Below are 56190 nucleotides of genomic sequence, written 5' to 3' on the forward strand. Positions count from 1 at the left end.
CAGTGGAAGCAAGCTTCCATAGAAAAGACCGTTCGACTTGCATGTATTAGGCACGCCGCCAGCGTTCGTCCTGAGCCAGGATCAAACTCTCATGTAAAATGGGCTCTTGTACAGAAACCCGCATGAAAAGCTGAATAGCTCTTAATTTCTTGCTGACTTTATGTTTGCGATACTAAGTATCGCCTTCGTTTGCCTCGACCGAAATCGAAGCTCCCTGCACATTTGGTTCGTTCATTCTTTGTTCAGTTTTCAAAGGTCAATCGTTATCACTTGTTACGTGACAGCTTATTCATAATACCGCAACTTCCCGATTTCGTCAAGAAGTTTTTTGAATATTTATTCTTATTGTTCTTGAATCAAAATCGCTTGTGCAGCAACTTTTAAATAATATCATTACCGAAGGACACTGTCAATACATTTCTTGCATTTAATTGTCCTGCGCTTCAGATAACTTAATCATACTAACACCCAAACTCAGCCCGTGTCAACGTTTTTTGCGGAAATAATCAAAAAAAAGCGCCTTTTGCTTTTATCAGCCGGATGCTCCTTTGGAATCCAGGCAGAAAAAAATAAACCGTCCCGTCCGGTTGTAAGGAACGGAACGGCGGCAATCACGCTCAGAATAATTGTTTTGGCAAAGCCTTCAGCGTGAAGTACAGAAGGAATCCCGAAGTAGTCGCAGACAGGATATCCGCTATCGGTTCCGCGTAGTAGATCCCCATCACATCCAAGTAGTTGGGCAGAATAAGCGCCAACGGGATCAGGATGATCACTTTGCGAAGAAGGGCGATGAACAATGACTTTTTCGCCTCCCCCACTCCGACAAAAAACATTTGCGCGCTCATCTGCACCCCGAACAGCCACATGCCGCCCATGTATATCGGCAGAATCCGGGTGACCAACGCCAATAAGTCCGAATCAGTCGTGAATATCCGGGCGAATAAACCGGGCACGAGCAGCACCAACAGAAAATAGGCGGCGGTCAATCCGACTGTGACCTTCATGGAATGGCGCACGGTCTCCCGCACACGGTCATAATGCCGCGCACCGTAGTTGTAGCTGATGATCGGTTGGACACCTTGCGTGAATCCTTGTATCGGCACCGTCAGCAATTGCATGATGCTTTGCATGATCGTCATGGATCCTACGTAGAGATCGCCGCCGTATTTCAACAGACCGGTGTTGAAGACGATCACGATCGCACTTTCAGTTGCCTGCATGATGAATGGCGAGATCCCCAACGACACAATCCGTTTGATCAAGCCAAGCTTCAAAGCCAAGTTTTGCTTGCGGATCCGGATCAGCGAATGCTCGGAAGTCAGGAAATGGAGGACATAGATCGCGCTCAAGGCTTGGGAAATGACCGTAGCGATCGCTGCACCTCTCACCCCCATACCGAATCCAAAAATGAAGATCGGATCCAGGACGATATTGGCGATTGCGCCAATCAATACCGAAAACATGGCAATTTTGGTTTTGCCTTGGCTAGTGATGAACAGATTCAGCCCCAATGCGTATTGGACAAAAATCGTGCCCATTATATAGATGGAAGTATAGTCATTCGCATAGTTGAAGGTGACGGGACTGGCGCCGAATAAAAACAACAAGGGCGCCTTGATCCGGGTGAAGACGATGGTCAACACGATCGCCATGAACGACAGCATCGAAAAAGCATTGCCGAGAATTTTTTCGGCTTCGGCTTTGTCGTTCTTCCCCAATGCAATCGCAGCCAAGGGAGCCCCGCCGCCTCCGGCAAAGCTGCTGAACGCGGAAATGATCAATACGAGCGGTGCGCTGATGCCCAAACCGGTCAACGCGACAGCCCCTATCTCCGGGATATGGCCGATGTACATCCTGTCCACAATGTTGTACAGGATATTGATTACTTGGGCGATGATGCTCGGTATGGCCAGTTCCATCATCAGCTTGGGAATTTTCTCCGTTCCCATCCGCGATTCTTTCATTTCCTGCATAATCATTCCTCCTTTTTCCGCTCCAGATTCGCCAGCATCTGTTCGAGCAGCCCTTCGAATTGTTCGAATTGCTCTTGGCTGATTTCTTCCGTCATCGCGGCGATGAACTTTTTGCGGCGGTTGCGCAAACGTTCCGCTATCGGTTTCGCCTGTACGGTCAGTTCCAGATGGATATAGCGACGATCTTCCTCATCCACCCTCGTCTCCAGGTAGCCTTTCGCAACCAGCGCATCAACCGATCTTGCAATCAAGGACTTTGACAGCCCGAGGCAATCGGCTATTTCTTTGGATGTGTCCATTTCGTTGTTTGACAAAAAGGTGATCAGGTCCAGTTCATTCGGCGAAAAATCCGACCCGGACATCTCTTCCTTGATTTCTGCCCGATACATTTTCGACAATTTGGCCAGACTGATCAGCAGATTCTTCTTTTCTTTCATAATTTAGGGGCACCTCCACCAATTAAAACTGATTCCATTTTACCGCCAAACAGTTCACTTGTATACCATCCTCCTTCCAGTTAGACTTCGGAAGAGGATAAACATCTTCCCAAAACAAAAAAAACACCCTTCCCAACATAAGCTTCCAAGGAGGCTGGAAGCCTTGCTGGGGCAGGTGTCATTTGAATGATCAAACCGAAAGCGGTACTTTGCTGGCCAGCAAAAAGGCCCGGAAAGCCGATTCGCCGGCATTCGTGATCAATCGTTCCGTTTGTGAAATGGCTGTTTCCAATTCCATCGGTTTGTTGATGATGTCCAAAACCAAGTCGATGCCTGTCGCATAGATCGGTCCGAGGTCGTCATCACTGCTGCCGACCACCGCGATGACCGGCAATTGGTATTTCTTCGCCAATTGGGCGATGCCCACCGGCGCCTTGCCGTTCAAGGATTGCGAATCCATCCGTCCTTCGCCGGTGATGACAAGGTCGGCATCCTGGAAATGCGCTTCGATTTCGAGGATGGAGAGGACTTTCGAGATGCCGCTGTAGCTTTTCGCTCCACAAAAAGCCATCAGGCCGGCTCCCAAACCGCCAGCTGCTCCGGCTCCCGGCGCGTCAAGAACCGCAATGCCCAAGGATTCCTCCAGCTTTTCCCCATAATGATGCAACAACTGGTCCAATTTTCGGACATCTTCAGGGGTCGCCCCCTTCTGCGGTCCATAAATGTAGGAAGCCCCGTTCTCTCCGCACAGCGGATTTGTCACATCGGACAGGATTGTGAAGGTCACGGCATGGATGCGCTTATCCAAACCGCTGACATCGATAGAAGCGATGTCCCCCAGCTTGCCTGCGCCGAACGGGATTTCATTCCCTTCAGCGTCTTTGAAAGAGGCTCCCAGCGCTTGGGCCATCCCAGCACCCCCGTCATTGGTCGCACTTCCCCCGACACCGATGAAGATTTCTGTGACGCCGCAATCCAGGGCCGCCCGGATCAATTCGCCGGTTCCGTAGGTCGTCGCACGGTAGACATCGTTGTCCGCAAGGTCCACAAGCGTCAACCCTGAAGCTTCCGCCATTTCGACGACGGCAATGTTGTCTTTGATGATGCCGAATTTCGCCTGCACTTTGTCGCCCATCGGACCGGTGACTTCAGCGTAGCAGTATTCCCCCTTGCATCCGAGCACCAATGCATCCACGGTCCCTTCGCCGCCGTCAGCGACAGGGACCTTTACGATCTCGACTTTCCGGTTCAACCGCAGAATCCCTTGTTCGATATAGTCTTCCACCTGGATGGTCGAGGCGCTGCCCTTGAAAGAATCGGCGGCGATGACTATTTTCAGTTCTTTTTCCATTTGTTTTGCCCCCTTTCCTATCTGCGCAACTAAACTCACAGGCGCTTCCCTCCAATTTGCGTAAGCGCTTGATATTGACAGTATAAAGGTTCTCCATTTTTATTTATATATTCTACAGACTAAATATTTCAGGTAAAATGGAACCAATGCATGTCATACAGAACACATTTCAGCATTTTTCATAAAACAGGAGGAATCGTATGGAAATAGCCGCCGCTCTTGCACAGAGCATCGTCGTCAGCATGAAGGAAATCATCAACCAGGAACTGAATTTCATCAATACCGACGCCATCATCATAGCCAGCACGGACGAATCCCGCATCGGCGAACACCATTCCGGCGCCAAGAGGGTTTTGGAGACAAAGACGGATTTGATTTTGGAGTACGACGGTCAGTTCGAGGGGACGAAGAAAGGCATCAATATCCCCATCTACAGCGAACAAAATCTGGTCGGCGTAATCGGCATCACCGGCGATAAAGAGGAAGTGGAAAAATACGGAAAAATCATCCGGACCATGACCGAAATCCTTGTGAAGGACGCTTGGATCAAAGACGTTTCCTTCAAGAAGCGCGACAATTACCGGCTCTTCATCGAAGAAGTGTTGGCGCCTGCCCTTGATCTGGAGAACATCCGGACACTTGCCAATCTGCTGGAAATCAACTTGGACATCTCCAGAATTGTCGTTGCCGGCCGCATCAATAATTTGTCCGCCGAACGGAATGAGCAGATCGAAAATGTGATGAATCTCCTGAAGGTCATCCTCACGAACGACAAACAGACCATCTACAATGTCAACGGCCCGGATATCCGGATCCTGTTCCGGGATAACCTGCCGGAAGCCACCCTCCACTACCAGCTGAACAGCCTGATCCGCCAAGCCGAACAGCAATACGGTCTGCAACTGCACATCGGGGTGGGGCTGGCCTGCGACAAATTGACCGGCTTCCGCACCAGCTATGATCAAGCTGTGACCGCGCTGGACTGGGCGATCCTGAATTCGCACCACATGATCGAACACTACGACAAGCTCGATCTGGGGATGATCCTGACGGACATTTCCAGAAACAAATCCGACGAATTCATCCGCCAGATCCTGGGGAAACTGGACAAGAAGGAACTGAAGGAATACGCTGGAATTCTTAGTGTTTACGGGACCAATAACGGCAGCATCTATAAATCAGCCGATGCACTGTTCATCCACAAAAATACGCTGCAATACAAACTGAACAAGCTGCATAAAGTGACCGGATATAACCCCCGTGAACTGGACAGCTATACAATCCTATCGCTAGCATTCAAACTGCAAAACATTTTGAACAACCATTGAGGATCCGGAAGAACACAATCATTGCGCAAACAGCGCTGGCTCATCAGAGTATCGCGGCGTAATTAATTGGGCGTTAGCTCCGGCAAGGCATCTGCTTTCCGGAGGACACCGGTAACGATTGGCCGCACCTCCGACGAAGCTACTCTCATCGGAAAACGCAGTTAAAAATACGAGTGAAACTTCGGCAAAGCCTCTGTTCACCGGAGTTCCCGTTGAATTTTCAGCTATCCAACACTCGGCACCATCTGTTTTCACCGCAAAGAAACCGGACACGCTGCCATTCCAGCGTGTCCGGTTTCTTTGCGGTGCTTCTTCATTTCGGTAATTGGGGCGGTCTTGCCAAAGCATCCTCCACTTCCTCGACCGTCAGCAGATTGCCCGGAATGCCCAAAGCGTGCGCAATCTTCATGGCCTGGGGCTGATCCAGATACGCCTGCTGCAGGCGTTCTTTTTGGCTGAAGACTTCCCTGGCGTCGCCTTCGAGCAGCAAATGTCCTTGACTGAAGACAACGACGCGTTCGAAGACGGCAGCCGCAAAGTCCATGTCATGCAGGATGCACAGCACGGCTTTCCCCTCTGCCTGCAGGTCTTCGATCACCTTTTTGATGATGGCTTTGCCGGCCATATCCTGGCCCATCGTGGGCTCATCGAAAATGACGATCGGCGTATCCATCGCCAAAATCGAAGCCAGCGCCACCATTTTCCTTTGCGCCAGATTGAGGTCGTAGGGATTGACCTGCTCGACGCCGGCCAGTTGCACCCGAGCCAAAGCTGCGCGGGAACTGGCCCGTGCCTCATCCATGGACTGTCCGATGTTCAACGGGCCGACCATGACTTCATCCAAAACCGTACTTTTGAATATCTGGTCGTCCGGATTCTGGAAAACCAAACCGATCCGCTTGGCGATCTGGGCTACCGTCATTGTCGCCAGATCGGTGCCGTCCAGCAAAATCCGTCCGGAATCGGGGCGCAACAGCCCCTTCAGCAGCTTCACGAAGGTCGTTTTCCCCGAACCGTTCTGGCCGATGATCGCCGTTTTCCGGTTATCCAATTTCAGGTCGATGCCCTTTATGACGGGCGTCGCTTTATCGTAGGCAAAATGCAGTTTTTCAATTTCCAGTTTACTCATGAGCGACACCTTCTTCCGCAAGCAGCCCTCTCAGTTCTTCCAAGTCCACCGGATAGTGCCCATCGGCTTTCCGCTTGCCCAAATGGCGGGCTATCGCGGTCACTGCTGGCGGCTGCACCCCCAGAGACGCCAAGTCATCGCGCGAAAACACGGCTTCGGGTGTGTCATAGGCGATCAGTTTGGCGTCATCCAAAAGCAAAACCCGGTCGGCATACTGCGCGATCTTTTCCATCTTCTGCTCGGCCATGATGATCGTGATGCCTTCCTTCGTGAGGTTCTCCACCACTTTGAAGACTTCTTCCGAACCTTGCGGGTCCAGTTGGGAAGTGGGCTCATCCAGAATCAGCACTTTCGGCTTCATCGCGACGACACCGGCGATCGCAACCCGCTGCATTTGCCCGCCGGAAAGATCAAACGGGTTCTTGTCCTTCACTTTGCGGATATCCAGGAGGTCCAAAGCCTCTTCGATCCGTCTGATCATTTCGTCGCGCGGCAAGCCCATGTTCTCCAGACCAAAGGCGATCTCCTCATAGACCGTAAACCGCGAGCCGGTGATCTGGGAAAAAGGATTCTCGAACACCAATCCAGCGGCCGCCGTGACTTCGCTCACATCGGTCACGCGCACATTCAGCCCGGCTATCTCCACCGATCCGCCGTAAGCCCCTTTGAAAAAATGCGGCACCAAACCGCTCAGCGCATAGCACAGCGTCGATTTCCCGGCGGTGTTCCTGCCGATCAGGCCGATGAATTCCCCCTGCTCGACCGAAAAACTGATGCCGTCCAGCACCAATTTGGTCGTGTCGGGATAGCGGTATTTCAGCTCCTTCACTTCTATGATGCTCATCCCATCCACCTCCAGACGATCAAACCAGCCAGGATCAACAGCAGCAAAACATTCCATATAACACTGTAGCGATAAGACTTCGCTTCATTCAGATACGTTTTTGGCGTATCCCTGTCGAAGCCGCGGACATCGAGCGCAATCGCCCGTTCCCGGGTATCGTTCAACGCGTTCAGGATGACCGGCCCCAACAACGGGAAGAACGCCTTCACCCGGACAAGCAGACTGCCCTCGGTTTCCATCCCGCGCGCGCGTTGCGCATCCTGGATTTTGGCATAGGTTGCCCGCAGCTGCGGGATGATCTGCAGGACCGAAAGGATCACATAGCCGATTTTCGGCGACATGCCTTTCTGCTGCAGCCGCTCGACAAGTTCCGTCGGCGAAGTCGTCAGCACCAGCACCCCGAAGGCGCAGACCATATTGATGACGCGCATGGTCAGACGCAAGGCGATAACCAGACCTTCTTTGTAGAATCTGATCGGCCCCAGTTCAAAAAGCAGCGTTTCATTGGCAGGATTGAAAAAGCCCTGCACGATGACGATCGAGAGGATCAGCAAAAAACTGAGCGCGATCACCGGCAAAATATTGCGGAAAACTTTCCCGATCAGCAGAATGCCGAAACTGGCCAGCATCACTGCCGCGACTTGCCACAAACCGTCCAACAGATAAGCCGCGGCGATGCTTACGACAATGTAGAGCATCTTCGTCAACGGATCCAGACGATGGATCGGCGAGTTGCGCGGCACATATAATGTCATTGCATCCATTCACATCAGCCCCTATAATTCTTCTATCGCGCCACCCTTCAGGAAGGTGTTCGTGAGTTTCTTCGGCAAGCCCTTGAAGATGAAATAACTGATTAGCACCGTCACCAATTTATCCGGCACATCGACGACGATGCTGTCCAGGAAAGAGGCCAGCCATTGCGGTTGTCCGTTCGAAATCAGCAAGGCATAGAGGGCATCCCCCCAGACGTTCCCGGTTTGGCCACCCCAAAAGACGATGTTCAAAGGCGTCGAAACAGTCGCGGCCACTACACCGATGATCAACCCGGCCAGCAACACGGTCTTTATGTCCCGGAACCAGCCTTTAGCGGCAAACAGACCCGCCATCAGACCGATGAACGCGCTGGTGACCGCATAAACTGTCGAAATCGGATCGGCCGTGACTCCGTAGATGATGTTGTTGATGATCCCGGAAGCGGCACCGATGACCGGCCCCGCCAGCATGCCCGACAAGACCGTCCCGATCGAGTCCAGCCAGAGCGGCAGACGCAACACGCCCGCGATGTATTTGCCGAGATAATTGATCCCGATCGCGATCGGGATCAGCACGATCGAAGCTGTCGACAACTTATAACGCAATTTGTTCCTTGTTTCTGCGTTCATTTCATTTTCCTCCTTTTGCCTGATGCCACGCATGGAATGCGGACAGCGCAAGTCTGATCTGATTCTGTTCCCCTTGGCGGGTGGCTGCTTCTCCGGAAACGAATTGGCGGACGCCTTCTTCCATCCCTTCATCCGGGCCGACGACGACATTCAGCAACGAGGCGGTCTTCAATCCCCGCAGCGCCCCAACGACAAACAAAGTGGCTGTCTCCATATCCGACCCGACGATGCCGTTGCCGCTCCAGTAAGCGGTCAGCTGCTCTTCGCGGGCGGTGTAGAAACTGTCGTGGCTGCGGACTATCCCCAAACGGTAGGGGATCCGCTCTTTTTCCGCGCTTGTCCTCAGCCGGATCAGCAGATCCAAATCGGCTGCTGCCGGATACGCCAGATCGATGTAGGCTCTGCTGGCGCCATCGTCCCGGACCGCCGCCGTGGCGATGATCACATCCCCAAGGTGCACATCGGGATGCAGGGAGCCGCAGCTGCCGATCCGGATGATCCCCTCTATGCCAATCTTCGCCAACTCTTCGATCGCGATCGCTGTGGACGGTCCGCCGATCCCTGAGGAAATGACCAGGACCTTCATCCCCTGGTAGGTCCCCAGCACACTTTTGTACTCGCGGTTGAACGCCAAATCGACAGGATTTTCCAACAGCAGTTTCGCTCTTTCCACACGGGCTGGATCACCCGGCAACAGCGCATATTTCACATCCAGATCGGCTGATAATTGAATGTGCGCCTGCAATGTTTCTCCCATTTCTCCACCTTCCTTTTCGCAATGATCGACTCGGGAACGGCCAGACAAAAAAACAAGATACCGATACTATTTTATGCCCTCAGTATAGCATAGCGGGAAAAGTCTGGCATCGGATAACCCTCGCGGAGGCACCCCCGCTGCCAGCAAGCAAAAAAGAAGCAGCCTCCGATAACCCAGAGACTGCTTCTAAATTTGCTTACGCTTGGACGAACATGGCCGCAAGCGGGATCAGCCCCACCATCACGACCCCGGAAACGACCATCGCCAGGCTGCTCATGGCACCCTGAAGTTCGCTCGTTTTCAGCGACTCGGCCGTCCCCATCGCGTGGGAAGCCGCACCCAAAGCCAAACCTTTCGCGATCGGTTCTTCGATTTTGAAGATTCTGAAAATCAGCCCGGAAACAACCGTCCCGAAGATTCCCGCGAAGATGACCCCTGCCACGATGATGCCGGCGACCCCGCCGATCAGTTCGGTCGTGTCCAAGGCGATCGCCATCGTGATCGAACGCGCCAAAGTGGACAGTGTCGTGGTTCCGCTCATCCTGAGGATAAAGGCCAGCCCGACAATGGTGACCAGACCGCTGATCATCCCCGCCAGACAACTGATCAACACGACCCAACTGTTTTCGCGCAAAATCTTGAACTGCCGATAGACAGGCACCGCCAGACAGATGGTGGCAGGCGTCAGCAAATCGGACAGGATCTGCGCACTTTTTTGAAAAACCGTGACTTCGATGTCCAGCGCCAGCATCAAACCAATCACCAGTACCGTCCCGATCAGCAAAGGATTCATGAAAGCATAGGGATACTTTTTGTTCAGCTTCAGGCCGATCATGAAGGCGCCCAAGCTGATGAACAGCCCGAGGTATTTAGTCGTTTCCAGCAGATGATCAATCATTCCGCTCAGCCTCCTTTGCCTTCTTCTTTCTTATCAAAGCTTGCGCCGACAGCCCGGTCGTCGCCAAAATCACGATGGTCGAGCCGACATTGACGGCCACCCAACTGGCGAAGTTTTCGGCGATCTGCCCGTAGGAGGTGATGAGCCCGGCCCCGCTCACGACGAACAGCGCGGGCATGATGCCCAACAGCAGGTTGGCGGCACTTTCCACTTGTTTGAGTTTCAGCATCCCCGTCATCAGCAGCAGGAACAGCAGCGACATCCCGTAGATGCTGGCCGGAATCGGCAGCGGAATGAACGTGGCCAACAATTCGCTGACGGCGGAAATGGCGATGATGATGGTGAATTGTTTCAGGTAGTGCATAATGGGGCGGCTCCCTTCTTGTCCAAAGTAACCCAGAATTCTGTTACTTAATCATATCAGCCCCGGCTGAATAAAAAAGATGCAATCCGACAAAATCACAAGCCAAATTGTCCCATGTATCCAACTACTGCCGGGCCAACCGGACCGAATTCCCTTAGAAATCGGACTTTCTCAACATCAAGTATACCGGCTTGCGATCCGGAACGATATATTCTGCAACCCAAAATTTTGCATTCCGCAGCAGTTTGAACCTGTTATGCGATACATACGGTGGATGATTAAGGTATAATGAATGCTGAGACAAAGGACGCTAAACATAAAGGAGCAAATACATGGATCTGGAAAAATTGATCGAGAAGATCGAAGCATTCAAAGCAAGCCACCCCGAAGGCACGTTCGACTTCCTCGTGCAACCGCAACGGGATTTGGATGACCTCTATGCCGAACTGCTGATTTTGGATGTAGCGGCGGAAGACGAAGAAAATGCTTCAGTCCGCGACGATGAAGCCTTGATGACGTTGGAAAACCCTACTAAAGATGACCTTGCCGTTCTCGAAGGCATCGCTGAGGCCTTAAAACAATATTTGTGATAGAAAGAAACTCCCCGAAGGACCTGCAAAATGCAGGGACCTTTTCGGGGAGTTTCGCTTATTATCCAGGAATCAACCGAAAACCGATCATTCAACAGTTCCGATTCCAGCCCCAATTTTACTGTTAATCTCGCGCAATTCGTCCAACGGAACGCTAAGATCACTGTTTTTGTGGCTAGCCCAAGCAGGCGTCGTCTGTTCGGCTTTGCTTCCATCATTTGCCTTAAAAAATATCAGCGTCAACAGACAGCCAATTAGGCATGAAGCGATCACCAGATAGAATATGTAGGCGTAATTCTGGAAAGTATCCAGCAATAATCCTGAACTGCTAACACCTAAAACAGCACCTATTCCGTATGCTGTAAATACTACGCCATAGTTTTGGCTGTAATATTTTGGTCCATACATGTTGTTAGTGGCAGTGGGCGCTATCGCCAACCAGCCTCCAACGTTGAACCAAAATATGGAAAAGGCTACGACAAACAGAACGACACTGTCGTTCTTCGCCAACAACATCAAAGCGGCCGCCAGGATGATTTGAGTATAGGAAAAAAGCATCGCTTTCTTCGCCGATAACCTGTCCGTCAGCCATCCGAACACCGGACGTCCGACACCATTGAACACCGCAAACATAGAGACAAACAGCACCACATCCTTTTGCGCCATACCTATCAGCTCAATACCGATGTTGCTGGTCAAACCTATCATCATCAGTCCAATCATTGTTCCGATAATAAAATTAAAGTAAAGCCCCTTGAAGTTGGCGGATCTGATCATTTGGGCGCTATCCATATCGTTCTCCTTGGGATCCGCTCCGAAGGTGTTCGACTCCACAGCATAATCCGCTTCAGGATACTTGAACGGCATTGCCAGCACTGGCAACAGCAATCCAAAGATGATTCCCAGCAGGAGGAATGTTTGCGTCACCCCGTACTGTTCAACCAATGCCCTAGCAAGCGGCGCTGTAAGCAATGGCGATAGTCCGAATCCGAGCAATACCAATCCAATCACAAGACCCTTCTTTTCCGGGAACCATCTGGTCACTACCGTTAACGGGGCTCCGTACGCTATCCCGACCCCTGTGCCACTTATCACACCGTAGGTAACAGTCAATACCTGGATATTCGGGGCAAACGCCGATAGAATCCAGCCAATCGAAACCAAGAGCGCCCCTGTCAGAATGGTTCTCCTCGGACTCCAAGCCTTAAAAAACCTTCCGGTCAAAAACATGAACAGGGCGTAAAACAATAACGCCGTCATGTAGGGTAATCCGCTTTGGGCAGTCCCGACATTATACAACGCCTCCACCGGTAGACGGAAAACACTCCAGGAATATACCGTCCCAAGCGCCATCATAATTACCAGCCCCAAAATCACATACAGCCATCTCGCCTTTGATATCACTTTCTTCTCTGCTGTTATTTTCTGTTCCATTCGTATCTTTGCCCTCTTTCCATTTAAAATCCATATAAATTCCGGAAACATTTCCTTCCTGACATGCCAATCCGAAAAAAAAAAAGCCAATAACAAGCCCCCACTCTGGAGTACTTGCCATTGGCTTACGCGTCGACTGGCTACTTGCCTTTCGTTGCATCTTCCGTATTTACTTAATCAATTTTTCTATATCCTGGTCTACGACTATTGCGATGATTTTTTCACCTGTCTTGGTGCTTACATCGGAATAGGTACTTACGATATTCACATCAAGCACTGTTTTGATTGTCGCTTCGAGTTCTTCCCGCGCATTCTCAAACAATGCGGTTCGAGCATTTTTTATCATCTGGATTCCACCTGGGTTTTTCGCCAGATTTTTCTCAGATATACTCAAGAAACCATTGAGCCTTATCAAGATCAAATCTTGAAAGATGACAGTCCGAATTTTCTCTGGGCCTCTACCCATTTGTTCAATCTCAAATTTACTGATCGCTTCGCTCAATTTCGATTCGATTTGTCCTTTTGTCATTGAACTTCCAGTGTATGCCATGCGCTTCAACCCCTAAATCATATGAAAATTGGGAAACGTTTCTTACAGCCAAAACTATAGCACACCGACATATTGTCGTCAACAAGTTTCCCTCTGTCCTGGCAAGGATAGTCACAACACCTGATGCAGAAGATTTGAAAAGGTGGCAGCAGCCAAAAACTCCTCTCGAGGCCTATATAGTCTCAAGGGGAGTTTCCTTCTTTAATTTATTCGGCTGCAACTGCTGCCGGCACTGCTTCAGCGGAAGCAAACGTTCCGATCGGCAGATGGTCGTTCAGCAGTTCCGATTCCGGATCCAATGCGGCTTTCTGTTTCACACCGGTTGTCCAGTAAAGCGCCAGGATCCCTACTGTTGCGACCAGTCCGACCAGGTAAGTGGCGGTCTGCAGCCCCATCCGGAAGCCGATCGGTTCGCTCAGGATATAGACGACGCAGGCATAGAGCATGAAGCAGGCCGGCAACAAAGTCACCAAGTAATTTTTGTTTTTCAGGTACAGGTAGCGGGTGGACATCAGCAGTGCGATGACTGCAGTGACTTGGTTCGCCCAGTTGAAGTATCTCCAGATCAGATTGAAATCGACTTTCGTCAGGAAGAATGAGATGACAAACAGCGGAATCGTCATCATCAGTATTTTTTTCATTGTATCCTGTTTGATGTTCATGTAGTCAGCCAGGATGGTGCGCAGGCTTCTGAAAGCGGATAGTCCTGAGGAAATCGGCAATACGATGACGCCGATGATTGCGACGGTACCGAAGACATTCCCCAATAACATAGTGGAAACTTGGTTCACAACGGCAGACGGCGTGCCGGCATCGATCATTTGGCTCAAGGTTTGGCCATCGAACAAGGCCATCGAAGCTCCAGCCCAGATCATCGCGATGACGCCCTCTGCGATCATCATGCCGTAGAAAAGGAAGCGACCTTCGCGCTCGTTCGTCGATGTCCGTGAAACCATCGGCGCTTGGGTCGCATGGAACCCGGAGATGGCGCCGCAGGAAATCGTGAAGAAGATGGCCGGAAAAATCGGCGTGCCTTTCGGATGGAAATTCCGCAAAGCGGCCCCTGTCAATTCAGGAAGGTTATGGCCCCCCAACAACAAGCTGATGCCGATAGCGATCGTGCTTATGATCAGGATCGCACCGAACCAAGGATAAACTTTACCCATCGCTTTGTCGATAGGCAGGATGGTGGAAATCAAATAGTAAGCGAAAATCAAAACCGTGATCATGCCGATCGTCATCCAATCGGGTGTGATGCTGGCGATCAGATTGGCGGGTGATGTGACGAAGACCGTGGCCACCAGCATCAACAGCAGCATGGCGAAGATGTTGACGACGTGCTTAACCGGCTTGCCGAGGTATTTGCTGGTCAATTCCGGCAAGTGGGCCCCGTCGTTGCGCAAGGAGATCATTCCGATCATGTAGTCGTGGACGGCTCCACCGAAGATGCAGCCGACGACGATCCAGATATAGGCGACCGGACCATAAAGCGCTCCCATAATCGGTCCGAAAATAGGACCCGTTCCGGCAATATTCAGCAATTCTATGATGGCATTTTTCGATTTGGACATCGGGACAAAGTCATAGCCGTCCTTCAGTGCTTCTGCAGGTGTCTGGCGTTCCGGATCGATGGAAAAGTTCTTTTCGATGTAGCGCCCGTAGGTGAAGTAGCCTAAAATCAGCAGCGCGATTCCTCCAAGTAAAGTAAGCATCTTTTTTTCCTCCTTCAAAATAAATGTGCGGCCAGCACGTTCTCTATATGCCTTTATCTTACTCGGGAAATAGATGCCATTGGGGGTTTTGTGCCCGAAACGACAAAACTGCAGGCCGAGTTGCACGCCTGCAGTCCTGAAATTCATTTGGTCAATTGCATCAAATGCCTACTTTTTCTTTGAAGTCCTTCATATAGGAACGGCTGACGGGCACCTTCAAGCCATTGCCCATCGTGAGTTGGAAAGTGTGGTTGAACCATGGCTGGATTTCCTTGATTTCCCTCAAGTTGATGAGGAACGCGCGATGTACCCGCAGGAACGGATGTCCGCCGATTTTCTTCTCGAGCGTCGTGAGCGGCTCATGGATGCTGTATGCCATACTTCTCGTATAGATGGTCGTTTCGCCGTTCTCCACTCCGATGGCGATGATTTCCGGGACCTGCAGCATATAGATCCGCTCGTCCATCTGGATGGGCAGCACCTGCAAACCATCACCTTTCGGCTTCGCAGTTTCCGATTGCCTGCTGCGTTGCCTGTTGTACTGTTCAAAGGCTTTTTTGACCGCTTGTTGGATGCGCTCCAATTCAAAAGGCTTCAGCACATAGTCGATCGCATTCAGTTCGAACGCTTTGATGGCATAATCGTCATAGGCCGTCGCAAAAATGACCAGCGGCGGCTTTTTCAGTTTGTTGATCTTTTCAGCCAGCGCAAGGCCGCTTTCGTTCGTCAGGTGGATGTCCAAGAAAATCAGATCCACCTGCTCCTCCAGCATCGCCCCGAGCGCTTCTTCGATCGAATCCGCTTGGGCAATGTCGGACACGCCCTCGCATTTCCCAAGCAGGTAAGCCAGTTCATCCCTTGCCAATGGTTCATCATCCACAATCAATATCCGCATGCTCATCCCTCCCTTTCTTGATAAGGCACCGTGCAGTAGACGGTCGTTCCTGTTGGCGAAGATACGAAATGCAGTTTGGCCGCTTCCCCGAACAGACTGATCAGCCTTTTGTTCAGATTCTCCAATGCCGAGCCGGTCCCTTCCAGCGACGGCAGCGTTTCCTTGCCCAGTTTCTCCAGCCGCTCGGAATCGATGCCTTCCCCATTGTCGCGGACGGAGATGAACACCCCGTCCGGACTGCCCTTCACGTCGATCCATACCCGATTATCGGTTTTCCGGCTGCCGAAAGCATGCCGGAAGGCGTTCTCGAGCAGAATCTGGATCAGGAAAGGCGGCACCAGCACCTCCTCCAAGCCATCCTCAACGGAAATCTCCACTTGGTAGCGATCGGGAAAACGGGCCTGTTCCAACGACCGATAGGCTTCCACTTGCGTCAGTTCCTTCATAAGCGGAATCAGGTTGGTGCGGGCGCCCTGCAGATTGGCCCGGAAAAAATTGCTGAGTTGGATCAGCAGCCTGCGCGCCTTTTCGCTGTCAACCCGGATCAACGCCGAGACGGTGTTGATGGCATTGAAGAAGAAATGCGGATTCACTTGCGCCTGCAAGGATTTTATTTCGGCATCCTGCAGCAGCTTGCTCTGCAGTTCGATTTCGCCCAATTCGATCTGGCTGGAGAAGATATTGCCGAGGCCTTCCGCCAACTGCCGTTCCACAAAAGTCAGTTTGGTCGCATCGGTGAAATACAGCTTCAAAGTGCCTACGGTTTTCCCTTGCGCCTTCAGCGGGATGACGAGCGCCGCCTCCAAGGGACAGCCGGGATGGTGACAGCCGATTTCATCATGGGAGTGGACTTCCCTGATTTCTCCCGTGCGCAGCACTTCCTTGGACAACTCGGTCAATATTTCATTCGAAGCGATGTGGTGATCACTGGCCGCGCCGACATAAGCCAAAATCCGTTCTGTGTTGGTGATGCTGACGGCGGACACCTTGATCAGCTGTTGGATGATTTTTGCCGCTTCCGTACACGAAGCTTCGTTCATACCGGAACGGAAATACGGCATCGTCGCGTTAGCCAATTGGAGCACATCATGCGTCTGTACCGCTCTTGTCTGTTCGACTTGGCGCAGCGTGGATCCGATGATGGATAGGAAAATGCCGGTCCCCATGCTGTTCACGAGAATCATTGGATAGGCGATGAACGTCACCAAATCCCAGGCTGCCTGAAAATCTTGGCTCAACAAAAGGATGCTGAGCATCTGGACCCCTTCCGTCACAGCGCCTATCATAAAGCCTTCCTTTATTGTCGGATAGGCATTTTTGTGCATGGTTCTGGCCCCGTAAAGGCCGGAAATCAGGCCGATCAGGATGGAAGAAATCACGTAAATGTAGGCCTCTTCACCTCCCTGGAAGAAGCGGATGATGCCCGAAATGACGCCGACGCTCGTGCCGACCATGGGGCCGCCGATCAGGCCGGCGACGCCGATCGTAAGCACGCGTGTGTTCGCCAAGGAGGCGCCTTCCGACAGTTTCATCAGCACCTGGTCGGAGATGATCTGGTCCCGGCTGATTTCAACGCCTGTATAGTTGGATATGACCGCGAAGATGCCGAACACGACGATCAGCTGCAGCTTTGTGCTCAAGCGTTGGCGTTCACCCAATCTGTCCCGGAAATAATGAACATTCATCAACAGGTAAGCCAAAATGATGATCAAGCCGACCCGTTCCAGAATCAAAATGAATAGATTAAACATGGGAGGCTCCCTTCTGAAGATATGGTTACCTTTAGTGTACACCAAAAGCAATATATTCGTGCCGATAAAATGCTATTTGCGCCGAGAGAGCCAACTGGTGCGGGATCTGTCGACTGCTCGTGATGCTGAGGATTCGGAACAGCCGACAAATACAGGTCTCCTTTACTGACAAAGAAGGAGGTGCCTCCACGAGACACCTCCCCACTATTCCGCTTTCACTATTCTGCGTTGCACTGCCACTGTCAGAAATTGTCCGCGATCCGCTGGAATTGACGGTGCAGATCGTCCATCACCACAAAGCGGGCTTCGCGGATCATCTCCTTGCCTTCGACGAACAACAGCAAAGCCGGCACGGTGAAGACGGTGAATTCGCCCGCAACTTCCGGGATGTCGTCGGCGTTGGCCTGGATCGTTTTGATGGCCGGGAACTCCTCCAGCATCTCCTGCACTTGCGGCTGGACGGCATGGCAGACGCCGCAGTTCGTCCGGGAAATGTATACGAACGCCAACTTATTATCGGCAATGAAATGACGGATTTCTTCTATTGAAGTTGCTTGTTGGAAATTATTTGGATAAAACACAGATTGACCTTCTTCCTCTTTCATTTTTTGCCATTATAGCACGCAAATCGGAATAAGTCCGGTTTGCGGATTTTAAAGCGTTGGCCGCCTGAATTCCCTAGCGGTTCGGTCACCCTTCCTATTTGAATTCAGGCTATGAAAACGTTATACTGAAAACAAAAAAGGTGGTTTTTCAGATGATGTTCGAACTCAGGGTTACACTTTTGGATGTCGGCATACCGGTTTGGCGGGATATCCAGTTGGATGACGACACCACTTTCTCCGATCTGCATTTCATTCTCCAAAGCGCCTTCAATTGGTCCGATCTGCACCCTCACGCCTTCAAATTTGCCGCGCCGCACAAGGACAAACTGGCAGAAAACGATCGCTTGCGGGACCACATCCAAGGAAAAGACGACAAGGTCATCTACACGTACAACATGGAAGAAAACTGGGAACACGAAATCGTCCTGCAGAAAGCATTCGAGGCGAAGCCGGACGTGCTCTACCCCCGTTGCGTGCGCGCCGAGAATCTGGCTCCCGAGGAAGACCATACCCGCCTGGACATCACGGACGGCACACTGGACCTCGCCTATGAGGATTCCGGGGAAATCGCGAAAGCAATCAATGAAGAATTGGAATATCTGAACGTCAGCAGTTTCGGCGAAGCATTACCCGGGCTGGATGAAGACGAGTGGATCGCTCTGGATGACGACGAAGACGAGTGGGAAGACGACGGTGGCCATCTTTAAACGGATCGCAACTCAAAAAAACACCTCCAACGCGCGAAAATGCGTGCTGGAGGTGTTTTTCAGCTTATTGAACAGTTTCTGGGATCGTTTTTGTTGCTGCTTTTTTCTTGTAGACAAGATCCAGGATCAGTCCTGCAGCCGCAACCACGATTGCAACGTAGAAGGCTTTGGTGAAGTCGCCGTTGTTTGCGGCAGCGATGCCCGCAGTTACTTTAGGCGCCACGAAAGCGGATGTCGAGTAACCGATGAACACGATGCCGTAGTTGACGCCTTGGAATTTCGGTCCGAAGTTATCCATGACCAGTGATGGGAACACGCCCATCACACCGCCGAAGCATAAGCCCAAACCAACGATTCCCAATGTGAACCCGAAGATCGATTTGACGAAAATAAGGATCAAGAAAGTAAGAATGATGACGCTGTACATGATGCTGATGGTAGTCGGTTGGCCCAATTTATCGGAAACAGCACCCCAGATAACCCGGCCCATCGTATTGCTTAAAGAATACACGCTGACATAAACGGCTGCCGCTGCTGCGGACAGGCCGAACATGGATTGTCCGATCGGAGAAGCGTTTGAAGCGATCATCAAGCCGGAGAAAGCGCCCATCGCGAACATCAGGATGATCAGGTAGAATTTTGGATCCTGCAGCATTTCTTTCCAGTTCTTGTTGACGACCGGTTTTTTCGCCGCTGCAGTTGCTGCTGCGTTCATATTTTTTGGTGCATAATCTTTCGGAGCAACCTTGATGAAGAGGCTGCAAGTGAAGCTGATGATGGCATAAGCGATACCCATGCGCACGAAAGTGTCGGCAACGCCGATGCTTTGGATCAGTTGGTTTGCGATCGGCGCTGCGATGATGGCCGCTCCGCCCATACCTGCCGTGATCAAGCCCGAAGCCAAACCTTTTTTGTCCGGGAAGAAACGGATTGTGTTGCTCAGGCAGCCTGAGTAAGCGAAGCCTTGTCCGAAACCGGCCATCAAACCGTAGTAGATATACAATTCAGTCAAAGTCGTTGCCGTACCAGTCAAAGCAAAACCGATGCCGAACAACACCGCTCCGGCCATCGTGCTCCATTTCGACCAACCTTTGTCGGTCAAGAAGCCACCCAAGATCATCGGAATCGGCCCCAAAGCCGCGTTGATCGCGAAGGCGCCCATGACTTCAGCCATCGTCCAACCCCTTGCGGCAGACAGCGGTCCTGCCAACACGCTGAATGCATAAACTGCACCCGTACACATCAAGATACCCATAGAGCTGACCAAGACAGCCCAACGATTAATTTCCTTATTCATCAACTACACTCTCCCTTATTTCCATTCGCCATGACGATGTTTTTTAGTTCTCCCCAATTTTCGCGGAACATGCCTTCGTTCATCACTTTCAGATCTTCGGCAATGACCGGTTTGAAGTCCATTTGACCCAAAATATCTTTTTCCAGATCGACGCCCGGCGCGATTTCTATCAGACGCAATTTGCCTTTCTCGAGGTCGAAAACCGCACGCTCGGTCACGTACAATACTTCCTGTTCCACTTCAGACGCGTATTCCCCGCTGAAAGTCACTTGTTCGACGGCGGAAACGAATTTCTTCGCTTTGCCTTCCTGGATGATCGTCAGACGGCCATCTTTTACTTCCTGCTGCAGACCGCCGGCAGTGAAGGTTCCGGCGAACACCAATTTCTTGGCGGATTGGGAAATATTGATGAAACCACCGCAACCAGCGACCCGGTTGCCGAATTTCGATACGTTCACGTTTCCGCTGGCATCGGTCTGAGCCAGTCCCAATACGGATAGATCCAAGCCGCCGCCGTCATAGAAGTCGAATTGCGCATGGTGATCCATGATCGCTTCGCTGTTGAAGGCATGTCCGAAGTCCTTCAGTCCTGCCGGAACGCCGCCGATCGAGCCGGCTTCAGTAGTCAACACCAATTGATCGCTGATGCCTTCTTCGGCACCGATTGTCGCGACATTGACAGGGATCCCTACGCCAAGGTTCAGGACAGTGGACGGAACCAGCTCCATTGCTGCACGGCGGGCGATCACTTTACGGGCATCCAACGGAAGTGCTGTTACTGCATCCAACGGCACTTTTGTGTCCCCGGAGAAGGCTGGGTTGTACTCGGTGTTTTCCGTCTGGAACTGGTTGCCCGGTTGCGCCACGACGACGTAGTCGACCATGATGCCCGGAACTTTTACGTCTTTCGGATGCAGCGTGCCTGCAGCCGCCAATGTTTCCACTTGAGCGATCACGATACCGCCGGAGTTTTTGACAGCCTGTGCGACCGGCAGCACTTCCATATGCAAACCTTCTTTTTCAAGCGTCAAGTTGCCTTTTTCATCGGCTACCGTGCCGCGGATCAGGCCGACATTGATCGGGAAAGTCGGGTAGAACAGCCATTCTTCATTTTCGATTTCGACAACTTTGACGATGTCTTCGGTCGTGCGCGGGGAAAGCTTGCCGCCTTCCAGACGCGGATCGACGAAGGTGCGCATGCCGACTTTAGTGAACAACCCCGGACGTTTTGCCGCGATTTCGCGGTACAGTTGCGTGATGACCCCTTGCGGAAGGTTGTAGGCTTCGCATTTGTCCTCGACGATCAGATCGCTGATTTGCGGAGAAGCACTGACGATACCGCCGATCCAACGTTTGATCAGACCTTCGTGCGCCAAATGGCTCATCCCTTTCGTGCGGCGATCCCCAACAGCGCTCGCATGGATGACAGTCAGATTGTTCGGATGGCCTTCCGCTTTAAAACGCTCTTCGATGGAAATAGCCATTTCTTCGTTCACGCAGGCCAAACCGAATCCGGTCAACGCCACCGTGCTGTTGTCTTTGATCAATTTTGCCGCTTCTGCAGCTGTGATTACTTTTGTCATAAGTGTACCCTCCTGTTTGTTCATCCTTGCTCGTTCATTCACATTGTTTCGGAAAAGAAAAAGCTCAGTCTTGATCTGAGCTTTTCAGTTTTGCTTAATAAGCGATCTTCAATGAAGCGGCGATGCCTTCAGCATCCTTGAATAATGTTTCGATGATTTCTTTAGCAGGGCGGATGTTGTTCACCATACCAGTGATTTGGCCGGCCATGACCGATCCGTTCTCGACATCGCCTTCGTATACGGCTTTGCTCAATGAGCCCAATGACAATTCTTCCAATTCATCGCGGGATGCATTGTTGTTTTCCAGTTCCTGGAACTTCGCAAGCATTTTGTTTTTGATGGAGCGGACAGGCGCGCCGTTGCGGCGTCCTGTAACGACTGTAGCCGTATCATCAGCATCCAGCACGGCTTGTTTGAATGTAGCCGGTACCGGGCATTCTTCAGCCGACAAGAAAAGTGTTCCGACTTGGATCCCTTGTGCTCCCATTGCGTACATCGCAACGACGCCACGGCCGTCGCCGACTCCGCCGGCTCCCAATACAGGGATGTTGACTGCACTGACCACTTGCGGCACCAAGCACATCGTTGTTGTTTCGCCGACGTGTCCGCCCGCTTCGGTTCCTTCAGCCACGATTGCATCCGCGCCCAAAGCTTCCATTTTTTGTGCATGTTTCACGGAAGCGACTACCGGGATGACTTTGATGCCGGCTTCTTTGAATTTAGGCATGAATGGTTTCGGGGTGCCTGCTCCGGTTGTGACGACTTTGACGCCTTCTTCGATCACGACATCAACCAATTCTGGGCAATTATGCATCATCAGCATCAAGTTGACCGCAAATGGTTTGTCGGTCATGCTCTTGCATTTTTGGATTTCCGCACGCAATTGATCCGCTGTCATACCGCCTGAAGCGATGATGCCGAGTCCGCCTGCATTTGAAACCGCAGAAGCGATATCAGCCGTCGCGATACGTGCCATCGCTCCTTGAAAAATAGGGTATTTTATTCCAAGCATTTCGCAAATTGTTGTCATCTGTTTTTCCTTCTTCCTTGAATTGTGAGTGATGAGCTTGGACAGCCAGGCTGGGATTGCCATTCCGTTTGCTCACCTTTTCTCTTGATAGTTGCATTATAGAATTGATCCGATTATTTGTGAAATAGTAATCTTCAGCCGTTTATCATAACCGTTTGGTTATATCAAATAACTTTCACCCACACAAAAAGCACGTTATTCATGCGTTTAGGCACAATTTTAATGCACCTATTATTTTATGGGACGGCTAGAGACCATATCTATTTTGTTCTGGATAGCTATTATTTTTATAACCTTTCTGTTATACTTGTGATTATTTTATCTTTCGCAATGAAAAAGTGAGGTAAAATAAACCTTGTAACCAGCACTCCTTTTCCGGTATAACAAGCACTGGAAGACCTCAATCGAAAGGAAGACCAAAAATGCTGCAACAGACTACTATCATTGCCTATCTCGATGCCATCGTCAGTGAAGGAACCTTCACCCAGGCGGCAAAGTCTCTATATATTTCCCAACCTTACCTCAGCAAAACCATCACGAAATTGGAAGAGGAACTCCAAACAAAGTTGGTCGAGCGCAATCGGACCCCGATGGAATTGACCTATGCCGGCGAACGCTTCCTGACACACATGAAAAAGATGCAGAACCAATACGAAGATATGGTCAATGAATTGACCATGATCACCAACCTGAAGTACGGCCGAATCCGCGTTGGGGTCCATCCGATCATGGGATCGTTCCTGCTTCCGCTGATCCTGCCGAAGTTTCATGAAAAATATCCGGGAATCGTCCTGAAAATCATGGAACAGGACGCCAAAACAACGGAAATGGATTTGGTGGAAAACAAAGTCGATCTGTATTTAGGCATGATGCCGATCCATAACGAACAGCTTTCCTACACCGTGCTCGCGGAAGACAAATGGTGCGTCATCGTTCCGGACACCAGCCCGCTCTACCAGCCCGACCTGAAGGAAATCGCAAAATTCCCCTATCCTTTGAATCTGCTGAAGAACGAAAAATACGTGCTGACCACTTCCCAATCCGGGATCCGCAAGCAGGCGAACGAATTCCTGAAGCATCTGGACATCAAGGCCGACATCGTCATGGAATCGCAGAACATCTCCACCGCTGCCGCCCTTGCCAGAAAAGGGATGGGGCTGACTTTTCTGCCTAAGAGCGCGCTCAACAACAGTGAAGCGATGGACAGCTACAATATTTTTTATATCGAGACCAGCATCGTCCGGACACAGTATTTCATCGCTTACAGCAAAGAAAAGACGCTTTCATCCGTGGACTTGGCGATGATTGATATGGCGAAGGAACTGATGAAAGCCTACAGCGATTCGATCTGAAATTGGGATCCTTTGCCGGTTTCGGAGGGCTTTTGTTTGGACTGTGAATAGATAAGTTGTATCATCGAAGTGAGGAAGGATGGCCCCCATTCTTTCCGCAGCAATCCTGAAATCCATTTACAGGAGGGACCAGCATGGACAAACTATCAAGAGATGACCACGATGCTATCGATGCCACTTGGTTGACCGAAGAGCCTTACCTGGATATCATTCCCGAAGATCCCCCTCAAGAAACCGAGATCCTTTACTGCCAATGCAAAAAGCCGTCAAGCGTTTACCAGGAAAGCAACGATCTGGGGCACTGGCTGAAATGCGGAGACTGTAATCGCGTCATCAAAGGCTCGTTCGAAGCCGCAAAGCCTTATTAACCCAAATTAAAAAGGAACAATGGAGTGCGTCAGTGCGCATTCCATTGCTCCTTTTTGTTTTGCCTTAAATACATTCCCGGTGAAAATCAACGCTCAGTCCGGGGTTCCGGTGCTTCCCGCTTTCAAGTTCTTGACGGCCAAAAACTTTTCGCAGAGTTTATCCAATTCCTGCTCCATCACGGCACTCGTCTCAGGTGAATAGCTGAGCATTTTGGCCGGATTGGATACCAGATCCAACACGGAATCGGGAACGACTTTATCGCCCTCGACATGGACCGCGATCTGCGGGAAATAGTTCGTTGTTCCGCAGCAAGCCGAGACAAGATAGGCGATTTCATAATGCTCGTTGCCTTTATCACGGATGCGGAAATAACCATCGCCGATGAATTCCTTTTTCGGTCCGAAATTAGCCAATATCAGTTCCAAATCCTTCTTTTCCATTGAGAAGACCCCTTTTCTTCAAGAATAAACGTGAGCAAGCAGTTGCCTTTCAGCAGTTTTTCTTCAAGATTAGTATACCACTCGCGGGCTGTTTTGGACATCCGGCAAGCAATAGATGAGGGCTTCTGTTGCGCCTATCCCGTGCCGCTGTGATAAAATAAAATTGTAAACGTTATCAAAAATAGAAACGGGGTTATCCAGATGACAGAAACAAAATTATCGAAACTGAGGATCACTGGCCAAGCGCACCAAGGCATCACCACTACGGTAAAAGTCCGCAATCTGCCCGAATTTTTTGTCGATGAATCGGAACGGATGGGCGGCGACAACAAAGGGCCGAATCCGCTTGAGTATCTTTTGGGTTCGCTGGCGGGCTGCACCTCGATCATCGCCTATTACGTGGCCGAACAGCAAGGGCTCTCGTACAGAGGCCTGTCGTTCACCGTCGAAGGTACCTTCGATCCGCGCGGTTTTGCCGGGGAAGACGATATCCGCACCTACTTCCAGGAAATCACACTCGTGAACCATATCGATACCGATGAGACCGACGAAGCCATCGAGAAATTGGCGGCCGAAGTCGAACGGAGATGTCCCGTCTACAACCTTATGCTGGATGCGGGTGTCGACATGTCGACCCAGTGGATCCGGACCAACTGAAAATGCAGGTAAACCCCGGGGCAGTCTCATTTGGAGATTGCCCCTTTCTTCGGTTCGACTAAGTCTAAGCTGGATGCCCGCTGGCCGGAGGAGAGCGATGGAATGCGGGCGCAGCTCCGGCGAGGAGCCACTCGCCGGAGGACACCGGCAACAATCAGCCTCACCTTCGACGAAGCTGCCCCCATCGGAGAACAGGACCAAAAATGTTGGCCGAACTCCGGCGAAGCCTCCGTTCGCCGGAGCAAGACAAAAAAACAACAGCTGTCCCAAAAGGGGACGGCTGCTGTGCGTCTTTCATGCTTTGTTTTCGTCGAAATCCCTCAGTTTGTTTTCGCTCGGAACCATATGGCTGTCATAGTTGGATATCTTGTATTTCAGCCGATCCAGCGCCTGCTGCATCACGTCGATCCGCTCCTGCAATTCATTCTGTTGTTCGATCAGCAGGTCCACCCTGGCCGAAACGGTCTCCTCCCCGCTGCGGAAGAGTGTCAGATACTCGATCAGGGCTTCGATCGAAAGTCCCGCATTGCGCATCTGGCGGCTGAAGACGATCCATCTCAGATCCTCCTCGTCGAATTCGCGGACCCCGTTTTCGTTCCTTTTTATCGGCGGGATCAGGCCAATCCGCTCATAATAGCGGATCGTATCGGCCGATACACCCGTTTCCTCGCTGGCTTTCTTTATGTTCATCATCGTGTCCATCCTTTCGGCATCAGAACCTGTCCTGTTTGTTATCCTCGGTTATATGCTACACCTTGGAGTGGACTCCAAGTCAAACAGAAATTGCAGGCAGAGAAATTCAGGCTGCCACGAAAAAACTCAGCCCTGCAACGCAAGCAACTGCAAGATCGTATGCGACACCGCATCCTCATCGTTCGTCCTGCCGGTGATGAAAGCCGCCGTATCCTTGATGATCGGATAGGCATTCCGCACAGCGAAACTGTATCTCCCGCTCTTCATCATCTCGACATCATTCATTCCGTCACCGAACACCATCGTTTCTTCCGGAGTGATCTGCAGCAGTTCCTGCAGGCGGGCTATCGTGCTGCCTTTATGCACACCCAGATCGGTGATGTCCAGCCAGGCCTTCTCCGAGGCGACGATATGCGCCCTGTCGCGGAAAGCGGACAATTTTTCAGCGGTCCCGACGCAGCGTTCCTGCATATCGCGGACCGTTATCTTGATGAAATCAGCCTCGATCGCCCCGAAATCATCCACGGCGACAACTTTTTTGTAGGACCTCCTGACGGCCGCCGATTCCTCCGGCGACAGATCATTTTTGATCATCGCGGCTTCTTTCGTGCAGGCGATCAGCGTATGCCCGAGCTGCATTTCCTCCAGTTCGCGCAGGATGGCCCGGCCTGTCCGGTTCGCCAGCAACGATTCGTAGACGACGGCGCCGTTGCGTTTGATCCGGGAAGCACTGTCCCCCAGAATCCAAAAATCAGCAGCATCTTCGCCGAATATTTCTTCGACGCGCTCGCTCTGCTTGCCGGTGCATGGCGCGAATACGACGCCTTTTTCCGTCATCAGTTGCTTCACTTGCTTGAAAAGTTCCCGGTTGAAATCCCCTTGGCTGTTCAGGAATGTCCCGTCCATATCGGTCAAAATCAATTTGATCATCCGACGCCCTCCATTCAGATTATCTTCTCCTTCCATTATCGCACACTTCACTGCTTCTGGCCGCTGAATAATCCCGCAATGGCGCCGGCAGTGCATTTCCCGTATAATGAACCTTGAAATCATTCGCAAAGAAGGTGCACTTATATGATAACGGTCATCGGCATCACAACTGAAAATCAAATCAAAACGGACCTCAATCTGAACACTGCGGATCTCTCTTCCTACAAATGGGCCTGGATCGACTTCGAAAATCCGACAACCGAAGAAGCGCAGCATCTCAAGGACACTTTCCATTTCCATCCACTGGCCATCGAAGACTGCCTCCAGCTTTTGCAGCGGCCGAAGCTGGATTATTACGAAGGCTATACCTTTTACGTCACACATCACGTGCATGCGGAGCGGAACAAACTCATCAAGGAGGAACTGGATTTTTTTGTCGCGGAAAAGTTCATCGTGACCTTCCACTATGCCCCTTCAAAAGAGGTGCAATACATCCGGGAGCGTCTGCTTGCGCAGCAGAATCCGGAAAAGTGGGATCCCCACCACGTGTTTTATCAAATACTCGACAAAATCGTGGACAACTATTTCCCGTTGCTGCACGACATTGAAGACGAGCTGATCCGCATCGAAGACGGCTCCCAAACAAGACGCTCGACCGATCAGATGCCGCAGCTGATCGACATCCGCCATCGCCTGCTTGGGCTGATGCAGACCGTCAATCCGATGCGGGATCTGCTCTACCGGATGCTGAATTCCCAGCATTTGGATGGCGTCCGCAAACAGCATCGTTATTTTTCGGATATCCACGATGACCTGCTGAAGGTGTCCGAGATGATCACTTCCAACCGCGAAGTGACGACGGATATGCGCGACAGCTATCTGTCGCTCAATTCCCACCAGACGAACAATGTGATGAAGATCCTCACCATCATCACTTCGATATTCTCGCCTTTGACTCTGATTGCCGGCATCTACGGGATGAATTTCGAACACATGCCGGAATTGACCTGGAAATACGGCTATTTTTTGGCTATCGGCCTGATGCTCGTGATCGGGCTCTCCATGTATCGCTGGTTCAAGAAAAACGGCTGGTTCTGATCACTTGCCGTTTTTCTTGTATCGGACGGCGACTGGATGCTTCAATTCCCCTGTTTCCAGATAGATGCGGAAGTCATCGACCGCGAACAGATCGCCCGGCTCCAGCAAAAAGAAATAGAGCTGGTTCGGATGCTGTTTGCCCTTGGCCAAAATATGGTTTTGCCCCTCATAAACATACCACCAGATTTCGAACAGCCTGCTCCCGACGGAAAGCTGGTCCTCCAACAGCGTGAATTCATTGCAGCCTTTTCGTTCCAAAAGGTCGGCGACAGCCAATTTTTCTCTCCAGATTCCTTTTTGCAGCAGCCTCATTTGCTTCACCCCATCCATCAACGTTCGCTATTGATTCACATGATATTTCTGCACCACGACCTGGTTGCGCTTGTTCTTCCTGCCGTAGATCACGATTGCGTTCCCTTCGGTGACCTGATACAGAAAATCCAACGAATGCGCGCGGATCAGGCAATTTTCCTTCTCTTCCTTGTCTTCCTTGCCGACTGTCAGCGTGAAGCGGATCAGCGGCGTTTCCTCGAGTTTCACAATTTTGATTTTTTCCACCGAACCCTTCAGGCAAATCCCCTTTTCCATATCCGTCACATCCTTTTGCCTCCATTTTACGAACATACGTTCTTTTTGTCAATCATTTCCTTTTCTGTTACTTTTGTTGCGGGGCCATTTCCCCCTTTCGATTAGTAAGCAAACGTGTTAAGATGTTGTCAACATAAGCGGATGCGCAAACTGGCGGCTCGAGGCAGGTCATTTCTGCATCCAACGAAAGGAAGATTTGCCATGCCCATCAAACTGATTGCCGTCGATATGGACGGGACTTTTCTGGACAGCCGGAAGGAATTCAACAAGGAGCGCTTCGCTGCCCTGTACAAACGCATGCGCGAAAAGGATGTCCGTTTTGTCGTGGCTAGCGGAAACCAATACTACCAACTGCGTTCCTTCTTCCCGGAAATACAGGATGAACTTGCCTTCGTGGCGGAAAACGGCGCGTTCGTCGTGGACTGCAACAAGGAACTGGCCGTCGGTGAGATGACGCAGGAAACGATCGACAAAGTGCTCCGGATCTTCAAGGAACTGGATGCCTATTCGAAATTGGTCGTTTGCGGCAAAAACAGTGCCTACGTTGACCGTTCCGTTTCCGACCACTTTTACGAAAATACGAAACGCTTCTATCACCGTTTGAAACGAGTGGATTCTTTTTCCGAAATAGAGGATACCATCTTTAAATTTGCATCCGGCTTCGCTGAAGAGGAAGTTCCCGCCCTGTTGGAACACTTCCTGCGCGAAGTCGGCGATGTCGTTTCACCGGTTCCGACCGGACACGGCTCCATCGACCTCATCATCCCGGGCATGCACAAAGCGTCCGGCATCCAGTTGCTGCAGAAACTGTGGGGCATCGCCGATGAGGAGACCGCCGCATTCGGCGACAGCGGCAACGACATCGAAATGCTGCAGCACGTCGCCTACAGCTTTGCGATGGCGAACGCCGCCGAAGACGTCAAAAAAGCCGCCAAATACCAAACCCTTTCGAACAACGAAGAAGGCGTATTGGCCGCGATCGAACAACTTTTGGAGATTGAATGAATGAAAAAAGGAAGATGCACCGCCTCATAATTGAAGCGGGATGCATCTTCCTTTACTTTTGTTGTGAAAGTATAAAATATTTTGAATCCAAAAGTGCATCACCTGAGGTATTTGATACATTTACAAATATCTTGCGCATCCAAAACGCTGTCCAGCTTCACGGGTAAGCCCTTCGGAAATTAGATAAATCGTACCTATTGCGCTCTACGATGCTCAGTCGGCACGATTTCCTAAATTTCTTTTAGGGCTGAACGAACCCGTTCCGCTTTTCCTTTTTAGGAAATCAGGCCTGTCAGGAAGGCCAGCAGTTCGTATTTTTTCTCTTCCGGCATTTTTTTGATTTGGGCCGTCAGTTTCTTTTCGACCGGGCTCATTTCCGAATTGAAGAATTCCGCCAGCGTGACGCCGAGCACCTCGCAGATGTGGCTGAGCGTCTTCAGGGACAGTTTGGTCGAATTGTGTTCGATGGCCGAAATGAACGAAGGTGAAACGTCGATCTGCTCAGCCAAATCTTTCGCCGTTATTTTGTTCAGTTTGCGCAACTCCTGAATGCGACTGCCTACTTCCATCCTGATCCGCTCCTCTTTTTCTTGGTTCAACTTTGTTTTTTACATACTAACACACCGCGGCTCGGAATTTAAAGCTTTTCCACTCTTTTTTGCACTGATTGTTCAAAATATGCACTTCTGCATAAATTTTAATCCATTTCAATTCAGTTATGTGTTAATATGTTTTTGTAAGTTTTTCCAATGATTTTGAAAATCAAATAAACAACATTTTTTTCAAGAAGGAAGGTATTTTATGCAACAATACAAACAAGAATGGTTCGGCAATATCAAAGGGGATATCCTGGCCGGCATCGTCGTCTGTCTGGCTTTGTTCCCCGAAGTCATCGGCTTCATGATCGTCGCGGGAGTGCCCCCGGTCGTCGGAGTCTATGCCACTTTCTTCATCACAGCCATCGCGGCCTTTTTCGGTTCCAGCAAAGGCATGATTTCGGCCGCCGCAGGATCCGTGGCATTGGTGCTGGCTCATCTGGTCGCAACCCACGGCATCCAGTACCTTTTTGCCGCGACGATCCTGGCAGGCGTCCAGCAGCTCGTCCTGGGATTCCTCAAAATCGGTTCCTTGATGCGCTACATTCCCAAGCCCGTCATGACCGGTTTCGTGAATGGATTGGGGCTCATGATGTTCACTTCGCAACTGGCTCATTTCCAAGGCAATCTGATTTTGCCGCTGCTGGGGCTATTGGGTATCGCCATCATTTTCCTGTTCCCGAAAGTCACGAAAAAAATACCGGCCCCTATCGTTTCGATCCTGGTCATCACGGCGATCGTGCTCGGCTTTGGCCTGGATGTGAAAACATTGGGCGATATGGGATCGATCTCCACCGCTTTGCCGCGCTTCGGCATCCCGGCTGTTCCGCTGACGCTTGAAACGTTGCGGATCATTTTCCCTACGGCACTTTCGGTCGCTATCGTCGGCTTGGTTGAATCCTTGTTGACCGCGCAGTTGGTCGATGACATTACCGAGGACAAAAGCGACAAAAATCAGGAGAGCTTGAGCCAAGGCCTAGGGAATGTCGTTTCCGGCTTCTTCGGCGGCATCGCCGGCTGCGGGATGATCGGCCAGACGATCATCAACCTGACTTACGGCGGCATCGGCCGGCTGGCGACCTTCTTGTCGGGCTTCCTGATGCTGGTGTCTGTCGTCCTTTTGAACGGTGCCGTCGTCCAGATTCCGGTTGTCGCTTTGGCGGCCGTCATGGTCGTCGTCTCTTACGAAACCATCAACTGGGATTCGATCAAGCGTCTGCGCACCAATCCCAAAAACGAAAGCTTCGCGATGATTCTTACCGTCGCCATCGTTGTCGGAACCCACAATCTGGCTTACGGTGTCATAGCCGGCACATTGGTCAGCGCGGTCTTCGCCGCTTTCAAAATGGCCCATCTCCAAGTCGAAGCCGGCACTGCCGATGATGACCATCACTACAAAGTGGACGGCCACCTTTACTTCGCTTCCGCCGAAAAATTCCTGGATTTCTTCGCCGAAGAGATAGCGCACGAGGAAGAAGTCGTCATCGACATCAGCACCATGACTTTGTGGGATTCCACAGCTGTCGAAGCGATCGACAAACTCATCACCCGCAACAAAAAACGCGGCGTCAAGACGACCTTCACCGGTGCGAACCCGCAAAGCTCCGCCCTTTTCAAACGCGTTTCGATCCACACGGAAGAATAAAACAGTTCTTGGGCTGCCTCATTAGATTGGGGTGGCCTTTTCTTTCGTTTGTTTCCTGCTCCGGTGAACGGAGGCTTCGCCGGAGTTCGGCCAACATTTTGGTCCTGTTCTCCGACGGGGGCGGCTTCGTCGAAGCTGAGGCTGATCGTTACCGGTGTCCTCCGGTGAGCGGTCCCCTCACCGGAGCTGCGCATGCATGCCTTGGCCACGCTCCTCCGGCAGTAGCCGGTGACCGCCAAAAAAATAAAGGCAGGCCGGTTCATCGAGAGCCGGCCTGCCTTAAATTTCAGCTGAATGATTCCCTGTCGCTACACTTCCACCAAGTCGAAGCGGGTGATGATGCCGAGCAGGTTCTCGGTATTTTTACCGCTGTGCGTCACCAGCAGCGCATCGATTTTTTGGTTGTCGAACTGGGCTTCCGCTTCATAGATGGTCGCGTCCTTCTTGATGAAGGCAAAATTGTTTTTGTTCTCGTCCAACAGAAGGATGTCCCGCGCCAACGTCCCTCCGATCGAAATGCTCGCCTCATGTGCATGCTGGGACAGCCAGTGCGCAATGCCGTTCTCGGTCAGCAGCCCGATCACTTTGCCGTCTCCGTCCTTGATCGGAAATTGGGTCAGATCGGTGTTCCGGATCGTTTCCAGGACCGCGGAAAGCGGCGTCGTTTCCTTGAAAAACTTCACATCGTCGGATTTGATGTCGAACGCGGTCTTCGGTTTCAGCAGCTGTTCATGGATCGCTTTGATCAGATTCAGGGATGCCTCGTTGACGAGCACCAAGTCGCTCTGGTTCCCGTGGCTCAGGAAGTTGCGCAGATCCCCCAGTATCTGGAAGTCATCGCGTTTCCTTTTCACATAGCTGTCGTAGCGCGCGGCGTTCTCCACCAGTTCGTAAAAGCTGTAGTAAGATTTCCCGCGATTCGGTTTGTACTCCTTGTTGAAGAAACTCTCGATGTCATTGAAATAGCCCAGAAAGGCTTCGTTGTTGCCGTTCAATCGCCTCATCCCCTCTCTTGCCGCTCTCGTTATGCTTCCATTTTAACAATTTCCCCGCATGATTACGAATCCGACGCCCTTTTTCCAGAACCGCAGCCGCAAGCTGTCCTCCCGTTGGCCATCGGGGATTTCCCGACGTATAATGGGCATAGACCGAAAAGAAATGGGGGAAATGAAATGACCACAGCGAATATCATGCTTTATGTCGAGGACGTCGAGGCGAATGCCGATTTTTGGAAAAAATACTTGGACTTCAAGGAGACGGAACGCTTTGATTTTGGAGGCTCCATCAGCATCGTGCTGGCCGTAAATCCTGCCTGCAACCTGCAGCTGTTCGACATCGATTTCATCAGAAAAAATTCACCGGAAGTGGCCTCCAACAAGCCTTCTTTGTTGTTCGACATCGCGGATTTTGATGGATTGTATGCGCGTTTCAAGGAAAACAACGAGACGGTCGGCGAGATCATCGAAATGGGCGGCGCCCGGACCTTCAACTTCCCCGACCGGGACGGCAGCTACTATGCAGTCCGGGAAATTGTAGCGTAGACAGACAGCAAACGAAAGAACCACCGCATCCAAGTCGCTTTGAGACTGGATCCGATGGTTCTTCTTTTTTCACGCGTCACGATTTGAAAGATAGGTCAGCCGGATGCCGTCAGGGCCGATCCGCTCGAATTTGTCCAAGCGAAATTGCCGGATGCTCTGGTCAAGGCTGTTTCCGTACTCGAACAAAGACACGGAATTGGAAACGCCTTCGACAAGTGGCGCGATAATCAGGCTGATTTCGTCGACCAAACCTTCGCTAGCGAAGGCGCCGTTGACAAAGCCGCCGCCCAGCAGCATGAAGGTTTCGATGCCGAAATGCTTGTGCAATTTATCCAAGGCGACCTTCATCGACAATGGTTTGCTTTCCCCCGCAAAGAGGTAGGAAACGCCGATTTCCCTCAGATGGGCCAGATGCCGGTCCGAAACCGCCTCGCTCAAAATCGCGACGATGTGGTCGCCCTTCCTTTCCGGATACTCGTCGCCGATCACGTTCGTCTGCCAGCCGAGTTTGCCTTCCGGATCGACGGCGATCGCGTAAGAGCTGAATGCAGCCGGATGAAGATAGTCTTCCCCCGGGATGGCTTCTTCCGGGTACGCGGACAAGTCCGCTTTGTTGCCGAAAGTGATGTGCTCTTCGAAGGTTACCCGTCCGCAGATCCAGTTGTCCGAAGCGTAAGCTTGCAACGTCTCCTCATAGGCTTTCCCATACGGACCGAACTGCTGCGAACCCAAAAACGCCCCCGCCACGCGCCCATCGATCGACATCCCCATATGGCAAATCACCCTGTATGGTTTGTTCATTTCATTTTCCTCCGTCCCGAATCTTTGTTGCTGGTTCCATCATAAGCCCTTGAAGTAAGGTGAAGTCAAGGGAAATCCATCGACTCTGATTGCTTGAACCGAAACACACCTCCAGACCTGCCGTCAGAGAAAAAACTTGAATCGCACTTGCAGCTCCGGCCAGCCGTCTCTCCCCGGAGCTAGCCGGTTACCTTTGTCCTGTCCTCCGACGAAGCATGCCTTGCCGGAGGACACAACTTAAACTGCACGCCGACCTCCGGCGAAGCCTTCGTTCGCCGGAGGTCACACAACCGAAAGAGCCGCCTCGAAATATCGAGGCGGCCCCACATTAGTTCATATTCATTACCTGATTAACGCGATGATTTCCTCCAGCACGGCTTCCCCGTCGAGGATCTCATAATTTTCCTTCGAAATCAGCTTGTATGGTACGGCTTTGTAGGTCAGGAAATCCTTCAGCCGCGCGATTTCGTATTTGGATTGCGGGCCGATCATCAGGGCATCGACCGCTTGGTTTTGGATCGCCTGTTCCGCGATGATCGCCGGCGCGGAGTAGACATGGATGTCCAGGCCCCTTTCGTCCGCGGCGTTCTGCACGTTCTTCACCAGCAAGCCGGTCGTGATGCCGGCCGTACAGATCAATAAGGCTGTCTTTTGTTCGGTCATCTGCTTCAACCCCTTATGCTGCTTTCTTTTTCTTGTTGTAGATATCCAAAACAACGGCCAACAAGAGGATCAAACCTTTGATTGCTTGTTGCCAGTCGACACCGACGCCGAGGATGGACATCCCGTTATTCAGGACACCCATCACCAAACCGCCGACGATCGTTCCCACGATCGTGCCGATCCCGCCTGAAGTGGAGGCTCCGCCGAAGTATACGGCTGCCATCGCATCCAGTTCCATCGAAGTGCCCGCTTGCGGTGTCGCGGCATTCAGACGCGCAGCCAAGATCAACCCGGCCAATGCAGCCATCGCGCCCATGTTCACGAATACCCAGAAAGTGATTTTTTTCGTTTTGATACCGGACAGTTCTGCTGCTTTACGGTTGCCGCCGGTTGCATAGATTTGGCGACCCGCAACGGTCTTGTTCGTCAGGAAAGCATAGACCGCCACGATGACGCCCAGGATGACCAGAATGACCGGATAGCCTTGATATGATGCGAAGATGTACGTCACGCCGATCATCACCACTGCCGTCATGACTGCTTTCAGCGTGAACGCGTTCATCGATTCCACTTCGAACAGATTGTTTTTGCGTTTTTCACGTGTGCGCCATTGCCCGAAAACGAGCGCCGCGGCGATAAGCACACCCAAGATCATCGTCAACAGGTGGATGCTGCCGTCCGTCAGATCAGGCAAGTAGCCCGTCGAGATTTTCTGGAACACTTCCGGGAAAGGCGCCAAGGACTGCCCGCCCAGCACGACCTGCGTCAAACCGCGGAACATCAACAGCCCCGCCAAAGTCACGATGAAAGCCGGGATGCCAAAGTAGGCCACCCAATAACCTTGCCAAGCGCCGATCAGCGCACCGATCGCGATGCAGAGCGGCACTGCCAACCAAGGACTGATGTTGTTGTTCACCATCAAAATACCGGAAATGGCGCCCACAAAAGCCATCACCGAACCAACCGAAAGATCGACATGCCCCAACAGGACCACCAGCAGCATCCCTGCGGCCAGCACCAGAATGTGGCTGTTCTGCAGCACGATGTTCGTGATGTTCAGCGGCCTCCAGAAGATGCCGTCCGTCATCAATTGGAAAGCGATCAACAATCCGATCAGAATGATGACCATGCTGTATTTGCTGAAAATATCAAGTGCCTTTGCCTTCAGATCGATTGTCTGCTTTTCTTTTTTCGCTCCGTTTTTTACTCCGTTCGTCGTTTCCATCTATAGCACACCTTCTTCTTCCCTAGTCATTAGATTCATCAGCGATTCTTGGTTGGCGTCTTTGCGCAAAACCTCACCCGTGAATTTGCCCTCGTTCATCGTGTAGATGCGGTCGCACATTCCCAAAATTTCCGGCAACTCGGAGGAGATGATGCAGACGCATTTGCCGGCAGCCGCCATTTCCTCGATGATCGTGTAGATTTCGTATTTGGCGCCGACGTCGATGCCTCGCGTCGGTTCATCCAGGAACAGCACATCCGGCTCCGTCATCAGCCATTTGGCAAGGACCACTTTCTGCTGGTTGCCCCCGCTGAGGCTGCTGACTTTCTGGTAAATCGAACTCGTCTTCGTGCGCATTTTTTTGCGGTAGGACTCGGCCACCTGGACTTCCTTTTCCTTGTCGAGTACGCCTTGTTTGCTGATCTTGCCGAGGCTGGCGATCGTCGTGTTTTCGCGGATATCCATCAGCAGGTTCAGCCCCAATGCCTTCCGGTCTTCGGATACGTAAGCAAGCCCGTTTTCGATGGCTGCCGGCACGTCCTTGACCGAGATCTCCTGTCCAGCTTTGTGGATGCTGCCGGAAATATGGCTGCCGTAGGAACGCCCGAAGACGCTCATCGCGAATTCCGTCCGGCCTGCCCCCATCAAACCCGCGATGCCGACGATTTCGCCTTTGCGGATGTTGAAATTGATCTTGTCGTTCATGATCCGGTGCGCATCGATCGGATGATGGACCGTCCAATCCTTCACTTCAAAGTAGACGTCGCCGATGTTCGGATGGCGCTCCGGATAGCGGTTGGTAAGATCCCTGCCGACCATGCCGCGGATGATGCGTTCCTCATTGATGGCTTCCTTTTCCAGCGTTTCGATCGTCCGCCCATCGCGCAGGATCGTGATGCGGTCAGCCACATTGACGATTTCGTTCAGCTTGTGGGAAATGATGATGGAAGTTATCCCTTGCCTCCTGAATTCCTTGATCAGCTCCAACAGATTCGCGCTCTCTTCCTCATTCAGTGCGGCTGTCGGCTCATCCAAAATCAGCAGACGCACCGATTTCGAGAAAGCTTTGGCGATTTCGACCAGCTGCTGCTGGCCGACCCCGATCTGGGAAACGAGCGTATTCGGGTTCACTTTCAGCCCGACCGTCTTCAAGAGATTGGCCGTTTTCTTTTCCGTCAGGTCCCAGTCGATGATGCCGTGTTTTGCTTGTTCATTGCCGAGGAAAATATTTTCACTTACGGACAGGTAAGGACTGAGCGCCAACTCCTGGTGGATGATGACGATGCCTTTGTTTTCGCTGTCCTTCAGATCCTTGAATTTGCAGGTTTCCCCGTCGTAGACGATATCCCCTTCGTAGCTGCCGTATGGATACAGCCCGCTCAAGACATTCATCAGCGTGGACTTGCCCGCGCCGTTTTCGCCGCACAGGGCATGAATTTCGCCCCGCTCGATCTTCAGATTCACATCATTCAATGCCCGGATGCCAGAAAACTCCTTGATGATGTTCCGCATCTCCAATATATAATCCGCCATGATATCCCTCCTCTATGGAAGAGACTTCCTCAGCATCGCGAAGGAAGTCTCACATATTCACATTTTTATAAGCCTAAATCTTTTTCGGAATAGTATTCCGTATCGATCAATTCCGCTTTGTAGTTTTCTTTATCGACCGAGACCGGGTTAGCCAAGTAAGTCGGCACGACTTTCACGCCGTTGTCGTACGTTTCCGTATCGTTCACAGGAACCTCTTCCTCGTTGAAGATCGCTTCGATCATCTCGATTGTGTTCTGGGCCAAAATGCGCGTATCCTTGAAGATCGTCTGCGTCTGCTCGCCGGCAATGATCGATTTCACGCCCGCTTGGGTTGCATCCTGGCCGGTGATGACAGGCAATGGTTTTTCGGCGGAACCGTAGCCTACGCCTTTCAGGGAAGAAATGATTCCCAAGCTGATCGGATCATATGGAGACAAGACCGCATCCAAAGTTTTATCCGTGTAATTCGCGCTCAGCAGGTTGTCCATCCGCGCTTGTGCGGTCGAACCGTCCCAACGTAAAGTCGCAATCTGATTGAATTTCGTCTGCTCGGAAGGGATGACCAACTGGCCGCTTTCGATGTATTGTTGGAACACAGACATCACGCCGTTGTAATTGATCAAAGCATTGTTGTCGTCCGGAGAGCCGCCGAACAGTTCGATATTGTACGGGCCTTCGCCTTCGTTCAGGTTCAGCGCATCTTCGATGTAGGAAGCCTGCAGCACCCCGACGCCGAAATTATCGAAAGTCGCATAGTAGTCGACGTGTTCGGAATTCATCAGCAGGCGGTCATACGCGATGACTTCGATCCCCTCGTTGGCCGCTTTTTCAAGCACGTCCGTCAAGGCCGATCCGTCGATCGAAGCGATGACCAAAACATCCACGCCTTTCGTGATCATGTTCTCGATTTGCGCCACTTGGTTTTCGACTTTGTCTTCGCCGTACTGCAGGTCCGTCTTGTAGCCCAGTTTCTCCAACTCAGTGACCATGTTGTTGCCGTCCGCGATCCATCTTTCCGCTGACTTCGTCGGCATCGCGATTCCGACATAGCCGGCATCGTCCGTCGCTGCGTCCCCGCTTCCGCATGCGCCCAGCACTACTGCGGATAGTAACGTTGTTGCTGTGAGAAAACTTTTCTTCCAATTGAATTTCATCCCGAATTCCTCCACTGCTGTTTTATTTGATATATGTATTGTACCCTCTGAAGGCACCGCTTACATTCACTATCTTATCCGGTTTCTTGACATTCTTTTTGATTTGAATCCGTTTCCATAGGGATTTTTTCCGATTTCCTTTGTTTTTTTTCGAACGTCTCCTAAATTGTGCTAAACTGTTCCATGGCAGCGTTTTATTTTGGAATTATAATAGGAAGGAAGTTTTGCCGCCATGAAGAAATACCTCTTGCATGTGCTGCTCCTGCTCCTGTTCATCGGCGGCTGCGCGAACAGCCCCGCTCCGGAAGATGAGCCAGGCAACATCGTCGTCGGCTTCTCGCAATCTGGCACGGAGAGCAATTGGCGCAAGCGCCACACGGAATCGATAAGGGAGGAATTAGCCAAGGAAGGCTACGAAGTGCTGTACCGGAACGGCTTCATGAACCAGGACCGCCAAATCCAGGACATGCGCACTTTCATCGCCTATAAAGTGGACATGATCGTCTTCACGCCGCTCGTGGAAGACGGTTGGGATGCCGTTCTTGCGGAAGCAAAAGATGCGGGCATACCTGTCATCGTCGTCGACCGACATATCCGCACCGCGGAGGAGAATCTGTATCTGACGCACATTGGCCCCAGTTTCAAGGCGGAAGGCAATCGGGCCGGGCTATACATCACCAACCATTTCCAAAACAGCTCCCAATCCTCCGTGAAGATCCTGGAAATGAAAGGGCTTGCCAACACTTCGCCGACCAACTTCCGCAGTGAAGGTTTCCTGGAAGTGATCAGCCGCGATTCCAGGATCAGCATCGAAGCCTCCCTGCAAGGCGATTATATCCGGTCCAAAGCCAAGGATGTCTTCCGCAAATATATAGAAGAGAACGGTTGGGAAGACATCGATGTCCTCTACAGCCACAACGACGAAATGACGTTGGGGATGCTGGAGGTCATGGAAGCAAATGGCATCGTCCCGGGCCAGGACATCCTCATCGTCACGATCGACGGCCAAGCCGAGATGATCGAAAATCTGCGCGCCGGCAAAGTCAATTGCGTCGTCGAATGCAATCCGAACGCCGGTTGGTATGTCCGCAACACGATCAAGCGCTATCTGAACGGCAATACCATCCCGAACGAAATCTACATGCCGGAAACCGTCTTTTCCGATAAAGGCAATCTCGACAGCATTCCGCCAAGGGAATATTAGGGAGGCCATGCGATGGAAAAAATAGCCAGTATCAAAGAAATTTTCGAACAGACCAACCGACTGCTTTTCAGCATCACCCTTATTCCGCTGCTGGTGATCAGCATCTTTTACACCCGCAACATCCTGGTATACCGCAGCGCCCTGGCGAACGTCGAAGAAGCGAACGCCGTTTCGACCATCGTGCAGGAAAATGTTTTGGAGGAAGTGTGGGACCTGGTCTTCGGACTCATCGACGTCCCCGCATACGAAGCCGGCAACGAGCTGGACAAGGTGCGGCAGGCCATCGAAGCGATCCAGGCCAACACCACCACCGCCAAGGAAGCCGCCACGCTCGATGTCGCTTTGCGGACACTCGACACGCTCGACAAGTACATTGCCGAAATGGAGAGCAACATCCAGAACGAGCGGCCGGTCGACGAAAATGAAGCCATCATGGTCCAGGTCGATGCCGTCACCGTGCTGCTCTACGGCATCCTCCAGGATTTCGTGCGCGTCGAAATCGAGATCGCCGGGGCGACCAGCGACGACATGCTGGTGTCGCTCTATTACCTGATCCTGTTTGAGCTCGTCATCGTGCTGATAATCGTCTATTATGCCCGCAAAAACAACCGCTTCCTGACGCGGCAGATCCAGGAACCTTTGCATGACCTGATCGTCCTTTCCGAGGAACTGTCGCAAGGCCATCTCGATTACCGCGCCGAGGAGCCGGAAGTCGCGGAGCTGCGCGTCGTCACGGAGAGCATGAATGACATGGCGCATAATCTGCGCATCCTGATCGAAGACAATGCCATGAAGCAATTCGATCTGGCCCAGAGCGAGCTGCGGGTGCTGCAGGCGCAGATCACTCCCCACTTCATCTACAACACCCTGGACGCCATCCTGTCTTTGGCCGAACAAGGCAACAGCGAGCAGGTGAAGACGATGACTTACGCCCTTTCCGATTTCCTGCGCATCTCCTTGAGCAAAGGCCAGGACTGGATCACGGTCGAGAAGGAGATCCGCCACGTCGAAGACTATCTGACGATCCTGCAGATCCGCTACGGCGCAATGCTGGCGTTCGAAATCGACATCCCCGAGGCCATCCTGCAGACGGAAGTGCTGAAGATGATCCTGCAGCCGTTGGTCGAGAATGCCGTCTATCACGGAACCAAACATGTCCGGCGCGCCGGGAAAGTGATAGTCGCGGCGACCTGCAGCGAGGATACGATCCAATTTTCCGTGACGGACAATGGCATCGGCATGCAGGAGGAGCGCCTGCTCGAGATCCGCAAGCGGCTTGACCAAGCCGCAGTCGATGAAACCAGCGAAGGCGGATTCGGGCTTTACAATGTCCGCAAGCGGCTGTTGCTGTATTACGGTGCTGCCGCCTCGCTCACGATCGACAGCAGCTACCGAAAAGGCACGACCGTCACTGTCACCGTCCCAAAGTTCATTTAAAAGGAGCGACTCTTTATGTATAAAGTCTTTATCGTCGAGGATGAACACCTGATCCGCGACAGTCTGCGCAACCAATTGCTGGCCCTTGCCGAAACGCACCCGCTGCTTTTTGCCGGGGAAGCTTCCGACGGGGAAATGGCATTGGCCTCGATCATGGACGTCAAACCGGACATCCTGCTGACCGATATCCGGATGCCCTTCATGGACGGCCTGAGCCTGGCCAAGGAAGTCCGGAAGATTTTCCCTTGGATCCGCATCATCTTCATCAGCGGCTTCGATGATTTCGAATATGCGCGCACCGCCATCCAGGTGCAGGCGGATGCCTACCTGCTGAAACCGATCAAAGACGAGGAGCTGATCCAGACGCTAGAGGGCGTCATCGCGGTGTTGGACAAACAGAAAGAACCCGTCCTGGACCGGGATCCCCATGCCGACAACTTCATCTTTGAGCTGAAAAAGAACCACTTCCTGAACGGCATCTTCGGCGGTGATCTGTCGGTGCCGGAAGTGCTGCAGGAATCCGCCGCCCTGAAGCGCTCGGTTGTGGGAAAAAAGACCTGCGTCGTCCTGGCCACCAATCATTACGATAAAAATTTCGATGATCATTTCCGCTTCAGCAAGTATCTGCAGTTTCTTTTCGGCGAGGATGAGAGCATCATTTTCTCCAGCATCTCTTCACGTTTCATCAAGTTTCTGCTGATGGACAGCGATACGGACAGGCTGTTGGAAAAAAGTTACCAATTGGCTCAGACGCTCGTCCATGAACTGAAGGACGAAGAGGCGGAGGACCTGATCGTTTCGATCGGCCCGATCGTCGAACGGCTCAGCGAGATTCCGCAGGCCTACCGTTACACGCAGAATATGCTGCAGACTTACGGCGTGCTGCGGACGGAGCGGATCATCAGCTACGAGGACGACATCAAGGACGGCGAGGTTTCCCCGACGAATCCGTTCAAGCTCGATCTGGCCCAGCGGATCGCCCGGACCGAGGCGGATGAACTGGAGGAGCTGGTGCTGGAGCTGCAGGGAACACCCGGCGACACCGAGGAGCGCAACCGGCTTTTCCGCTTCTTCGTGCTGACCGAGTTGGGGCATCTGGTCCAGAAAAAGAAGCCCGGGACGGAGCAGCCTCTGCTGGAGAAAATGAACGATCTTGACCAGCTGGCGGCGGTGGCGGCCGATGCCGCGGAATATACCCACACGATCGAAAAGCTGCTGGCTTTCCTGATGGCGGCCCACATCCAGCCGGCCATGGTGAAATATCAGAGCGTCATCCAGAAAGCGTTGGGCTTCATCAAGGAGAATTTCACCGATCCCGACATCTCGCTGAACGTCGTGGCGGAGGCCGTGAACCTGAGTCCTTCGCATTTCAGCACGATCTTCTCGCAATCATTGGGGCAGACGTTCATCGACTTCCTGACCGAATGCCGTCTGCAGCACGCCAAAGAGCTGCTGGTCGGGACCGACGACAAGCTCTCCGCCATCGCGATGGACATCGGCTACAACGACCCCAACTATTTCAGCTACCTCTTCAAAAAACGGGAAGGACAGACACCGAAAGAATACCGAAGAAACCATGCAAGAGCGTGATGAATGAGACAACCTTCTGTAACAGCACACTGGTTGTCGGATTCTTTCGGTTTATCCAACAACTTTCGAGTTATAGGTGCTATGGTTGTCGGATTCTTTCGATCTATCCGACAACCTTTGAGTTATAGGTGCTGTGGTTGTCGGATTCTTTCGGTTTATCCGACAACTTTTGAATTATAGGTGCTGTGGTTGTCGGATTCTGCATCGTTATCCGACAATCAGCACACATTTATGGATGCATCAACAGAAAGAGGCTATCTCATCGAGATAGCCTCTTTCTTTACAACGATAGACCCTACACCGGCCGCTCTTCCTTGGCGATTTGCGATGGCGCGGTTCCGTAGTATTTTTTGAACAATTTGCTGAAATGGTATGCGTCCTCATAGCCGACAGCCTGAGCGACCTCCTTGATGGTCCATTCTTCCTGCTTCAACAGTTCCTTCGCATGCTTCAGGCGCACGTGGATCAGGTAATGGATCGGACTCAAGCCGGTCGCTTCCTTGAAGATCTTCGAAAGGTGGGCCGGGCTGACGAAGAGCTGCTGCGCCAGTTGTTCCAGCGTGATTTCCTCGGAATGGTGTTTCTCCAGGTAATAGACGGCATGGTTCACAAGATGCTGCTGGCGCACGGCGGTCTGGGAAAGCGCCGCGGGAACCGTATTGTCCGATCCGTCCTCCAGACTGCGCAGCAGCAGTCCCAGCATCTCCAAGATCAGCCCTTTGCCCATCAGCTGGTATTCGCTGCGCTGCTCATTGAACTCCCTCGTCACTTGCCAAGCCTTCGCCATGAAGGCATCCGCATAACAGCCCAGGTCCAGCAACGCGCGCTTATTCGGGAAATGATTGCGGGGAAGCCCGTTCAGCGAAAGGTTCGTCAAACCGATATGCAGCTGATGGGAAAAGGTGCCCTCTCTTTGCCTTTCCGCATGTTTGACGCCCGGATTGAAAAGCATGACGGTGCCTTTCCCCAAATCCTGTCGCGTTCCGTCCACCAAATAATCGGCTTCCCCTTCCAGGAGGATGCTGATTTCCAGGAAGTTGTGGCTGTGCGTTTTGGAATAGCTTCCGGCCTCGTTCAACGGGTCGAAAGCATAAAGAATTTCCGGATTGAATGTTTGTACGTGTGTATAGGCCATCGCAAACGTCCTTTCTGTTGAATACCCTTATATTGTACAGGAATCTGAAGAAGAAAAGCCATTCTCTTTCCCCGAAAAAGCAGTAACCTGTTAACATACACTTTTTTGAGGAGGACCAGCTTATGAATCATTATCAATGGATTTGGCGTTACGCACGGGCATACAAATCCAAAGGCTTACTGGCTTTATTGTTTATTTTCCTGAATGCCCTCCTGATCATCGTCAACCCTTTGTTGGCGGGGGAATTGGTCGACAAAGTCATCGACGGCGGTCGGGATGACTTGTTGGTGCCGATTTTGGCACTGATGATCGGCATCACGCTCTTCCGGACAATCATCCGCTACAGCTACCAGATGCTGTTCGAGCGGATCGGCCAAAATTCCCTCTTCGTGCTGCGCCAGGACATGTACCGGAAACTGCAGGAATTGGATTTCGACTTCTTCAACCACACCCGCGTCGGCGACATCATGGCCCGGATGACCGGAGACACCGATGCCATCCGCCATTTCGTCTCCTGGGTCACCTACAATATCCTGGAAAGCATCCTCTGGTTCGTGATGGCCGTCGCGGTCATGGGCACGATCCACTTGCCGCTGATGCTGGCATTGGTGGCGGTCACGCCGATCATCTTCATCCTGACGCAAAAGATGTCCGGCAAAGCTTTCCCGCTGTTTTTCCAGATCCGGGAAAGTTTCTCCCGGCTGAACTCGATGGTCGAAGAAAACATCGGGGGCAACCGCATCGTCAAGGCTTTCGCAAAGGAAGACCACGAGATCGAAAAGTTCACGAGGCACAACGAGGACTTCAAGCGCCGCAACATGGATTCAGCGATTGTGTCCCGCACCTATCTCCCTTGGCTCGACGGATTCGCCGGCACGCTGAACGCAATCGCCTTGGTGCTCGGCGGCCTCTATGTCATCCGCGGCGAAATGTCGCTGGGGGATTTGGTTGCCTTCAACGGCTTTATCTGGATGCTGAATATGCCGATGCGCATGAGCGGTTGGCTCATCAATGATGTGCAGCGCTTCTCCGCGGCCTGCGTCAAAATCCGCGACATGCTGGACACAAAAGCGCAAATCCCGGTCACGGCAGCCGCTGAGCACTCGCGGATCAAGGGGACCGTCAGCTTCGACGACGTTTCCTTCGCCTTCTCGGACGATCCCGGAACGGACATCCTGTCGCACGTCTCCTTCACGATCGCGCCCGGACAGACTTTGGGCATCCTGGGCGAAACCGGCTCCGGCAAAACGACGCTCGTCAACCTGGTCGGCAGATTCTACGACCCGACTTCGGGAACAGTCCTGATCGACGGCAAAGACGCCAAAGAATACCCGGTCCGCCAGCTGCGCGAAAACATCGCCATGGTCATGCAGGATGTCTTCCTGTTTTCCGACACGATTGAGGACAACATCGCTTTCGGCAATCCGCAGATGGACCGTTCCTGCATCCAACAGATGGCCCGGATCGCCGATGCGGACGTCTTCATCACAAGCATGCCGCAAGGATACGCCACTGTCGTCGGCGAACGCGGCGTCGGCCTTTCCGGTGGGCAAAAGCAACGCATTTCCCTGGCCCGGGCGTTGGCGAAAGATCCCGCCATCCTGATCCTGGATGACACCACCTCCGCGGTCGACATGGAAACCGAATCGAAGATCCAACAGGAACTGATCGCTTTGACGGAATCCAAGACCACTTTCATCATCGCCCACCGGATTTCGTCGGTGCGGGATGCGGATCTGATCCTGATGATGGAAAAAGGCCGGGTCGTCGAGCAAGGCACCCACGCGGAACTTTTGGCCAAACGCGGCAAATACTACGACGTTTACTGCAAACAACTCGGATTGACTGGAGGCGAAAACAATGGCACGCAACACCTATGATGTCGATGAAACACTGGAGCAGGAATTCAACTGGGCCCACTACCGGCGCTTGGCCGGCTACATCAGGCCCTACAAAAAACCGCTGACCAAGATACTGGCAGTCATCATCCTGTCCAACATCGCCGGGATGGCCGGACCTTACTTCACAAAAATCGCGATCGATGACCTGATACCCGCCGAAAACGTCCCGCAGCTGCTGGGATTGGGCGGGCTGTTCATCCTTTCGCTTGCCCTCATCGGCTGGTGCATGCGCTATCGCATCTACGCCATTACCGAAGTCGGCCAGGACATCCTGAAGGACATGCGCTACGATATTTTTGCGCATCTGCAGCGCTTGCCGTTCGCCTACTTCGACAACCGGCCCCACGGCAAGATCCTGATCCGCGTCGTCAACTACATCAACACGCTGAGCGATCTCCTGAGCAACGGCCTGATCAACCTGATATCGGACTTGTTCAATGTATTCATCACCTTGGGCTTCATGCTGCTTATCGATGTGCGCTTGACCCTTTACAGCCTGGCCCTTTTGCCGGTGCTGTTCGGCTTGGTCCTGTTCATCAAGAAACGCCAGCGGATAGCTTTTCAGATACTGAGCAACAAGCAGTCCAATCTCAACGCCTATATCCACGAAAGCATTTCGGGCATCAAAATCACCCAATCGTTTGCCCGGGAACAGGCCAATTACGACATCTTCAACGAAGTCAGCGAGGAATACCGGACGTCCTGGATGAAGGCCGTCAAAATCCAGTTTCTGATGTGGCCCGGCGTGCAGAACATTTCCGTCCTGACGACCTGCCTGATCTATTTTGTGGGCATCCGCCAGCTCGGCGTCTCCGTCTCCACCGGTACGCTGATCGCCTTCATCGGCTACATCAACAACTTCTGGAATCCCGTCATCAACATCGGCAATTTCTACAATTCCTTGATCACGGCGACCGCCTACCTGGAACGCATCTTCGAAACGCTGGATGAGGTGCCTTCCATCCAGGATGCGCCGGCTGCCTATGAATTGCCGCCGGTCACCGGAGCGGTGGATTTCGAGGACGTCACTTTCCGTTATGAGGACGGCAAAGATATCCTGCACAAAGTCAATTTCCATATCGAACCGGGCCAGAGCATCGCTTTGGTTGGACCGACGGGAGCGGGCAAGACGACCGTCATCAATCTGCTGAGCCGTTTCTACGACATCAATGCGGGCAGCGTAAAAATTGATGGGCATGATGTCCGCGCTGTCACGCTCCGCTCCTTGCGCAGCCAGATGGGCGTCATGCTGCAGGATACTTTCATCTTTTCCGGCACGATCATGGAAAACATCCGTTACGGAAAACTGGACGCCACCGAGGAGGAAGTGATCGCGGCAGCGAAAGTTGTGCGCGCGCATGACTTCATCGAGCACCTGAAGGACGGCTACCATACCGTCGTTGAGGAGCGCGGCAGCACCCTTTCGGCCGGACAGCGCCAATTGCTGTCATTCGCGCGGGCCCTGCTCGCCGATCCGAAAATCCTGATCCTCGACGAAGCGACCGCCAGCATCGACACCCGCACCGAGGAACTGCTGCAGGAAGGCTTGCAGAAATTGCTGAAAGGCCGGACTTCCTTCATCATCGCCCACCGGTTGTCGACGATCAAAAACAGCTCCCGGATCTTCTACGTGGCGGGCGGCACGATCGCCGAAGCCGGCACCCATGAAGAACTGATGGCCAAAAAAGGACTGTACCACCATCTCTACCAATCGCAGTACGACCTGCTGCAGGCCGTTTAGTGAACCACTGAAAAGATGCGTCCCCGTTCCTGAAGCAGTTGCTTCGAAGAGCGGGGACGCATCTTTTTATTTTCTAGAGAAGCGATGCTTATGCCGGAAACTTCAGTCGGCTTTGCCGGCGATCAGTTCTTTGGTTGCTTCCGTCGCACCTTCCAAAGCTGCCCATTTCCATTCCGTCACTTCCGGAATGTCTTCGCCGTTTTCGCGGATGAAGTTGTGGTGGAACGCCACCGTTTCCGTCATCCGTTGCGAGAAGGCTGCCGCTTCCGCGCCATAGACGGCGTTGGCCGCATCCTGCGCCAAGTGGAAACGATCCATCTCCGACAATACGCGCATATCGAACGGCGTTGTGATGTCCCCGTTCTCACGGTAGCCGTGGATGTGCAGGTTGTGGTTATGGCGATCGAAGAAGATATCGCGGATCAAGCCTTCAAAACCATGGAAGGCGAAGACGATCGGTTTGTCGGCCGTGAAATAGGCGTCGAAAGCTTCGTCGCTCAAGCCGCGCGGATGCACATCCGGGTGGCGCAGTTTCAACAGGTCGACAATGTTGATGAAGCGGATCTTCAGTTCCGGGAACTGTTTGTGCAGGATCGTGACTGCCGCCAGCGCTTCCAGGTTCGGTTCCGTTCCTGCCGCTGCGATCACGACATCCGGTTCTGCGTCTCCGCAAGTCGAAGCCCAGTCGATGACTTTCAAGCCATCTTTGACCAATACTTCCGCTTCTTCAGCCGAGTAGAATTGCGGACGCGGGTGTTTCGAAGACACGATCAGGTTGATCTGTTCCTCGGAAGCCATCGTTTCCGCCATCACGGCCATCAAGGAGTTCGCATCCGCCGGTAAGTACTCGCGGATGAATTCCGGTTTCTTCTCGGCCAAATGCGTCAACAGACCCGGATCCTGGTGGGTGTAGCCGTTGTGGTCCTGTTGGAACACGGTCGAAGTCGCGATCAGGTTCAAGGACGGGTAACGTTTGCGCCATGTCTGTTCTTTGGCTTTGCGCAACCATTTGAAATGCTGGGTGATCATCGAATCGACGACGCGCAGGAAAGCCTCGTAGCTGGCGAAGAACCCGTGGCGGCCGGTCAGGACATAGCCTTCCAGGAAACCTTCCGCTTGGTGTTCGGACAGCTGCGAATCGATGACGCGGCCGGATGGGGAAAGCCACTCATCATAAGAAGGATCGATCGCTTCCATCCAGACGCAGTTCGTCACTTCGAAGACTTTGTTCAGGCGGTTGGATTTGGTTTCATCCGGTCCGAAAATGCGGAAATTGTCCGGATTGTCGCTGATCAGGTCGCGGGCGAAGTTGCCGAATTCGATCATGTCCTGGGCGATGATGGCGCCCGGTGTTGTCGTATCGACGGCATACTGTTTCCAATCCGGAATGTTGAGCGGTTTCGGATCGATGCCGCCGTTCGTGATCGGGTTCGTTGCCATCCGTCGGTCGCCTTTCGGTGCCATTTCTTTCAATTCAGGCACCAGTTTTCCGTCGGCCGTGAACAGCTCTTCCGGGCGGTAGGACTGCATCCAATCCACCAGCGCATCGATGTGCTCCATATGGTGGGCATCCACCGGAATCGGCACCTGGTGGGCACGGAAGCCGCCTTCGATCGGTTCGCCGTCCCAGTTTGTCGGGCCGGTCCAGCCTTTCGGTGTGCGGAAAATGATGACCGGCCATTTCGGCATCTTGGCTTCGGCAGCGGAGCCTTTGCGGGCTTCCGTTTGGATCGCTTTGATTTTCTCGACAGCCGCATCCAACACGTTGGCCATGATCGGGTGCACCGCTTCCGGTTCGGTCCCTTCCACGAACAACGGCTCCCAACCCATTCCTTCAAAGTATTGCGTCAATTCTTCGTTCGATTTGCGGTCGAGGATGGTCGGATTGGAGATCTTCCCGCCGTTCAAGTAAAGGATCGGCAAAACAGCCCCGTCCGTGACCGGATTGATGAACACATTCGAGAACCAACCAGCCGCCAAAGGACCGGTTTCAGCTTCCCCGTCACCAACGACAGTCGCTGCAATCACTTCCGGATTGTCGAAGATGGCGCCTGTTGCATGGGAAAGCGAATAGCCTAATTCTCCGCCTTCATGGATCGATCCGGGTGTTTCCGGTGCCGCATGGGAAGCTACCCCGCCCGGGAAGGAGAATTGTTTGTAGAGTTTCGTCAACCCTTCCAGATCTTCGGTGATTTCCGGATAAATTTCCGTGTAGGAGCCGTCCAGATAGGAGTTCGAAACCATGACTTGGCCGCCATGTCCTGGCCCTTCGACGTAGAACATGTTCAGGTCACATTTATTGATGACGCGATTCAAGTGGGCATAGATGAAATTCTGGCCGGAGATCGTTCCCCAGTGGCCGATTGGATGGAGTTTCACATCGGTTTCCTCGATCGGGCGTTGCAGCAAGGGGTTGTCCTTCAGGTACAGTTGCCCTACGGAGATGAAATTGGCGGCGCGCCAGAAGGCATCCACCTTGTCCAGATATGCTTTTGAATCAAATACAGTCATTTTTATTGCTCCTTTTCAGTTGTATTTTTGAAAACGCTTGCGAACACTTTCACAAATGTCCTCGAAAAAATCGGTTTGACGATTTATTGCCAAACCGATCGAAAAAAACTATTTGATCAAAGCTACTTCAAGACCGACCAGTTTCGCCCATGCCAGGATCTGATCTGTGCTCAAGCTCAAGGATACGACTGTGTGGTGGCCGCCGCCAGCTTCGATCCAAGCGCGGATGCCGTCGTGGAAGTTCGGTTTTACTTCCCACAGAACGCGTGCGACCGGAAGATTCGGCGCTGCTTCGGTCGGTTCGAAAGCGGCAACTTCATTCACCAACAATTTGTAGTGCGTTCCGAAGTCAGCCATCGAAACGACTACGCCGTCCCCTGCTTTGCCGTCGAAGACAAGGCGGGCAGGTTCTTCGCGATTGCCCATCGATAATGGTGCGATCAGGATTTTTGGTTTGTTGACTGCCAGTCCTGGGTCGACTTCCAGCATATGCGATTGCAGGATTGCTTCTTTGCCTGCAGCCATTTCGTACGTGTAGTCTTCCATGAATCCGGTGTCGATGTTGTGGGACATGATCTTCATCATGCGGTCGATTGCGGCTGTTTTCCAGTCGCCTTCGCCTGCGAATCCGTAGCCGTCCGCCATCAGACGTTGCACGGCCAAACCAGGGAGCTGCTGCATGCCATATAGGTCTTCGAAGTTTGAAGTGAAAGCTGTGTAGCCGCCTGCTTCCAAGAACCGGCGGATGCCGATTTCCTGACGCGCCTGCACTTTGACATGCGCTTCCCATTTGTCGTGCGCGTAGTCGCCGTAGTCGAAATCATACAGCTCTTTGTATTCATTGAACAAAGCATCGACTTCTGCATCTTCGACCGCATCCACATACTGGACCAGATCGCCGATGCCATAGTAATCGACCGTCCAGCCGAATTGGATCTGCGCTTCCACTTTATCGCCTTCCGTCACGGCAACGTTGCGCATATTGTCGCCGAAACGCGCCACTTTGATGCCGAAGCTTTCATTGTAGGCTACTGCAACGTCCATCCATTCCGCGATCTGGGTTTGGACATTTTCGCGTTCCCAATAGCCGACGACGACTTTGTTGTTCTTTTTCAGGCGCGCATTGATGAAGCCGTACTCGCGGTCGCCGTGTGCGGCTTGGTTCAGGTTCATGAAATCCATATCGATGGTTGCCCAAGGGATGCTCTCATTGAATTGGGTAGCCAGATGCAGCAACGGTTTTTGCAATAATTTCGTGCCGCGGATCCACATTTTGGCCGGCGAGAAGGTATGCATCCATGTGATGACACCAGCCACTTCATCGCGGTAGTTGACTTCTTTCATGATTTTCGTGATCACATCGGGCGTAACCGCCAATTCCTGCAGCACGATCGGATAAGGCAGTTTGCCGCTGTTGTTCAAGCTTTCCACGATGACCGCCGCGTTGTTCTTCACTGTCTGCAATGCTTCTTCACCATACAGATGTTGCGATCCGACTACGAACCAAAATTCTTTTTTGCCTACTTCTAACATATTGTCAGCTCCTCTGATTTTCTGTTTTATTTAGTTTTCTGCCCGTAATAGGCGTCTTTTCCGTGTTTTCTTAAATAATGCTTGTCCAGGATGCGCTGCGGCAGTTCTTCCGCAAAATTGTTCAACTGACGGGCGAACAGGTTGGTTTTGCAGACCTCATCCAACACGACGGCATTCAGTACTGCCCCCTTGGCGTCCTTGGCCCAAGTGAAAGGCCCGTGCCCATGCAGCAAGACGCCGGGGACTTCCATCGGCTTGATGCCGCGCTCGCGGAAAGTCTCGACGATGGCGTATCCCGTCTCCGCTTCGTAACCACGATCAATCTCTTCCTGCGTCAGGAAACGGGCGCATGGGACGGTGCCGTAGAAAGTATCGGCGTGCGTAGTCCCCATGGCCGGCACATCCAATCCGGCTTGCGCCCAGATCGTCGCCCAAGTCGAATGCGTGTGCACGACGGCGCCGATTTCCGGGAATTCCTTGTACAAAACCGCATGCGTAGGCATGTCGGATGACGGATTCAGCTCCCCTTCGATGACGTTGCCGTCAAAGTCGCAGACGACCATGTCGCTTGCCTGCATGTCGTCATAGCCGACGCCGCTCGGCTTGATGACGAACAAGCCTTTTTCGCGGTCGACCGCGCTGACGTTTCCCCATGTGTATTTGATCAGTCCCCGCTCCGGCAATTCCAGATTGGCTTGAAAAACTTCTTCTTTTAATTGTTCCAGCAAGATGATTCCTTCCTTTCTATCCCAAATTCAACTTTATCTCAAACGCAAATGCGCAACTGCTGCTTGTTCGATCGCCAAACCTTCCTGGTAGCGTTCGATGAATGTGCCGAAACCTTCAACGTCGCGCGCATCGGGAGCGATCGTGCTGCCTTCATCGGCACCGAATACTTTCATATCCAAAAATGCATCCAAGGTCTCTGCCGTTTCTTTGCGATCCATGTAGGCAGCCAACAATGCGATGCCCCATGCGCCGCCTTCTCCGGCCGTCTCCATGACGGTTACCGGCGCGTCCATGACGGCAGCCAAGACTTTCTGGCCGACTTCAGGCGTTTTGAAGATGCCGCCGTGGCCGACGATCTTGTCGATCGCGACATGTTCCTGCTTGAGGATGTTCATGCCGATCTTCATGGCGCCGAAAGCGGTGAAGAGATGCGTGCGCATGAAGTTCGCCAAATTGAAGTTGCTTTCCGGCGTGCGGACAAACAACGGCCGGCCTTCCGCCAGGTGAGTGATGTTCTCGCCTGAGTAATAACCGTAAGAGAGCAAGCCACCGCAATCGGCATCCCCTTCGAGGGCCTTGTTGAACAACGTTTCGAATAATTTGTCCGTATCAATTGCGAATCCGGCCGCTACGCTGAACTCCCGGAAAAGCTTGACCCAGGCGTTGATGTCGGATGAGCAATTGTTGGTGTGGACCATCGCGACCAGGCTGCCTGCCGGTGTCGTCACGAGATCGATTTCCGGATGCACTTCGTTCAGGTCCTGCTCCAATACGATCATCGCGAATGCCGAAGTCCCGGCGGATACATTCCCGGTGCGTTCCGCCACGCTGTTCGTGGCGACCATCCCGGTTCCGGCGTCCCCCTCCGGCGCGCACAGCGGGATATCCGCTTCCAATGTGCCGGTCGGATCAAGCAGTCTGGCTCCCGCTTCCGTCAGATTGCCGGCTGCGTCCCCCGCCAGCAATACTTCCGGCAGCAGATCCGCCACGCTCCAAGCCGCACCTTTTGCTGCGGCAACGTCATCGAACTGTCTAAGCATCCGTTCGTCATAATTTTTCTTCTCGACATCGATCGGGAACATCCCGGATGCGTCGCCGATCCCCAGCACTTTTTTGCCTGTCAGTTGCCAGTGGATGTAGCCCGCCAAAGTCGTAAAGAAAGCGACTTCATTTACATGCGCTTCCTTATTCAAAACCGCTTGATACAGGTGGGCGATGCTCCAGCGTTGCGGGATGTTGTAGTTGAAAAGTGCGGTCAATTCCTTTTCGGCATCCGCGGTGATGGCGTTGCGCCAAGTCCGGAACGGCACCAACAGTTCATTTTCCTGATTGAAGGCCATGTAGCCGTGCATCATCGCGCTGAAACCGATCGAGCCGACTGCGGTCAGGGTGACGCCGTATTTCTCCTGGACTTCGCGCATCAGTTCTGCGTAACTCGTTTGAAGGCCTTCCCAAATCTGATCCAACGAATAGGTCCAAATACCGTCCACCAGTTGGTTTTCCCATTCGTAGCTGCCGGATGCGACCGGAGCGAAGCGGGAGTCGATCAGCACCGCTTTGATGCGGGTGGATCCAAATTCGATTCCGATGCTCGTCTGGCGCGATTCGATGTCAGTGATTATCGCTTGTAACTTCTCAGTCAAAACGTTTCCTCCTTTTTCGGTGCACCCTTCCGAGGATGCTGTCCGTTCTTCTTGGGTTCATTATATTCCATATGTACGTACATGTAAATAGAATTTTGAAATATTTGTCCGAACACAAAAAAAGATGCGCGAACGACAGCCTGTCGCTTGTGCATCACCCGCTTCCGGAGGATAACGCTAAGACCGGCCAGAAAGCTTGATACAGCAACAAAAAAAAGAAGCCATCCCGACTCAGGGACAGCTTCTTGCTTCAGTTAGTGATCCGTTTGACCGAGTCGCGGATGATCAGTTCCGGCTCGAATATTTTGTTGCCTGTCATCTCTTGCTGTACGGCCAGCATGATCCATTCCGCGGCGGCCTCGCCCAATTCTTCTTTCGGATGGGAGAGCGTCGTCAGCTTGACGCTGCCGGCCGTGCTCAGGAACGAGTCGTCGTTGCCGATCACCGAATAGTCTTCGGGGACGCGTTTGCCCATGGCTGCCAGTGCTTGGATCAGTCCCTGCGCCACTTCATCGTTGTAGCAGACGATACCGGTGACTTCCTGCTCGCGCGCCAGTTTCTCCCGCAACGTTTCGAACACTTGCGCTTTGGTTTCTGTCGTGTACGTATAAACATTTTTCGGATCGAAATTTGTCCGCATCTCTTCGTGGGCTTTGATGAAGCCTTTCATCCGGTACTTCCCTTGCAGGTCGTCGATCTTCGTGATCAGCGCCAGATGCTGATGGCCCTGCTCGAAGAGATGTTTCGTGGCAAGATAGCCCGCTTTCGTGTCGTTGACGCAGATGAACGGGACCGACAGCTCTTCGTAATAGGCATTGATCATGACGACCGGTATGCCGCGTTCCTTGAAGGAAAGGTAATAGGCCAGATTCGGATTGTATTGGTTACTCTTAGTCGGTTCAACGATAAGCCCCGAAACGCCTTGGCTGAGCATCTGTTCCAGACATGCCCGCTCCTGGTCGACATCGTTGTTCGTGCTGGCCAACAACAAGGAGTAGCCGTTTTCCCGCAGCTTCTGCTCGATGCCGCGGATGATCGACGGGAAAATGTAATCCGACAGATAGGTCGTGATGACGCCGATCGTCTTGCTGGAGGACACGCCATCGCCGCGCCGCTGATAGCTGTCGTCGACATAAGTGCCGGAACCTTTCTCCTTGCGCAGGAAGCCTTCATTCACCAATAAGGCGATCGCTTCCCGGACGGTATGGCGGCTGACCCCGTAATCCTTCTGCAGCTGCAGTTCGGGCGGAATGACTTTGCCTACCACAAACTCATTCGACAGTATTTTTGAACGTATTTCATCGGCAATCACCTGGTATTTTGTTTTCATCGTTTGCTCCCCTTCTGCATATGTCCGTACAAATAGTATAGTGAATTGAGCAGAAAAATACAAGTGCGGTATTTTTGTAACTTGTCGGATATGGTCAAGGTATCCGACAATCTGCGCGCGTCGGCTTTGGAATTTGTCGGATAACCCCGAAGTATCCGACAACCACAACACGGACTGCTCCCTGCAATCGAGTAGGAGGAGCCAACAGGCTCCGACCTCTCACACCACCGTGCGTACGGTTCCGTACACGGCGGTTCAATATCTTAAGTAAGCAGACTCTACCAGATGGCTTAATGGCGTTAGGCCCCATTGGTGGAGTCTTTTCGTTGTAAGAGCCCGATGAACTTCAGGCGTTTTGGAAAGCCTCCAGTATTTCTTTCTGGAGAACCCGATGCGCTTGGCGCTGTCTTTATCGAGACCAAGCTTGATTAGTCTGTTAATCTTCGTGCGTGTCCTTTTCCAACGTTTGAGGATAAGTTGTCTGATTCTGCGGTTCAGCCATTGTTCTGTCCTTCGGATGAATTTC

General features: G+C 52.3%; 53 protein-coding genes and 1 rRNA gene. 15 read left to right on the plus strand and 39 right to left on the minus strand.

Features of this window, described 5'->3' with window-relative positions:
• The 4 genes from BMX58_RS09750 to BMX58_RS09765 all read right to left on the minus strand — a co-directional run.
• A 16S ribosomal RNA gene (locus tag BMX58_RS09750) occupies positions 1-97 on the minus strand; the annotation flags it as partial.
• 520 nt (positions 98-617) lie between these two features.
• Positions 618-1973, minus strand: a complete 1356-nt coding sequence (locus BMX58_RS09755) for an MATE family efflux transporter (RefSeq protein ID WP_068623890.1) — start codon at positions 1971-1973, stop codon at positions 618-620.
• Positions 1974-1975: 2 nt separating this feature from the next.
• Positions 1976-2410, minus strand: coding sequence for a MarR family winged helix-turn-helix transcriptional regulator (locus tag BMX58_RS09760; protein ID WP_068623892.1), 435 nt, complete (start codon positions 2408-2410; stop codon positions 1976-1978).
• 190 nt (positions 2411-2600) lie between these two features.
• A complete protein-coding gene (locus BMX58_RS09765) occupies positions 2601-3761 on the minus strand; it encodes a glycerate kinase (protein ID WP_068623894.1) in 1161 nt (386 codons plus the stop codon).
• 200 nt (positions 3762-3961) lie between these two features.
• On the opposite strand from BMX58_RS09765, the gene BMX58_RS09770 reads away from it, so the two are divergent.
• The gene (locus tag BMX58_RS09770; protein WP_068623896.1) at positions 3962-5089 is read left to right on the plus strand and encodes a CdaR family transcriptional regulator; all 1128 of its coding nucleotides are present in this window, start codon (positions 3962-3964) and stop codon (positions 5087-5089) included.
• An 18-nt stretch (positions 5090-5107) separates the two neighbouring features.
• Here BMX58_RS09770 and BMX58_RS14595 read toward each other — a convergent pair whose 3' ends face one another.
• From BMX58_RS14595 to BMX58_RS09805, 8 genes are all read right to left on the minus strand, one after another.
• Positions 5108-5437: a hypothetical protein gene (locus tag BMX58_RS14595; RefSeq protein ID WP_131814068.1), complete on the minus strand. Its 330-nt coding sequence runs from the start codon at positions 5435-5437 to the stop codon at positions 5108-5110.
• On the minus strand, positions 5403-6218 hold the full coding sequence (locus tag BMX58_RS09775; RefSeq protein WP_068623898.1) for an energy-coupling factor ABC transporter ATP-binding protein: 816 nt from the start codon (positions 6216-6218) through the stop codon (positions 5403-5405). The genes BMX58_RS14595 and BMX58_RS09775 overlap by 35 nt, the downstream gene beginning before the upstream one ends.
• A complete protein-coding gene (locus BMX58_RS09780) occupies positions 6211-7062 on the minus strand; it encodes an energy-coupling factor ABC transporter ATP-binding protein (RefSeq protein WP_068623900.1) in 852 nt (283 codons plus the stop codon). Before BMX58_RS09780 ends, BMX58_RS09775 begins: the two co-directional genes overlap by 8 nt.
• Positions 7059-7826: an energy-coupling factor transporter transmembrane component T family protein gene (locus BMX58_RS09785; RefSeq protein ID WP_068623902.1), complete on the minus strand. Its 768-nt coding sequence runs from the start codon at positions 7824-7826 to the stop codon at positions 7059-7061. Before BMX58_RS09785 ends, BMX58_RS09780 begins: the two co-directional genes overlap by 4 nt.
• Before the next feature lie 12 nt (positions 7827-7838).
• Positions 7839-8447, minus strand: a complete 609-nt coding sequence (locus BMX58_RS09790) for an ECF transporter S component (protein ID WP_068623904.1) — start codon at positions 8445-8447, stop codon at positions 7839-7841.
• A gap of 1 nt (position 8448) precedes the next feature.
• Entirely contained in the window at positions 8449-9204 is a 756-nt protein-coding gene (locus tag BMX58_RS09795; protein WP_068623906.1) for a nucleoside phosphorylase, read from the minus strand.
• 196 nt (positions 9205-9400) lie between these two features.
• On the minus strand, positions 9401-10102 hold the full coding sequence (locus BMX58_RS09800) for an LrgB family protein (protein ID WP_084253980.1): 702 nt from the start codon (positions 10100-10102) through the stop codon (positions 9401-9403).
• Positions 10095-10466, minus strand: coding sequence for a CidA/LrgA family protein (locus BMX58_RS09805; protein WP_068623907.1), 372 nt, complete (start codon positions 10464-10466; stop codon positions 10095-10097). The genes BMX58_RS09800 and BMX58_RS09805 overlap by 8 nt, the downstream gene beginning before the upstream one ends.
• A 332-nt stretch (positions 10467-10798) precedes the next feature.
• Between BMX58_RS09805 and BMX58_RS09810 the strand changes: the two genes are divergently transcribed.
• Entirely contained in the window at positions 10799-11056 is a 258-nt protein-coding gene (locus BMX58_RS09810; protein WP_068623909.1) for a hypothetical protein, read from the plus strand.
• 87 nt (positions 11057-11143) lie between these two features.
• Here the strand turns inward: BMX58_RS09810 and BMX58_RS09815 are convergent, their stop codons facing one another.
• The 6 genes from BMX58_RS09815 to BMX58_RS09840 all read right to left on the minus strand — a co-directional run bounded on the left by BMX58_RS09815 (position 11144) and on the right by BMX58_RS09840 (position 17979).
• Positions 11144-12580: an L-lactate MFS transporter gene (locus BMX58_RS09815; RefSeq protein WP_068623911.1), complete on the minus strand. Its 1437-nt coding sequence runs from the start codon at positions 12578-12580 to the stop codon at positions 11144-11146.
• A gap of 79 nt (positions 12581-12659) precedes the next feature.
• On the minus strand, positions 12660-13040 hold the full coding sequence (locus BMX58_RS09820) for a Na-translocating system protein MpsC family protein (RefSeq protein ID WP_204243798.1): 381 nt from the start codon (positions 13038-13040) through the stop codon (positions 12660-12662).
• 206 nt (positions 13041-13246) lie between these two features.
• Positions 13247-14752 carry a carbon starvation CstA family protein gene (locus BMX58_RS09825; RefSeq protein ID WP_068623912.1) on the minus strand — a complete coding sequence of 502 codons (1506 nt, stop codon included), beginning with the start codon at positions 14750-14752 and terminating at the stop codon, positions 13247-13249.
• Positions 14753-14912: 160 nt separating this feature from the next.
• A complete protein-coding gene (locus tag BMX58_RS09830; protein ID WP_068623915.1) occupies positions 14913-15647 on the minus strand; it encodes a LytTR family transcriptional regulator DNA-binding domain-containing protein in 735 nt (244 codons plus the stop codon).
• A gap of 2 nt (positions 15648-15649) precedes the next feature.
• Complete coding sequence (locus BMX58_RS09835) at positions 15650-17398, minus strand: sensor histidine kinase (RefSeq protein WP_068623917.1); 1749 nt, start codon at positions 17396-17398, stop codon at positions 15650-15652.
• Positions 17399-17640: 242 nt separating this feature from the next.
• A complete protein-coding gene (locus BMX58_RS09840; RefSeq protein WP_239420590.1) occupies positions 17641-17979 on the minus strand; it encodes a thioredoxin family protein in 339 nt (112 codons plus the stop codon).
• A 176-nt stretch (positions 17980-18155) separates the two neighbouring features.
• On the opposite strand from BMX58_RS09840, the gene BMX58_RS09845 reads away from it, so the two are divergent.
• Positions 18156-18710, plus strand: coding sequence for a plasmid pRiA4b ORF-3 family protein (locus BMX58_RS09845; protein WP_068623922.1), 555 nt, complete (start codon positions 18156-18158; stop codon positions 18708-18710).
• 64 nt (positions 18711-18774) lie between these two features.
• Here the strand turns inward: BMX58_RS09845 and BMX58_RS09850 are convergent, their stop codons facing one another.
• From BMX58_RS09850 to BMX58_RS09860, 3 genes are all read right to left on the minus strand, one after another.
• Positions 18775-20007: an L-lactate MFS transporter gene (locus BMX58_RS09850; protein ID WP_068623924.1), complete on the minus strand. Its 1233-nt coding sequence runs from the start codon at positions 20005-20007 to the stop codon at positions 18775-18777.
• Positions 20007-21590 carry an acyl CoA:acetate/3-ketoacid CoA transferase gene (locus BMX58_RS09855; RefSeq protein ID WP_068623926.1) on the minus strand — a complete coding sequence of 528 codons (1584 nt, stop codon included), beginning with the start codon at positions 21588-21590 and terminating at the stop codon, positions 20007-20009. The genes BMX58_RS09850 and BMX58_RS09855 overlap by 1 nt, the downstream gene beginning before the upstream one ends.
• A 94-nt stretch (positions 21591-21684) precedes the next feature.
• Complete coding sequence (locus BMX58_RS09860) at positions 21685-22620, minus strand: nitronate monooxygenase (protein WP_068623928.1); 936 nt, start codon at positions 22618-22620, stop codon at positions 21685-21687.
• Positions 22621-23042: 422 nt separating this feature from the next.
• Here BMX58_RS09860 and BMX58_RS09865 point away from each other — a divergent pair, with 422 nt between their 5' ends.
• Entirely contained in the window at positions 23043-23972 is a 930-nt protein-coding gene (locus BMX58_RS09865) for a LysR family transcriptional regulator (RefSeq protein WP_068623930.1), read from the plus strand.
• 134 nt (positions 23973-24106) lie between these two features.
• Positions 24107-24340 carry a hypothetical protein gene (locus BMX58_RS09870; protein WP_068623932.1) on the plus strand — a complete coding sequence of 78 codons (234 nt, stop codon included), beginning with the start codon at positions 24107-24109 and terminating at the stop codon, positions 24338-24340.
• 93 nt (positions 24341-24433) lie between these two features.
• Here BMX58_RS09870 and BMX58_RS09875 read toward each other — a convergent pair whose 3' ends face one another.
• Positions 24434-24781 (minus strand): hypothetical protein, encoded by a 348-nt coding sequence (locus BMX58_RS09875; protein ID WP_068623934.1) that lies wholly within the window; start codon positions 24779-24781, stop codon positions 24434-24436.
• Positions 24782-24982: 201 nt separating this feature from the next.
• Here BMX58_RS09875 and BMX58_RS09880 point away from each other — a divergent pair, with 201 nt between their 5' ends.
• Positions 24983-25438: an OsmC family protein gene (locus tag BMX58_RS09880; protein ID WP_068623935.1), complete on the plus strand. Its 456-nt coding sequence runs from the start codon at positions 24983-24985 to the stop codon at positions 25436-25438.
• Positions 25439-25732: 294 nt separating this feature from the next.
• Here the strand turns inward: BMX58_RS09880 and BMX58_RS09885 are convergent, their stop codons facing one another.
• Both BMX58_RS09885 and BMX58_RS09890 read right to left on the minus strand, forming a co-directional pair.
• Positions 25733-26128 carry a MerR family transcriptional regulator gene (locus BMX58_RS09885; protein WP_068623991.1) on the minus strand — a complete coding sequence of 132 codons (396 nt, stop codon included), beginning with the start codon at positions 26126-26128 and terminating at the stop codon, positions 25733-25735.
• A 129-nt stretch (positions 26129-26257) separates the two neighbouring features.
• Complete coding sequence (locus BMX58_RS09890) at positions 26258-27061, minus strand: HAD-IIB family hydrolase (protein ID WP_068623938.1); 804 nt, start codon at positions 27059-27061, stop codon at positions 26258-26260.
• A 144-nt stretch (positions 27062-27205) separates the two neighbouring features.
• Between BMX58_RS09890 and corA the strand changes: the two genes are divergently transcribed.
• Complete coding sequence (corA, locus tag BMX58_RS09895; RefSeq protein ID WP_068623940.1) at positions 27206-28159, plus strand: magnesium/cobalt transporter CorA; 954 nt, start codon at positions 27206-27208, stop codon at positions 28157-28159.
• On the opposite strand, the gene BMX58_RS09900 is transcribed toward corA, so the two are convergent.
• Positions 28160-28471, minus strand: coding sequence for a hypothetical protein (locus tag BMX58_RS09900; protein WP_068623942.1), 312 nt, complete (start codon positions 28469-28471; stop codon positions 28160-28162). It lies immediately after the preceding gene.
• A 27-nt stretch (positions 28472-28498) separates the two neighbouring features.
• Positions 28499-28747: a hypothetical protein gene (locus BMX58_RS09905; RefSeq protein ID WP_068623992.1), complete on the minus strand. Its 249-nt coding sequence runs from the start codon at positions 28745-28747 to the stop codon at positions 28499-28501.
• Positions 28748-28948: 201 nt separating this feature from the next.
• Here BMX58_RS09905 and BMX58_RS09910 point away from each other — a divergent pair, with 201 nt between their 5' ends.
• Positions 28949-29752, plus strand: a complete 804-nt coding sequence (locus BMX58_RS09910) for a Cof-type HAD-IIB family hydrolase (protein ID WP_068623944.1) — start codon at positions 28949-28951, stop codon at positions 29750-29752.
• Positions 29753-30027: 275 nt separating this feature from the next.
• On the opposite strand, the gene BMX58_RS09915 is transcribed toward BMX58_RS09910, so the two are convergent.
• Positions 30028-30321 (minus strand): helix-turn-helix domain-containing protein, encoded by a 294-nt coding sequence (locus BMX58_RS09915; protein WP_068623946.1) that lies wholly within the window; start codon positions 30319-30321, stop codon positions 30028-30030.
• Positions 30322-30553: 232 nt separating this feature from the next.
• Here BMX58_RS09915 and BMX58_RS09920 point away from each other — a divergent pair, with 232 nt between their 5' ends.
• The gene (locus tag BMX58_RS09920) at positions 30554-31993 is read left to right on the plus strand and encodes a SulP family inorganic anion transporter (RefSeq protein ID WP_068623948.1); all 1440 of its coding nucleotides are present in this window, start codon (positions 30554-30556) and stop codon (positions 31991-31993) included.
• Positions 31994-32301: 308 nt separating this feature from the next.
• On the opposite strand, the gene BMX58_RS09925 is transcribed toward BMX58_RS09920, so the two are convergent.
• Entirely contained in the window at positions 32302-32988 is a 687-nt protein-coding gene (locus BMX58_RS09925; RefSeq protein ID WP_068623950.1) for a CBS domain-containing protein, read from the minus strand.
• Positions 32989-33165: 177 nt separating this feature from the next.
• On the opposite strand from BMX58_RS09925, the gene BMX58_RS09930 reads away from it, so the two are divergent.
• Entirely contained in the window at positions 33166-33534 is a 369-nt protein-coding gene (locus BMX58_RS09930; RefSeq protein ID WP_068623952.1) for a VOC family protein, read from the plus strand.
• A 69-nt stretch (positions 33535-33603) separates the two neighbouring features.
• Here the strand turns inward: BMX58_RS09930 and BMX58_RS09935 are convergent, their stop codons facing one another.
• The 5 genes from BMX58_RS09935 to chvE form a co-directional block, all read right to left on the minus strand.
• Positions 33604-34335: a dihydrofolate reductase family protein gene (locus tag BMX58_RS09935; RefSeq protein ID WP_068623954.1), complete on the minus strand. Its 732-nt coding sequence runs from the start codon at positions 34333-34335 to the stop codon at positions 33604-33606.
• A gap of 342 nt (positions 34336-34677) precedes the next feature.
• Positions 34678-34998, minus strand: coding sequence for a PTS sugar transporter subunit IIB (locus BMX58_RS09940; protein ID WP_068623956.1), 321 nt, complete (start codon positions 34996-34998; stop codon positions 34678-34680).
• Between the two features lie 13 nt (positions 34999-35011).
• A complete protein-coding gene (mmsB, locus tag BMX58_RS09945) occupies positions 35012-36223 on the minus strand; it encodes a multiple monosaccharide ABC transporter permease (protein ID WP_068623958.1) in 1212 nt (403 codons plus the stop codon).
• Positions 36224-37756 carry a multiple monosaccharide ABC transporter ATP-binding protein gene (gene mmsA / locus BMX58_RS09950; RefSeq protein WP_068623960.1) on the minus strand — a complete coding sequence of 511 codons (1533 nt, stop codon included), beginning with the start codon at positions 37754-37756 and terminating at the stop codon, positions 36224-36226.
• A gap of 65 nt (positions 37757-37821) precedes the next feature.
• Positions 37822-38910 carry a multiple monosaccharide ABC transporter substrate-binding protein gene (gene chvE / locus BMX58_RS09955; RefSeq protein WP_068623962.1) on the minus strand — a complete coding sequence of 363 codons (1089 nt, stop codon included), beginning with the start codon at positions 38908-38910 and terminating at the stop codon, positions 37822-37824.
• 232 nt (positions 38911-39142) lie between these two features.
• On the opposite strand from chvE, the gene BMX58_RS09960 reads away from it, so the two are divergent.
• Genes BMX58_RS09960 through BMX58_RS09970 form a run of 3 tightly spaced genes read left to right on the plus strand, consistent with a single transcriptional unit; the run spans position 39143 to position 43141 of the window.
• The gene (locus tag BMX58_RS09960; RefSeq protein WP_068623964.1) at positions 39143-40114 is read left to right on the plus strand and encodes an ABC transporter substrate-binding protein; all 972 of its coding nucleotides are present in this window, start codon (positions 39143-39145) and stop codon (positions 40112-40114) included.
• A 12-nt stretch (positions 40115-40126) separates the two neighbouring features.
• Positions 40127-41551, plus strand: a complete 1425-nt coding sequence (locus BMX58_RS09965) for a sensor histidine kinase (protein WP_068623966.1) — start codon at positions 40127-40129, stop codon at positions 41549-41551.
• A gap of 15 nt (positions 41552-41566) precedes the next feature.
• Entirely contained in the window at positions 41567-43141 is a 1575-nt protein-coding gene (locus BMX58_RS09970) for a response regulator transcription factor (RefSeq protein WP_068623968.1), read from the plus strand.
• 295 nt (positions 43142-43436) lie between these two features.
• Here BMX58_RS09970 and BMX58_RS09975 read toward each other — a convergent pair whose 3' ends face one another.
• On the minus strand, positions 43437-44276 hold the full coding sequence (locus tag BMX58_RS09975; protein WP_068623971.1) for an AraC family transcriptional regulator: 840 nt from the start codon (positions 44274-44276) through the stop codon (positions 43437-43439).
• Between the two features lie 122 nt (positions 44277-44398).
• Between BMX58_RS09975 and BMX58_RS09980 the strand changes: the two genes are divergently transcribed.
• Together BMX58_RS09980 and BMX58_RS09985 are read left to right on the plus strand one after the other, a co-directional pair.
• Positions 44399-46156, plus strand: coding sequence for an ABC transporter ATP-binding protein (locus BMX58_RS09980; protein WP_068623973.1), 1758 nt, complete (start codon positions 44399-44401; stop codon positions 46154-46156).
• Entirely contained in the window at positions 46137-47918 is a 1782-nt protein-coding gene (locus BMX58_RS09985; RefSeq protein WP_068623975.1) for an ABC transporter ATP-binding protein, read from the plus strand. Before BMX58_RS09980 ends, BMX58_RS09985 begins: the two co-directional genes overlap by 20 nt.
• Positions 47919-48020: 102 nt before the next feature.
• Here BMX58_RS09985 and BMX58_RS09990 read toward each other — a convergent pair whose 3' ends face one another.
• The 5 genes from BMX58_RS09990 to BMX58_RS10010 form a co-directional block, all read right to left on the minus strand.
• Positions 48021-50429: a phosphoketolase family protein gene (locus tag BMX58_RS09990; RefSeq protein ID WP_068623977.1), complete on the minus strand. Its 2409-nt coding sequence runs from the start codon at positions 50427-50429 to the stop codon at positions 48021-48023.
• A 108-nt stretch (positions 50430-50537) separates the two neighbouring features.
• Positions 50538-51962: an L-arabinose isomerase gene (gene araA, locus BMX58_RS09995; protein ID WP_068623979.1), complete on the minus strand. Its 1425-nt coding sequence runs from the start codon at positions 51960-51962 to the stop codon at positions 50538-50540.
• Positions 51963-51988: 26 nt separating this feature from the next.
• Complete coding sequence (locus tag BMX58_RS10000) at positions 51989-52690, minus strand: L-ribulose-5-phosphate 4-epimerase (protein ID WP_068623981.1); 702 nt, start codon at positions 52688-52690, stop codon at positions 51989-51991.
• Positions 52691-52723: 33 nt separating this feature from the next.
• Positions 52724-54334, minus strand: a complete 1611-nt coding sequence (locus BMX58_RS10005; protein WP_068623983.1) for a xylulokinase — start codon at positions 54332-54334, stop codon at positions 52724-52726.
• 250 nt (positions 54335-54584) lie between these two features.
• A complete protein-coding gene (locus BMX58_RS10010) occupies positions 54585-55664 on the minus strand; it encodes a GntR family transcriptional regulator (RefSeq protein WP_068623985.1) in 1080 nt (359 codons plus the stop codon).
• Positions 55665-56190 lie beyond the last annotated feature (526 nt).

Source organism: Trichococcus ilyis, from assembly GCF_900109135.1.
Classification (GTDB): Bacteria; Bacillota; Bacilli; order Lactobacillales; family Aerococcaceae; genus Trichococcus; species Trichococcus ilyis.

Coding starts and splice junctions, on each gene's coding strand:
- mmsA (WP_068623960.1), bottom strand. CDS start 37,756: ATGGCGGATTATATATTGGAGATGCGGAACATCATCAAGGAGTTTTCT.
- BMX58_RS09975 (WP_068623971.1), bottom strand. CDS start 44,276: ATGGCCTATACACACGTACAAACATTCAATCCGGAAATTCTTTATGCT.
- BMX58_RS09790 (WP_068623904.1), bottom strand. CDS start 8,447: ATGAACGCAGAAACAAGGAACAAATTGCGTTATAAGTTGTCGACAGCT.
- BMX58_RS09985 (WP_068623975.1), top strand. CDS start 46,137: ATGGCACGCAACACCTATGATGTCGATGAAACACTGGAGCAGGAATTC.
- BMX58_RS09775 (WP_068623898.1), bottom strand. CDS start 6,218: ATGAGTAAACTGGAAATTGAAAAACTGCATTTTGCCTACGATAAAGCG.
- BMX58_RS09875 (WP_068623934.1), bottom strand. CDS start 24,781: ATGGAAAAGAAGGATTTGGAACTGATATTGGCTAATTTCGGACCGAAA.
- BMX58_RS09860 (WP_068623928.1), bottom strand. CDS start 22,620: ATGACAACAATTTGCGAAATGCTTGGAATAAAATACCCTATTTTTCAA.
- BMX58_RS09890 (WP_068623938.1), bottom strand. CDS start 27,061: ATGATCAAATTGATTTTGACCGATATGGACGGGACATTCCTGAACAGC.
- BMX58_RS09865 (WP_068623930.1), top strand. CDS start 23,043: ATGCTGCAACAGACTACTATCATTGCCTATCTCGATGCCATCGTCAGT.
- BMX58_RS10010 (WP_068623985.1), bottom strand. CDS start 55,664: ATGAAAACAAAATACCAGGTGATTGCCGATGAAATACGTTCAAAAATA.
- BMX58_RS09855 (WP_068623926.1), bottom strand. CDS start 21,590: ATGACAAAAGTAATCACAGCTGCAGAAGCGGCAAAATTGATCAAAGAC.
- BMX58_RS09780 (WP_068623900.1), bottom strand. CDS start 7,062: ATGAGCATCATAGAAGTGAAGGAGCTGAAATACCGCTATCCCGACACG.
- BMX58_RS09795 (WP_068623906.1), bottom strand. CDS start 9,204: ATGGGAGAAACATTGCAGGCGCACATTCAATTATCAGCCGATCTGGAT.
- BMX58_RS09810 (WP_068623909.1), top strand. CDS start 10,799: ATGGATCTGGAAAAATTGATCGAGAAGATCGAAGCATTCAAAGCAAGC.
- BMX58_RS09885 (WP_068623991.1), bottom strand. CDS start 26,128: ATGAACATAAAGAAAGCCAGCGAGGAAACGGGTGTATCGGCCGATACG.
- BMX58_RS09805 (WP_068623907.1), bottom strand. CDS start 10,466: ATGCACTACCTGAAACAATTCACCATCATCATCGCCATTTCCGCCGTC.
- BMX58_RS09940 (WP_068623956.1), bottom strand. CDS start 34,998: ATGACCGAACAAAAGACAGCCTTATTGATCTGTACGGCCGGCATCACG.
- BMX58_RS09755 (WP_068623890.1), bottom strand. CDS start 1,973: ATGCAGGAAATGAAAGAATCGCGGATGGGAACGGAGAAAATTCCCAAG.
- BMX58_RS09830 (WP_068623915.1), bottom strand. CDS start 15,647: ATGCGGATATTGATTGTGGATGATGAACCATTGGCAAGGGATGAACTG.
- BMX58_RS09915 (WP_068623946.1), bottom strand. CDS start 30,321: ATGGAAGTAGGCAGTCGCATTCAGGAGTTGCGCAAACTGAACAAAATA.
- BMX58_RS09905 (WP_068623992.1), bottom strand. CDS start 28,747: ATGGAAAAGGGGATTTGCCTGAAGGGTTCGGTGGAAAAAATCAAAATT.
- BMX58_RS09880 (WP_068623935.1), top strand. CDS start 24,983: ATGACAGAAACAAAATTATCGAAACTGAGGATCACTGGCCAAGCGCAC.
- BMX58_RS09900 (WP_068623942.1), bottom strand. CDS start 28,471: ATGAGGCTGCTGCAAAAAGGAATCTGGAGAGAAAAATTGGCTGTCGCC.
- BMX58_RS09990 (WP_068623977.1), bottom strand. CDS start 50,429: ATGACTGTATTTGATTCAAAAGCATATCTGGACAAGGTGGATGCCTTC.
- BMX58_RS09920 (WP_068623948.1), top strand. CDS start 30,554: ATGCAACAATACAAACAAGAATGGTTCGGCAATATCAAAGGGGATATC.
- BMX58_RS09980 (WP_068623973.1), top strand. CDS start 44,399: ATGAATCATTATCAATGGATTTGGCGTTACGCACGGGCATACAAATCC.
- BMX58_RS09765 (WP_068623894.1), bottom strand. CDS start 3,761: ATGGAAAAAGAACTGAAAATAGTCATCGCCGCCGATTCTTTCAAGGGC.
- corA (WP_068623940.1), top strand. CDS start 27,206: ATGATAACGGTCATCGGCATCACAACTGAAAATCAAATCAAAACGGAC.
- BMX58_RS09870 (WP_068623932.1), top strand. CDS start 24,107: ATGGACAAACTATCAAGAGATGACCACGATGCTATCGATGCCACTTGG.
- BMX58_RS09800 (WP_084253980.1), bottom strand. CDS start 10,102: ATGATTGATCATCTGCTGGAAACGACTAAATACCTCGGGCTGTTCATC.
- BMX58_RS09965 (WP_068623966.1), top strand. CDS start 40,127: ATGGAAAAAATAGCCAGTATCAAAGAAATTTTCGAACAGACCAACCGA.
- BMX58_RS09770 (WP_068623896.1), top strand. CDS start 3,962: ATGGAAATAGCCGCCGCTCTTGCACAGAGCATCGTCGTCAGCATGAAG.
- araA (WP_068623979.1), bottom strand. CDS start 51,962: ATGTTAGAAGTAGGCAAAAAAGAATTTTGGTTCGTAGTCGGATCGCAA.
- BMX58_RS09910 (WP_068623944.1), top strand. CDS start 28,949: ATGCCCATCAAACTGATTGCCGTCGATATGGACGGGACTTTTCTGGAC.
- BMX58_RS09785 (WP_068623902.1), bottom strand. CDS start 7,826: ATGGATGCAATGACATTATATGTGCCGCGCAACTCGCCGATCCATCGT.
- chvE (WP_068623962.1), bottom strand. CDS start 38,910: ATGAAATTCAATTGGAAGAAAAGTTTTCTCACAGCAACAACGTTACTA.
- BMX58_RS09850 (WP_068623924.1), bottom strand. CDS start 20,007: ATGAATAAGGAAATTAATCGTTGGGCTGTCTTGGTCAGCTCTATGGGT.
- BMX58_RS09935 (WP_068623954.1), bottom strand. CDS start 34,335: ATGAACAAACCATACAGGGTGATTTGCCATATGGGGATGTCGATCGAT.
- BMX58_RS09820 (WP_204243798.1), bottom strand. CDS start 13,040: ATGGCATACACTGGAAGTTCAATGACAAAAGGACAAATCGAATCGAAA.
- BMX58_RS09825 (WP_068623912.1), bottom strand. CDS start 14,752: ATGCTTACTTTACTTGGAGGAATCGCGCTGCTGATTTTAGGCTACTTC.
- BMX58_RS09760 (WP_068623892.1), bottom strand. CDS start 2,410: ATGAAAGAAAAGAAGAATCTGCTGATCAGTCTGGCCAAATTGTCGAAA.
- BMX58_RS09845 (WP_068623922.1), top strand. CDS start 18,156: ATGATGTTCGAACTCAGGGTTACACTTTTGGATGTCGGCATACCGGTT.
- BMX58_RS09960 (WP_068623964.1), top strand. CDS start 39,143: ATGAAGAAATACCTCTTGCATGTGCTGCTCCTGCTCCTGTTCATCGGC.
- BMX58_RS09835 (WP_068623917.1), bottom strand. CDS start 17,398: ATGTTTAATCTATTCATTTTGATTCTGGAACGGGTCGGCTTGATCATC.
- BMX58_RS09930 (WP_068623952.1), top strand. CDS start 33,166: ATGACCACAGCGAATATCATGCTTTATGTCGAGGACGTCGAGGCGAAT.
- mmsB (WP_068623958.1), bottom strand. CDS start 36,223: ATGGAAACGACGAACGGAGTAAAAAACGGAGCGAAAAAAGAAAAGCAG.
- BMX58_RS14595 (WP_131814068.1), bottom strand. CDS start 5,437: ATGCTTTGGCAAGACCGCCCCAATTACCGAAATGAAGAAGCACCGCAA.
- BMX58_RS09970 (WP_068623968.1), top strand. CDS start 41,567: ATGTATAAAGTCTTTATCGTCGAGGATGAACACCTGATCCGCGACAGT.